Origin of the sequence: Pseudomonas sp. GM50 (genome assembly GCF_000282375.1) — a bacterium.
GTDB lineage: Bacteria > Pseudomonadota > Gammaproteobacteria > Pseudomonadales > Pseudomonadaceae > Aquipseudomonas.
The window spans coordinates 1-44771 of record NZ_AKJK01000099.1 but is presented as its reverse complement, the minus strand read 5'-3'; the positions used below and the strand labels follow the sequence as shown (position 1 = coordinate 44771).

Annotated in this window: 41 protein-coding genes; 22 read left to right on the top strand and 19 right to left on the bottom strand. The window is 60.3% G+C overall.

The genetic code is table 11. From position 1 onward, the window contains the following. Nucleotides 1-60: 60 nt before the first annotated feature. Together PMI30_RS07220 and quiC are read right to left on the bottom strand one after the other, a co-directional pair. Nucleotides 61-738 carry a TetR family transcriptional regulator gene (locus tag PMI30_RS07220; RefSeq protein ID WP_008012687.1) on the bottom strand — a complete coding sequence of 226 codons (678 nt, stop codon included), beginning with the start codon at nt 736-738 and terminating at the stop codon, nt 61-63. Nucleotides 739-841: 103 nt separating this feature from the next. Then, nucleotides 842-2743 (bottom strand): 3-dehydroshikimate dehydratase QuiC, encoded by a 1902-nt coding sequence (quiC, locus tag PMI30_RS07225; RefSeq protein ID WP_008012684.1) that lies wholly within the window; start codon nt 2741-2743, stop codon nt 842-844. A gap of 609 nt (nt 2744-3352) precedes the next feature. Here quiC and PMI30_RS07230 point away from each other — a divergent pair. Then, the gene (locus tag PMI30_RS07230; protein ID WP_008012682.1) at nt 3353-4690 is read left to right on the top strand and encodes an MFS transporter; all 1338 of its coding nucleotides are present in this window, start codon (nt 3353-3355) and stop codon (nt 4688-4690) included. A gap of 42 nt (nt 4691-4732) precedes the next feature. On the opposite strand, the gene PMI30_RS07235 is transcribed toward PMI30_RS07230, so the two are convergent. Beyond that, nucleotides 4733-5611: a DMT family transporter gene (locus tag PMI30_RS07235; RefSeq protein ID WP_008012679.1), complete on the bottom strand. Its 879-nt coding sequence runs from the start codon at nt 5609-5611 to the stop codon at nt 4733-4735. A 267-nt stretch (nt 5612-5878) separates the two neighbouring features. After that, nucleotides 5879-6652 (bottom strand): IclR family transcriptional regulator, encoded by a 774-nt coding sequence (locus PMI30_RS07240; RefSeq protein ID WP_008012677.1) that lies wholly within the window; start codon nt 6650-6652, stop codon nt 5879-5881. 207 nt (nt 6653-6859) lie between these two features. Here PMI30_RS07240 and ypfJ (PMI30_RS07245) point away from each other — a divergent pair, with 207 nt between their 5' ends. The 3 genes from ypfJ (PMI30_RS07245) (at nt 6860) to PMI30_RS07255 (ending at nt 9718) form a co-directional block, all read left to right on the top strand. Then, nucleotides 6860-7729 (top strand): KPN_02809 family neutral zinc metallopeptidase, encoded by an 870-nt coding sequence (gene ypfJ / locus PMI30_RS07245; RefSeq protein ID WP_008012676.1) that lies wholly within the window; start codon nt 6860-6862, stop codon nt 7727-7729. Between the two features lie 136 nt (nt 7730-7865). After that, the gene (gene ypfJ / locus PMI30_RS07250; protein WP_008012673.1) at nt 7866-8759 is read left to right on the top strand and encodes a KPN_02809 family neutral zinc metallopeptidase; all 894 of its coding nucleotides are present in this window, start codon (nt 7866-7868) and stop codon (nt 8757-8759) included. Continuing rightward, nucleotides 8759-9718 (top strand): alpha/beta fold hydrolase, encoded by a 960-nt coding sequence (locus PMI30_RS07255; RefSeq protein WP_008012671.1) that lies wholly within the window; start codon nt 8759-8761, stop codon nt 9716-9718. The genes ypfJ (PMI30_RS07250) and PMI30_RS07255 overlap by 1 nt, the downstream gene beginning before the upstream one ends. A gap of 117 nt (nt 9719-9835) precedes the next feature. On the opposite strand, the gene PMI30_RS07260 is transcribed toward PMI30_RS07255, so the two are convergent. From PMI30_RS07260 to PMI30_RS07270, 3 genes are all read right to left on the bottom strand, one after another. Continuing rightward, nucleotides 9836-10429, bottom strand: a complete 594-nt coding sequence (locus tag PMI30_RS07260) for an HAD family hydrolase (protein ID WP_008012669.1) — start codon at nt 10427-10429, stop codon at nt 9836-9838. Further along, nucleotides 10426-11295, bottom strand: a complete 870-nt coding sequence (gene tesB, locus PMI30_RS07265) for an acyl-CoA thioesterase II (RefSeq protein ID WP_007895344.1) — start codon at nt 11293-11295, stop codon at nt 10426-10428. The genes PMI30_RS07260 and tesB overlap by 4 nt, the downstream gene beginning before the upstream one ends. A gap of 105 nt (nt 11296-11400) precedes the next feature. Continuing rightward, complete coding sequence (locus tag PMI30_RS07270) at nt 11401-11970, bottom strand: GNAT family N-acetyltransferase (protein ID WP_008012667.1); 570 nt, start codon at nt 11968-11970, stop codon at nt 11401-11403. 96 nt (nt 11971-12066) lie between these two features. Between PMI30_RS07270 and PMI30_RS07275 the strand changes: the two genes are divergently transcribed. Together PMI30_RS07275 and PMI30_RS07280 are read left to right on the top strand one after the other, a co-directional pair. Further along, nucleotides 12067-12987 carry a histone deacetylase family protein gene (locus PMI30_RS07275; RefSeq protein ID WP_007895347.1) on the top strand — a complete coding sequence of 307 codons (921 nt, stop codon included), beginning with the start codon at nt 12067-12069 and terminating at the stop codon, nt 12985-12987. A 283-nt stretch (nt 12988-13270) separates the two neighbouring features. Continuing rightward, the gene (locus PMI30_RS07280) at nt 13271-14512 is read left to right on the top strand and encodes a TIGR03862 family flavoprotein (protein ID WP_177318857.1); all 1242 of its coding nucleotides are present in this window, start codon (nt 13271-13273) and stop codon (nt 14510-14512) included. Between the two features lie 123 nt (nt 14513-14635). Here PMI30_RS07280 and PMI30_RS07285 read toward each other — a convergent pair whose 3' ends face one another. After that, nucleotides 14636-15970, bottom strand: coding sequence for a DEAD/DEAH box helicase (locus tag PMI30_RS07285; protein WP_008012660.1), 1335 nt, complete (start codon nt 15968-15970; stop codon nt 14636-14638). A 78-nt stretch (nt 15971-16048) separates the two neighbouring features. After that, nucleotides 16049-16975, bottom strand: a complete 927-nt coding sequence (gene yedA / locus PMI30_RS07290; RefSeq protein WP_008012659.1) for a drug/metabolite exporter YedA — start codon at nt 16973-16975, stop codon at nt 16049-16051. 162 nt (nt 16976-17137) lie between these two features. On the opposite strand from yedA, the gene PMI30_RS07295 reads away from it, so the two are divergent. After that, nucleotides 17138-17593, top strand: coding sequence for an Lrp/AsnC family transcriptional regulator (locus PMI30_RS07295; protein WP_008012657.1), 456 nt, complete (start codon nt 17138-17140; stop codon nt 17591-17593). Between the two features lie 112 nt (nt 17594-17705). Here the strand turns inward: PMI30_RS07295 and PMI30_RS07300 are convergent, their stop codons facing one another. From PMI30_RS07300 to PMI30_RS07310, 3 genes are all read right to left on the bottom strand, one after another. Next, on the bottom strand, nt 17706-18317 hold the full coding sequence (locus tag PMI30_RS07300; protein ID WP_008012655.1) for a 3'-5' exonuclease: 612 nt from the start codon (nt 18315-18317) through the stop codon (nt 17706-17708). Between the two features lie 22 nt (nt 18318-18339). Then, nucleotides 18340-18819, bottom strand: coding sequence for a LabA-like NYN domain-containing protein (locus PMI30_RS07305; RefSeq protein WP_008012653.1), 480 nt, complete (start codon nt 18817-18819; stop codon nt 18340-18342). 141 nt (nt 18820-18960) lie between these two features. Further along, the gene (locus tag PMI30_RS07310; RefSeq protein ID WP_008012651.1) at nt 18961-19740 is read right to left on the bottom strand and encodes a DUF2076 domain-containing protein; all 780 of its coding nucleotides are present in this window, start codon (nt 19738-19740) and stop codon (nt 18961-18963) included. Between the two features lie 178 nt (nt 19741-19918). Here PMI30_RS07310 and PMI30_RS07315 point away from each other — a divergent pair, with 178 nt between their 5' ends. Continuing rightward, complete coding sequence (locus PMI30_RS07315; protein WP_008012649.1) at nt 19919-20593, top strand: YciC family protein; 675 nt, start codon at nt 19919-19921, stop codon at nt 20591-20593. Between the two features lie 74 nt (nt 20594-20667). Further along, on the top strand, nt 20668-21750 hold the full coding sequence (locus PMI30_RS07320) for an endonuclease/exonuclease/phosphatase family protein (RefSeq protein WP_008012648.1): 1083 nt from the start codon (nt 20668-20670) through the stop codon (nt 21748-21750). Nucleotides 21751-21875: 125 nt separating this feature from the next. Here PMI30_RS07320 and hrpB read toward each other — a convergent pair whose 3' ends face one another. Then, entirely contained in the window at nt 21876-24392 is a 2517-nt protein-coding gene (hrpB, locus tag PMI30_RS07325; protein ID WP_008012646.1) for an ATP-dependent helicase HrpB, read from the bottom strand. Between the two features lie 97 nt (nt 24393-24489). Between hrpB and PMI30_RS07330 the strand changes: the two genes are divergently transcribed. Together PMI30_RS07330 and PMI30_RS07335 are read left to right on the top strand one after the other, a co-directional pair. Continuing rightward, nucleotides 24490-24909, top strand: coding sequence for a hypothetical protein (locus PMI30_RS07330; RefSeq protein ID WP_008012643.1), 420 nt, complete (start codon nt 24490-24492; stop codon nt 24907-24909). A 30-nt stretch (nt 24910-24939) separates the two neighbouring features. Beyond that, entirely contained in the window at nt 24940-25836 is an 897-nt protein-coding gene (locus PMI30_RS07335) for a cation diffusion facilitator family transporter (protein WP_008012642.1), read from the top strand. Here the strand turns inward: PMI30_RS07335 and PMI30_RS07340 are convergent. Next, entirely contained in the window at nt 25830-26873 is a 1044-nt protein-coding gene (locus tag PMI30_RS07340; protein WP_008012640.1) for a DUF6515 family protein, read from the bottom strand. The two genes, PMI30_RS07335 and PMI30_RS07340, sit on opposite strands and share 7 nt — an antisense overlap. A gap of 435 nt (nt 26874-27308) precedes the next feature. Here PMI30_RS07340 and PMI30_RS07345 point away from each other — a divergent pair, with 435 nt between their 5' ends. After that, nucleotides 27309-27788 (top strand): Lrp/AsnC family transcriptional regulator, encoded by a 480-nt coding sequence (locus PMI30_RS07345; RefSeq protein ID WP_007894448.1) that lies wholly within the window; start codon nt 27309-27311, stop codon nt 27786-27788. Between the two features lie 259 nt (nt 27789-28047). Continuing rightward, a complete protein-coding gene (locus tag PMI30_RS07350) occupies nt 28048-28257 on the top strand; it encodes a DUF2788 domain-containing protein (protein ID WP_007894445.1) in 210 nt (69 codons plus the stop codon). Here PMI30_RS07350 and PMI30_RS07355 read toward each other — a convergent pair. The 4 genes from PMI30_RS07355 to PMI30_RS07370 all read right to left on the bottom strand — a co-directional run bounded on the left by PMI30_RS07355 (nt 28252) and on the right by PMI30_RS07370 (nt 34764). After that, nucleotides 28252-28893 carry a pseudouridine synthase gene (locus tag PMI30_RS07355; protein WP_008012639.1) on the bottom strand — a complete coding sequence of 214 codons (642 nt, stop codon included), beginning with the start codon at nt 28891-28893 and terminating at the stop codon, nt 28252-28254. The genes PMI30_RS07350 and PMI30_RS07355 overlap by 6 nt on opposite strands. Nucleotides 28894-28962: 69 nt before the next feature. After that, a complete protein-coding gene (gene amn, locus PMI30_RS07360) occupies nt 28963-30462 on the bottom strand; it encodes an AMP nucleosidase (RefSeq protein ID WP_162130612.1) in 1500 nt (499 codons plus the stop codon). 192 nt (nt 30463-30654) lie between these two features. Then, on the bottom strand, nt 30655-32304 hold the full coding sequence (locus PMI30_RS07365; protein WP_008012637.1) for an acyl-CoA dehydrogenase family protein: 1650 nt from the start codon (nt 32302-32304) through the stop codon (nt 30655-30657). 96 nt (nt 32305-32400) lie between these two features. Next, complete coding sequence (locus PMI30_RS07370) at nt 32401-34764, bottom strand: hybrid sensor histidine kinase/response regulator (RefSeq protein ID WP_008012636.1); 2364 nt, start codon at nt 34762-34764, stop codon at nt 32401-32403. Between the two features lie 430 nt (nt 34765-35194). On the opposite strand from PMI30_RS07370, the gene PMI30_RS07375 reads away from it, so the two are divergent. From PMI30_RS07375 to PMI30_RS07390, 4 genes are all read left to right on the top strand, one after another. Beyond that, nucleotides 35195-35992, top strand: a complete 798-nt coding sequence (locus tag PMI30_RS07375) for a hydroxymethylpyrimidine/phosphomethylpyrimidine kinase (protein ID WP_008012635.1) — start codon at nt 35195-35197, stop codon at nt 35990-35992. A gap of 18 nt (nt 35993-36010) precedes the next feature. After that, nucleotides 36011-36634, top strand: a complete 624-nt coding sequence (gene thiE / locus PMI30_RS07380; protein WP_008012634.1) for a thiamine phosphate synthase — start codon at nt 36011-36013, stop codon at nt 36632-36634. Nucleotides 36635-36652: 18 nt separating this feature from the next. After that, complete coding sequence (gene hemL, locus PMI30_RS07385; RefSeq protein WP_008012633.1) at nt 36653-37936, top strand: glutamate-1-semialdehyde 2,1-aminomutase; 1284 nt, start codon at nt 36653-36655, stop codon at nt 37934-37936. Nucleotides 37937-38160: 224 nt separating this feature from the next. Beyond that, nucleotides 38161-38715: a tetratricopeptide repeat protein gene (locus PMI30_RS07390; protein ID WP_007894427.1), complete on the top strand. Its 555-nt coding sequence runs from the start codon at nt 38161-38163 to the stop codon at nt 38713-38715. Nucleotides 38716-38893: 178 nt separating this feature from the next. Here PMI30_RS07390 and PMI30_RS07395 read toward each other — a convergent pair whose 3' ends face one another. Further along, on the bottom strand, nt 38894-39223 hold the full coding sequence (locus PMI30_RS07395; RefSeq protein WP_007894425.1) for a DUF1820 family protein: 330 nt from the start codon (nt 39221-39223) through the stop codon (nt 38894-38896). Nucleotides 39224-39357: 134 nt separating this feature from the next. Here PMI30_RS07395 and miaB point away from each other — a divergent pair, with 134 nt between their 5' ends. From miaB to lnt, 5 genes are all read left to right on the top strand, one after another. Continuing rightward, nucleotides 39358-40683 carry a tRNA (N6-isopentenyl adenosine(37)-C2)-methylthiotransferase MiaB gene (gene miaB, locus PMI30_RS07400; protein ID WP_032835887.1) on the top strand — a complete coding sequence of 442 codons (1326 nt, stop codon included), beginning with the start codon at nt 39358-39360 and terminating at the stop codon, nt 40681-40683. Nucleotides 40684-40890: 207 nt separating this feature from the next. Continuing rightward, nucleotides 40891-41907, top strand: a complete 1017-nt coding sequence (locus PMI30_RS07405) for a PhoH family protein (protein ID WP_008012629.1) — start codon at nt 40891-40893, stop codon at nt 41905-41907. After that, complete coding sequence (gene ybeY, locus PMI30_RS07410) at nt 41900-42394, top strand: rRNA maturation RNase YbeY (RefSeq protein WP_007894420.1); 495 nt, start codon at nt 41900-41902, stop codon at nt 42392-42394. Before PMI30_RS07405 ends, ybeY begins: the two co-directional genes overlap by 8 nt. Before the next feature lie 5 nt (nt 42395-42399). Next, complete coding sequence (locus PMI30_RS07415; protein WP_007894419.1) at nt 42400-43239, top strand: HlyC/CorC family transporter; 840 nt, start codon at nt 42400-42402, stop codon at nt 43237-43239. Nucleotides 43240-43254: 15 nt separating this feature from the next. Then, nucleotides 43255-44771 (top strand): apolipoprotein N-acyltransferase (lnt, locus tag PMI30_RS07420; protein WP_008012627.1); only part of this gene is annotated, 1517 nt, incomplete at its 3' end.

Here is a 44771-nt window from a genome sequence, read left to right as displayed (position 1 = left end):
GGCAAGCCTCGCTCCTACGGACAGTGATATCTGTAGGAGCGAGGCTTGCCCGCGAAGGCGTCAGGCCTGCAAATATCGCAAAACCGACTCGCAAATCATCGCCCGATGACGCTGCTTGATGCTTTCGTCCGGCAAGTCGATCTGAAAAATCTCACCAAAGGTATGGCGGTTCGACACGCGATAGAAGCAAAACGAGCTGATCAGCAGATGCACATCCAATGGATCGAGGTCGGTGCGAAATACACCTTCTTCGCAGCCACGACGCAAAATCTCGCCCAGTGAATCGAGGATGGTGTTGTTCATCGCCTTGATCGCATCGGAGCGCTTCACATATTCAGCATTGTGAATGTTCTCGATGCAGACGATACGCACGAAATCGACGTTGCGATCATGGTGATCGAAAGTGAATTCCACCAACCGCCGAATCGCTTCCACCGGCGCCAATTCGGCCAGGTGCAGACGGTTTTCGGTGCTGCGGATATCCCCGTAGAGTTTCTCCAGCACCTCGACGTAGAGCTGTTCCTTACTGCCGAAGTAGTAATAGATCATGCGCTTGGAGGTGTGGATGCGCTCGGCGATCGCATCGACGCGGGCACCGGAAAGCCCCTGCTGAACGAACTCGACAATGGCCTCTTGAAGGATGTTCTCGCGGGTCTTTTCCGGGTTGTTCTTGCGACTCTTGCGAGGCTCGGCAATTGGCTTTTCGGGCGCTACGGAGAGTTCTGAAATTATTGTCATTGCGGGCTCACGGCCATCACTGCACACGCTGGCGATTATGGGCCGCTGCGCACAGTGAAGGAAGCCATGTGGCAGCGGTTTTGTACCCGTGTTTACGATTTTCCTACAACTTTGCCTGACGTACGCCACCACTTCGCGATTTGGCCATGGCCGCCAGTCGCACCGCGACGTTGGCCGCGCCGTAACCCGCGTAGCCGTTTTTGCGCTGGATGATTTCAAAGAAGAACCGCCCTTCGAACGGCTCGGTGTACACATGAAACAGCTCGCCACCCTGGGCGTCGCGGTCATAGAGCACGTTGAAATACGCCAACTCGCTGAGGAATTCATCGTCGAAATCAAAGCGCGCGGCGAGGTCATCGTAGTAGTTGAGCGGGATATCCAGCAGCGGCACGCCCGCCTCCTTGGCGCGGCTGACTTCGGCAAAGATGTCGTCGCAATCGAAAGCAATGTGATGGACGCCAGAACCGCGATAACTCGACAGTGCGTGTGAGATGGCGGTGTTGCGGTTCTCGGAAATGTTCAGCGGCAAACGGATCGAGCTGCAACGGCTACGCAATGCGCGACTCTTCACCAAACCATACGGGTCGGGCAGCACCACTTCATCGTCGGCTTCGAAATCCAGCAGGCTTTTATAGAACAGCACCCAACTGTCGAGGCTGTCGGCCGGTAGCGCCATCGCCATGTGGTCGATGCGCTTGAGACCACCGCTAGCCACGGCCGTCGGTTGCAGATTGAAGTCGGTGCCATAGACGTCGGCGTTCTGGTCCACCAGGTAAATCAGGCTGCCGTCCGGCGCACGCACCGCTGCCAGTTCAAGCTCATTGGGGCCAACGAGTCCGCGATAGGGCTGGCCCTTGTATGCAACGGCACGGGCCAGCGCACTGGCGCTGTCCTTGACCCGCACGGCGGTGGCGCACAGCGATGGGCCATGGGCCTCGAAAAAACTGTGGGCGAAGGAATAAGGTTCGGAGTTGAGGATCAGGTTGATATCGCCCTGACGCAACAGGCTGACACTTTTGGAGCGGTGTTGCCCGGCCTTGACGAAACCCAGCCGTTCGAGCCAATGGGAGAGCTTGGCGCCGAGGCTTTCGTCCACGGCGAATTCGAGGAACTCGATGCCGTTGTATTCGCTGGCGCCTGGGGTATCGAACAGAATGTCGCGATTGGCCACAGGAGTGGCTTCCTGCTCCAGACGTTGGCGGGTTTTCTCTTCCAGGTACAGCAACGAACGCAAGCCGTCGGCAGCGTTAGCCCGTGGCGGTGCGGCGCGGAAGCCATCGTTGAAAATCTCCAGCGACAGCGGACCGCTGTAGCCGCTCTTGATGATCGGCGCGAGGAAGCCCGGCAGATCGAATTCGCCCTGGCCCGGGAAACAGCGGAAGTGTCGGCTCCACTCCAGCACATCCATGGCCAGGATCGGCGCGTCGGCCATTTGCACGAAGAAAATCTTGTCACCGGGAATCTCGGCGATAGCGCTCGGGTCGCCCTTGAGCGACAGCGTATGAAAACTGTCCAGCAACACGCCGAGGCTCGGATGATCCGCCTGGCGAACGATGTTCCACACCTGTTGCCAAGTGTTCACATGCCGGCCCCAGGCCAGCGCTTCATAGCCGATCCGCAGGCCACGAATACCGGCCCGTTCGGCCAGCTGGTGCAAATCATCAATCAGGGTCTGCTCATCACCGATGGAATCGGCCGAGGCGTTGCTGCACACCAGCACCAGGTCGGTGCCCAGTTCCTGCATCAAATCGAACTTGCGCTCGGCCCGCTCCAGATTGCGCGGCAGGCGATCGCGGCGGCAACCTTCGAAATCCCGAAAGGGTTGAAACAGCGTAATCGCGATCCCGAGATCGGCGCACATCTGTTTGATTTCCCGCGGGCTGCCATCGTAGTAGAGAAGGTCATTCTCGAAAATCTCCACCCCGTCAAAACCGGCGGCGGCAATGGCTTCGAGTTTTTCCGGCAGGGTGCCGCTCAAGGAAACGGTGGCAATGGAACGCTGCATGTATGGACTCCCGGTGGTGGGGAAATTTCTCGTCAGGGCGTAGGAGCTGCCGAAGGCTGCGATCTTTTGACTTCAGCGAAAGGTGAGGCGCCAGAATCAGGATCAAAAGATCGCAGCCTTCGGCAGCTCCTACAGGGGTAGCGTTTGTCTTGGGCAAATTATTGGCTTGACGAATCCACACAGCAATTCAAAGTGTACTATCCGGTTAGTTTTGCGGGCGATTATCGAACACAATGGCGGTTAGCGAATTGACGATTTTTCGTCCACTGCGCAACATCGACACCACATTGAGTCCGGTCACGACCCCATGGACTCGGTTACCAAAGACCCTGAACACCACATAAAAATTTCAAAAAACGGGTACACGCTCATGCACTCATTCAACGCCTTGTTTGCTTGCTCCACCGCCCTCCCGCCGTACTTGGCATCCATCCGAACCTTGTGCCCTCTCGGCCGAACCGTGCCGCTCGCTGAATAACACGTTGTCGTCAGTCCGACGAAAACACCTCAGCCGATCAATCACACCCGCGCCTGGCGCCGTCGATTGATCACGCGCCCTTGAAGTCCCGACAAGCCTCGCTTGTCAGTCATTGAACGGATGGCACATACATGTTTCCTTCTCAAAGCTCTCGCGTGGCTCCGGCCATGGGCGTCGCCACTGGCGGTATCGGCGACAAAATCCGCGGCGCCCTGGCGGTCGGCAAAACCCGCTGGGGGATGCTGGCGCTAGTGTTTTTCGCCACCACCCTGAACTACATCGACCGGGCAGCCCTAGGCGTCATGCAACCGATCCTGGCCAAGGAAATGAGCTGGACGGCGATGGACTACGCCAACATCAACTTCTGGTTTCAGGTCGGCTACGCCATCGGCTTTGTGCTGCAGGGCCGGTTGATCGACCGGGTCGGCGTTAAACGCGTGTTCTTCTGCGCGGTGCTGCTCTGGAGCCTGGCCACCGGCGCTCATGGCCTGGCCACTTCGGCGGTGGGCTTCATGGTCTGCCGGTTCATTCTCGGCCTGACCGAAGCGGCGAATTATCCGGCCTGCGTGAAAACCACCCGGTTGTGGTTCCCCGCCGGCGAGCGCGCCGTGGCCACCGGCATCTTCAACGCCGGGACCAACGTCGGTGCGATGTTCACGCCGATGCTGCTGCCGCTGATTCTCCACGCCTGGGGCTGGCAAGCCGCGTTCCTGTGCATGGCGGCACTGGGCGGCATCTGGTTGCTGTTCTGGGGGCTGAAGTACTTCAACCCGGAAGACCATCCGAGCGTCAAACAATCGGAACTGGACTACATCCAGAAGGAAGTCGAGCCGGAACAGTCCCGCGTACCGTTCTCACGAATCCTGCGTATGCGTGGCACCTGGGCCTTCGCCCTGGCCTACTCGATGACCGCGCCGGTGTTCTGGTTCTACCTGTACTGGCTGCCGCCGTTCCTCAATCAGCAATACAACCTGGGGATCAACGTGACCCAGATGGGTATCCCGCTGATCATCATCTACCTCACGGCTGACTTCGGCAGTGTCGGCGGCGGCATCCTGTCCTCGTTCCTGATCGGCCGCGGGATCAACCCGATCAAGGCGCGACTGATGTCCATGTTCCTGTTCGCCTGCTGCATCATCGGCGTGGTCATGGCCGCCGGCTCGAGCAGCCTGTGGCTCGCGGTGTTCGCCATCTCCCTGGCCATCGGTGCGCACCAGGCCTGGACCGCGAACATCTGGAGCCTGGTGATGGACTACACGCCCAAGCACATGATGAGTACGGTGTTCGGCTTCGGCGGGATGTGCGCGGCAATCGGCGGGATGTTCATGACCCAGTTGGTCGGCCACATCCTGACGGTCACCAACAACAACTACACCGTGCTGTTCACCATGATTCCGGCGATGTACTTCATCGCGCTGACCTGGATGTACTTCATGGCGCCGCGCAAGATTCCTACCGTCACCGAGTAAACGCCCTTCCTCTGGCAGGCCTGATTCCAGGCCTGCCCTCTCCTATTGCCTACGCTGTTGCCACGCTGCCGCCAACCCGCTGCAACAAATCACCGCGATCCCGATCACCGTGGTCAGGGTCGGAGTGTGGGCAAACAGCAACCAGCCCAGCAAACCCGCAAAGACAATCTGGCAATAACCAAACGGCGCCAGCAGCGCGGGCGCGGCGTGACGGAAGGCCTGAGTCAGAAACAGATGCGCCGTCATCCCGCACGCCCCCAGCGCCACCATCAAAAACCCATGACCCAGGCTTGGGACTTGCCAGAAGAACGGCACCAGCGCGCTCATCACCAACGTATTGCAGAGCCCTGCAAAAAAATTGCTGGTGGTCGGACTGTCGATTTCACTGAGCTTTCGGGTGAGCAATTGATAGAAACAGAAAAACAGGGCCGAGCAGAACGGTAGCAATACCGCAGGCGTGAAGAGTTCGCCGCCGGGATGGACAATGATCAGTACCCCGATGAACCCGCAAATCACCGCCAGCCATTGGCCGCGCGTCACCCGTTCACCGAGCAGTGGCACCGACAGCGCCGTCACCAATACCGGTGCGAGAAAGTTGACCGCTGTGGCTTCCGCCAACGGGATGAACAGCAAACCAGTCGTGAACAGCAAACTGGTCCCCAGCAGGCACAACGCCCGCAAAAACTGCAGCAATGGCCGTTTGGTGCGTAGGACACGTAGCCCGGACTGCGGCAGAAAAATCCCCGCCATCAGCAAGGTGTGAACCACATAGCGGGCCCAGACCACCATGATGACGGGATAGAACCCCGAGAGGTATTTCGACAAAGCGTCATGGCTGGAAAACAGGAAGGTGGCGACGACGATCAGCAGAATCCCTTTGAAGGGCTGATTGACACCGGAAAGCGGGGTGCTGACGGTCATGGGTTATCCCTGGGTCTTGAGATCAAAAGCTTCGCGGGCAAGCCTCGCGCCTACGGAGTCTCTGTTGCCCTTGCGGGGGATGAATTCCAATAATTTAGAACCTGGTTCCAGATTCTTACATTAGTAAAGGCAAATAGTGTTCGAACAGCGCACAACTTTGTATGGGCGAACGAAAATCCATGTAGGAGCGAGGCTTGCCCGCGAAGACGGTGTGTCCGTCGACATCAATGTTGCATGACACACCGCTTTCGCGGGCAAGCCTCGCTCCTACAACAACTCTGAAGCCAGGCTCGCCGCCGACAACTCCTCTGCGAATTTCAGCAGCAGCGGCGCCAGTTCATGCAAACGCGCCCCCGGCATCCGCGCACTTGGCCCGGCGATGCTGAGTACCCCGATCACCCGACCATCACCCGGATGCCGCACCACCGCTGCAATTGCCGACGTGCCGACCGCCGAACTCTCCTCGACCCAGGCATAGCCCTGCTCTCTGGCCAGACGCAGGCGCTCGAGCAATTCGATGTTGGAGCGCGGTGCATTCGGCCCGAGGTCCTTGGGCCGGTCACTGCCCTGGCGTTGCACCAGCGACAAGGCCTCGGCATCGCTCATGCTCGCCAGCCACGCATGCCCCGACGCGGTGTAAAACAACGGTGCATCGCGGCCCATGTCCGGGTCGTAGCGCAAGCCGGATCGGGCGCCCTGGGACTTGGCAATCCAGACCTGCCGCTCCCCTTCGATCACTCCAAGGCGCACCAGCTCACCGGTTTCCTGGGCCAGGCGATCAAGCACCGATTGAACGATATCCGCGCCGCTGCTCGACAGGTAGCGGAAACCCAGGGCCACCAGTTTGGTCGACAAGTGATAGCGCAGGTTCTCCGGATTCTGTCGCACATAGCCCAGCCGAATCAGCTCGGCGAGCAAACGATGGGTCGCGCTTTTGGGGATATCCAGTTGCTCTGCCAGCGCCTGCATCGGCAGGCCACGAGGGTCACTGGTGAGGCTTTCCAGCACGCTGAAAACACGTTCTATCTGACTGCCGGCCATGGGAGGTTCCACAGGAAATTTGCCCGATTCTAGAAGACAACCCACCGAATGCGAAATCTGGAACCCGGTGCCCGATAACCGCCCCGGCACGTTGCAACGACTGTGCATTTCACGAACCCTTACACATTTCATCCACGTCTCTTTGCCAGTGCGGTTATTCATAGACGCGGCGATAAGCGCCCAATCAATCTATGAGAGACCGCAAACATGTTATGGAACAGAGCAAGACGCAGCGACAACGTAAATGACACTCGGGAGGGCAAGGATGCCCGCAAAACGACAGGGAAAATAATGGGCGCCACAATGGCCGTCGCCACCCTGGCAGGCGCAGGAATTTATTCAACGGTGAGGACGATGCCGGATGACGTTCCAGTCGGCATCCCGGTCCTGTCAGGCACACCGCCTCAACACTCCGCCGCCATGGTTTCTGAAGATCCTCGACTCGTGTTTATTCAGTCTGTGCTGGGCGATACCGAAGACACCTGGAAACAACTTTTTGCGCAAACCGGCCGGCATTACCCGGAACCCACACTGACCCTGTTCAGTGAAAGAGTGACCTCGGCGTGTGGCTTCGCAAACTCAGCCAGCGGCCCGTTCTATTGCCCGACCAATCGCCAGGTGTATCTGGATCTGGAATTCTTTCGCGTCATGGCCCAGCAGTTTTCGGTGATCGGCGACTTCGCACAGGCCTACATCATCGCTCACGAAATCGGACATCACGTGCAGCTGGAACTGGGACTCTCCGCCCCTTTCGAGAAAGCACTGGCAGACAGTCAACCTGTCACCGGCGATGGTGGACTGGAGGTTCGCGCCGAACTGCAAGCCGATTGCCTTGCCGGTGTGTGGGCGCACCATGCGCAAAAACGCCTGCTGTGGCTGGAGGCCGGTGATATCGATGCGGCACTGCACGCCGCCACGGTCTTCGGCGATGACCAACTGCAACACGCCCAGAACAACGTGATACGGCCAGAGACGTTCAGTCACGGCACCTCCGCACAACGGGTGACCTGGTTCTCGGCCGGCTTCGCCGAAGGCCGGATCGACGCCTGCGATACCTTCGCGGCCACGCCACTGTAGTTCACGCCCGGCAACGTAAATCGCTAATCTCCCCAGCGGTATAGAACCGGCGCCGCTCAAGGCTGTCTGACGACCGGACTGGCGCCGCTCTCACTCACCAGCAACACTCATCACCATGTTCAACGAGGATTCCCCCATGCTTTGGAAAAAAGGCCGACGCAGCGACAACGTGGTTGATGCCCGTGGCGATGATGTCGGTGGGGGGGGCGGAGGGATGCGCTTCGGTGGAGGCAAGGGCCTGAGCCTGACCGCGATCCTGTTGATCGTCGGGATCGGCTGGATCACCGGCCAGGACCCGCTGCAGATCCTCGGTCAACTGACCGGGCAGATGAGCGAGCAATCGGCTCCGGCCACCACCCAGAGCCGCAAGGCGCCACCGGCCAATGATGAAGGGGCCGAGTTCGTGCGCTCGATCCTCGGCGATACCGAAGACACCTGGCGCCAGATTTTCCAGCAGGCCGATCGGCAATATAAAGACCCGACCCTGGTGCTGTTCAGCAACCGCATCAACTCGGCCTGCGGCCTGGCGACTTCGGCAACCGGTCCCTTCTATTGCCCGGCCGACCAGAAGGTCTACCTGGACATGAGCTTCTTTCAGGAAATGTCCCAGCGCTTTTCCGCCGCGGGCGACTTCGCCCAGGCCTATGTGATCGCTCACGAAGTCGGACACCACGTGCAGACCTTGCTCGGCGTTTCCGCGAAGATTCAGGCCGCTCGTCAGCAGGGCCGCCAGATGGAAGGCGACAACGGTTTGCTGGTGCGCCAGGAATTGCAGGCCGATTGCCTGGCCGGTGTCTGGGCCAATAATGCGCAAAAACGTCTGAACTGGCTGGAGCCCGGTGACATCGAAGAGGCCTTGAACGCCGCTAACGCCATCGGCGACGACCGCTTGCAACAGCAAGGTCAGGGCCGCGTGGTGCCGGATTCCTTCACCCACGGCACTTCGGCCCAGCGAGTGCGGTGGTTCAAGGCCGGATTCGCACAAGGCCAAGTTGGCCAGTGCGACACCTTTGCGGCGAAGAATCTGTGATGCGTAAGTGGCTGCTGGCTCTGTTAATCACCTGCGCAAGCACCCAGGCTGCCGAGCAGGGCGTCAAGACGATCAGTTCCGGGCGCTTGCTGTTGAGCGCCGGGGAAATTGCAGTGAGCATTGGCCCGACGCCGGCGAAAATCGAACGCGTGCTGATCATCATCCATGGTCGATTGCGCAATGCGGAAACCTACCGCCAAAGCGCCGAGCATGCAGCCGAGCAGGCCGGGCAAAGCGCGAACACCTTGGTACTCGCCCCGCAGTTTCTCAACGAAACCGACATTGCGAGCCATGCGGTGCCCGACAGTGTTTTACGCTGGCAAGGCAATGACTGGATGGCCGGTGGCTTATCCACCGCGCCGTTTACGCTGAGCGCCTATGCGGCACTCGACGAAATCATCGCTCGCCTGGGTGATCGGCGACAGTTTCCGGACGTGAAGCAAATCGTCATCGCCGGTCACTCCGGCGGCGCTCAGGTGGTTCAGCGTTATGCCTTGCTGGGTCACCCTCAGCCAGCCCTCGACACGGAGGGTGTGAAAGTGCGCTATGTGATCGCCAACCCTTCGTCATACGCCTACTTCAATGAGCAACGACCCGTGGCGTTCAGTCACGCGGGGTGTCCGAATTTCAATCGCTGGAAGTACGGGTTGGCGGATCTGCCCGCTTATGCCAATGGGCAAACACCTGCGCAACTGGAAGAAAACTACATCAAACGTGACATCGTTTACTTACTCGGGCAGCAGGACATCGACCCGAATCATCCAGCGCTGGATAAGAGTTGTGAGGCCAAAGCCCAGGGCGCTTCTCGATTGATTCGTGGGCGCAACTATTTCAATTATCTGAAACGGCGCCATCCGCAAGGGTTGAGTCAGCAGCTGATCGAAGTGCCCGGGGTTGGGCACAATGGTGATGGGATGTTTACCTCGCCCGAGGGGCAGAAGGTGTTGTTCGGTCAGTGAGTTTTTGCGGTGTCTGATCTGACGCTTTCGCGAGCAAGCCTCGCTCCTACAGGATGGCGGTGCGAGCAAGGAACGCCACATCACCTGTAGGAGCGAGGCTTGCCCGCGAAGAGGCCCTCAAGCCGAAAGCATCTGCCGCAACGCCACGCAATCGGCAGCATGCCAATCAGTCAATTCCGGCCACGGATTATCCGGCAGATTCACCAGCACCGTCCGCGTCCCCGCCGCCCGCCCGCAATCCAGATCGAAGCGGTAATCACCGACCATCACCATTTCGCTCGCCGGCACCTTCCAGGCTTCGGCCAGTTTCAGCAACCCACCAGGATGCGGCTTGGGCGGTGCTTCATCGCGGCCCAGTACATCCTCCACCGCAAAGCAATCGGCCAGGCCAATGGCCTCCAGCGTGACATGGGCCAGCTCGCGAGCATTGCGCGTGAGAATGCCCAGGCGATAACCGCGCCCGGCCAACTCACGTACCAATTCCACCGCGCCCGGCGCCGGCTTCGAACCCAATGCCAGATCCCGCTCGTGCTCCAGCAGCCACGCGTGTTTGGCCGCGGCTTCATCGGCCGGCAGTGCCGCGAGGTGGGTGAGGATGTCGTCTTCGGCAGGAATCGCCAACGCCACGCGAATCGCCGCGAAGTCATGCACCGCCACCGTCAGGGTGCCGTCCATATCGAACACCCAATGCCGCACCTCAGCCAGGCTCATGCCCAATCCTTGCGATGGCGAATCAGGCCTTCCTGAGTGACCGAAGCCACCAGTTGCCCGGCACGGTTGAACACGCTGCCACGGGAGAATCCGCGCGAATTGCCGGCCCACGGGCTGTCCATGGCGTACAGCAACCAGTCATCGGCGCGCAGGTCGGCATGGAACCACAATGCGTGATCGAGGCTGGCGACCTGCATGTCTTTCTGCCAGACCGATTTGCCGTGGGGCAGCATCGAGGTGGTCAGCAGACCGAAGTCCGAAGCGTAGGCCAGCAGGTATTTGTGCAGCGCCGGGGTATCGGCCAAGGCACCGTCGGCGCGGAACCAGACGTATTTGATGGGATCGGCAGGTTGCGGGTTGTAGGGGTCTTTTTCGGTCACCGGCCGGACTTCGATCGGTTTCGGACACAGCAGTTTTTCGCGCATGTGCTCAGGGATCAGGTGCGCGCGCTGCTGGGTGAGTTCCAGCTCCGACGGCAGGTTTTCCGGGCCGACCACTTGCGGCATCTCAGTCTGGTGCTGGAAGCCTTCTTCGTCATACTGGAACGAGGCACTGCAGGTGAAAATCGGATTGCCCTTCTGGATCGCCGTCACCCGGCGCGTGCTGAAACTGCCGCCATCGCGCACCCGATCGACCTGATACACCACCGGCAATTTGGCATCGCCCGGGCGCAGGAAATAACCGTGCATCGAATGCACATGGCGCGCCGGCTCGACTGTCTGACTGGCCGCCGACAGGGACTGGCCGAGTACCTGGCCGCCGAACAACTGACGAAACCCCAGGTCCTGGCTGCGGCCACGGAACAGGTTTTCTTCAATCGGTTCCAGGGTCAGCAGGTCTACCAGATCTTCCAACACTTGGCTCATTCAGACTCTCCTCACACAACGCAATGCCGCGCAGTCTTGGCTGCGGCGGTCGATTCAGTTTATGGCCGGTTCAACATGAGGGCCATTGTAAACGTCCGCGCCTGCTTATCCATGCAAGGTTTGCAGCCATTGCTCACGGGTGATGCGGTACAACACATGCGGGCGCAGCGGATGATCGGCTGCAAGCCGCGGGTGCTCGAAGTCATCGCAAGGGGCATGGTGCATGCCGATCGCTTGCATGACTTTCTCGGATGGCAGATTGGTCCTGGTGGTGAATGCCACGACCTCTTGCAGCGCCAACCGATCAAACCCGCATCGCAGAGCGGTCCACGCCGCTTCACCGGCATAACCCAGGCCCCAGTGCTCACGCGCCAGGCGCCAACCGATTTCAGTGGCCGGCGTGAATGGCGCATCGAAGCCGACCACGCCGAGGCCGGTAAAACCAATAAAGGCGCCGGTGTCTTTACGTTCCAACGCCCAGAGGCCGAAACCATGCTCGGCAAAATGCCCGCGAATCCTCCCGATCAGCGCGGCACTTTCCAGTCGACTCAAGGGTGCCGGAAAATAACGCATCACCTGTGGATCAGCGCACATCGCCGCAAACGCCGGCAAATCCTCATCACGCCACTGCCGTAACAACAATCGTGCGCTTTCGAGTTCCAGTATCGGCTCCATCGTGCCTCTCCCCTCCCCTCGGTTTCCATGCCGCAAGTCTACATCGCTGGTAGGATCGTTCACTCATTCCTACATGCCTTCCTGTATAAATCTGCCATGCCCCTGCCATTGATCTACCACGAAGACTACAGCCCCGAGTTTCCGGCGGATCACCGCTTCCCCATGGACAAGTTTCGCCTGCTGCGCGATCACTTGGTGGACAGTGGCCTGGCCCGCGACACCGACCTGCTGCGCCCGGACCTCTGCCCGCCAGAGATTCTCGCCCTCGCCCATGACCCTGCGTATATCGAACGCTACATGGGCGGCGAATTGTCCCGCGAAGATCAACGACGCCTCGGCTTGCCCTGGAGCGAAGCGCTGGCCCGGCGCACGGTACGAGCGGTCGGCGGTTCGCTGCTGGCGGCCGAACAGGCACTGGAGCATGGTTTGGCTTGTCACTTGGCCGGCGGCACCCACCACGCGCATTACGATCATCCCGCCGGGTTCTGCATCTTCAATGACCTGGCGGTGATCAGCCATTACCTGCTGGAAAGTGGCCGAGTGAATCGGGTGCTGATCTTCGACTGCGATGTGCATCAGGGTGACGGGACTGCACGAATCCTGCACAACACCCCTGAGGCGATAACCGTTTCCCTGCACTGCGAAAAGAATTTTCCTGCACGCAAAGCCGAAAGTGACTGGGACATTCCGTTGCCGATGGGCATGGGCGATGCCGATTACCTGAAAGTGGTGGACGACGCGCTCAACTATTTGCTGCCGCTCTACCAACCGGACCTGGTGCTGTACGACGCCGGCGTCGATGTGCATAAGGACGACGCCCTGGGTTATCTGAAGCTGACAGACGAAGGCGTCGCCGCTCGTGATGAAAGCGTGATGCGTCATTGCCTGGGCCGGGATATTCCGGTGGTCGGCGTGATCGGCGGCGGCTACAGCAAAGACCGCAAGGCCCTGGCACGCCGTCATGGAATCCTCCATCACAGCGCCCAACGGGTCTGGCAGTCATCAGGTTGTCACTGAGTTATGGATCTTTACCCACAATGCCTGTGGAACCGCCTGTGGATAACCTGAGTGAAAGGGCCTGCAGCCCATGCGGTGTATAGGCCACAGAGCGGTGGTTGTTTTTTAACCAGCTTTTTTTGAAAACACCAATGCCCCCTGTGGGAGCGAGCCTGCTCGCGATGAGGCCTTCACAGTCGATATCGATGTCGACTGATCCATCGCTATCGCGAGCAGGCTCGCTCCCACAAGGGACAGGGCTGGTAGAATGCGCGGCTTATTCCGCCATACCGCAGCTCTCGCCATGACCCAGCCCTCCACTTCCCTCCCCCCTCACGTCGCCATCATCGGCGGCGGCCCCGCCGGTTTGATGGCGGCTGAAGTGCTGAGCCAGGCCGGCATCAAAGTCGATCTGTACGACGGCATGCCTTCAGTGGGGCGAAAATTCCTCCTCGCCGGGGTTGGCGGCATGAACATCACCCATTCCGAGGCCTACCCGGCGTTTCTCTCACGCTATGCCGAACGGGCACCGCAGATTGCGCCATTGTTGCGAGCCTTCGGCGCCGACACCTTGTGCCAATGGATTCATGACCTGGGCATCGAAACCTTTGTCGGCAGCTCCGGCAGGGTGTTTCCTACCGACATGAAAGCCGCGCCCCTGTTGCGTGCCTGGCTCAAACGCCTGCGCGATGCCGGCGTCGTTATCCACACCCGCCATCGCTGGCTCGGTTGGGATGACAACGGTGACTTGCGCATCGACAGCCCCGAAGGCGAAAAAACTGTTCAAGCCGACGCGACCCTGTTGGCCCTCGGTGGCGGCAGTTGGTCGCGCCTCGGTTCGGACGGTGCCTGGATGTTGCCGCTGGAACAGCGCGGTGTAGGACTGGCGCCGTTACAACCGAGCAATTGCGGCTTCGAGGTGAAGGCCTGGAGCGAATTGATGGTCAGCAAATTCGCCGGCAGCCCGCTGAAAAACATCGCCATAGGTCTCAATGACGACGTGCCACGGCTCGGAGAATGTGTGATCACGGCTACGGGGATTGAAGGCAGTTTGATCTACGCCCTGTCGGCACCGATCCGCGAATCGATCAATCAGCATGGTTCGGCAACCATTCATCTCGATCTGTTGCCGGGCAAGCCTGTGGATAAAATTCAGTCTGCGCTGAGCAAACCACGCGGCTCACGTTCCATGGCCAAACACCTGCACAGTCAGCTTGGGCTTGATGGCGTGAAAGCGGCGCTGTTGCGAGAGCTGACACCGGCCGACTGTTTTACCGATCCGGCGCTGCTGGCCAAAGCGATCAAGGCATTGCCGCTGACGTTGGTGAAAACCCGACCATTGGACGAGGCCATCAGCAGCGCAGGGGGCGTGATGTTCGAGTCGATGGATGAACGTTTGATGCTCAAGCAACTGCCTGGCGTGTTCTGCGCGGGAGAAATGCTCGATTGGGAAGCGCCGACCGGCGGCTATCTGCTGACCGCGTGTTTCGCCAGTGGGCGAGCGGCGGGGATGGGGATGGTGGAGTGGTTGCAGCGCAAAGGCTGAAGACCGCGGCGCGCCGATCGCGAGCAGGCTCGCTCCCACATTGACCGTATTCCTATGAAAGAACTCGGTCACCTGTGGGAGCGGGCTTGCCCGCGATGGCGACCTAACAGGCGCCGCAGATAATCAAGGCTTACGCTTACGCGGCCCGGTATTGAACACCGGCACTTTACGCACAGGCTTGATCGAAGGCTCCGGCGCCGAGGCATCACCGCTCTCGACCCATTTACCCAGGTTGCGCTTGCCACCACTGGAGGTCTTGGGCTTCTTCGGTTTTTTCGGCTTCTTGACCACCTGACCGCTGGCATCAGTATCCGGCACGCGGTGCTCAGGCTCGAAATCCTGCTCCATCTGGCGAGTCAACGTCTGACGGGTCAACGTCTCGATGGCCGACAGCAAATTCACCTCATCAGCACACACCAGCGAAATAGCCTGCCCGGTTGCGCCCGCACGGCCGGTACGACCGATGCGGTGGATGTAGTCCTCCGCCACGATCGGCAGGTCGAAATTGACCACCAATGGCAAATCTTCGATATCCAGACCACGCGCTGCCACATCGGTGGCTACAAGGATCTGCACTTCGCTGGCCTTGAAACGATCCAGTGCCCGCTGACGGGTCGCCTGAGGCTTGTCACCGTGGATGCCGTCGGCATTGATGCCCAGGCCCTGGAGTTTTTCCACCAACGCATCTACGCCGTTACGGGTCTTGGCGAACACCAGCACCTGCTTCCACTTGCCCTTGCGCATCAAGTGAACGAACAGCTCCGGCTTGCGCTTCTTGTCCACCGTCACTACCCATTGCTTGACGGTGTTGGCGGCCACGTTGCGCGGGCTGACTTCAATGCTCAGCGGGTCGTTGAGCATTTGCCCGGCCAGGGTGCGGATGGCGTCGGAGAAGGTCGCGGAGAACAACAGCGTCTGACGTTTCTTCGGCAGCGCTTTGTAGATATTCCCCAGCTCTTCGGAAAAGCCCAGATCGAGCATGCGATCGGCTTCGTCCAGCACCAGGGTTTGCAACTGGTTGAACTTGAGCGCGTTCTGACGGAACAGGTCGAGCAAGCGGCCCGGAGTCGCCACCAACAGGTCGACGCCTTTGCGCAGCTTCATCATTTGCGGGTTGATGCTGACACCGCCGTACACCGCGTACGTGCTCAACGGCAGGTTCTCGGCGTACTGGCGCACGGCTTCGTGAACCTGTTCGGCCAGCTCGCGGGTTGGCACCAGGATCAGTGCGCGCACGGAGTTGGCGCTGACTTTCGGCCCTTCCATGGCCAGCAATTGCAGCAGCGGCAGGGCGAAACCGGCAGTTTTGCCGGTGCCGGTCTGGGCGGCGGCCATCAGGTCGCGACCGGCCAGCACCGCCGGAATGGCTTGCGCCTGGACCGGCGTAGGAGTCTGGTAGCCCAGCGTCTCGAGGGCGCGCAGCAAGGGTTCGATCAGGCCAAGGGTGGCGAAAGTCATGGGAGTACCGTAGGAAAATTCAGCGCGGGTTTTTCAAAACAAGTGTGCAACACAAGATGCAATGGCGCGCAGTTTACCCTAATTCGCGCGGGATTCTGTCGGCACCACTACGGCAGGCCGATCAGCACCTCGGCGCCACTGCGGCAACCCGATCAACACCACGGCGCTGATGATCACCGCCATGGCCAACGCTTCTTCGATACCAATGGTCTCGCCAACAAACACGATACCCAGCAACACCGCCACCGCCGGGTTGACGTAGGCATAGCTGGTGGCCGCCGCCGGACGCACATGTTTCAACAAATACATGTAGGCGTTGAAGGCAATGATCGAACCGAAAACGGTCAGGTAGGCCAGCGCCGCCCAGCCTTCGATCGGCGGCAGTTGCTCCAGATGCTCGCCACTCACCGCGCTGCCGATCAACAACACCACGCCGCCCACCAGCATTTCCACGGCACTCGCCATCGCGCCCTGCGGCAACGGCAAGTGTTTGCTCCACACCGAACCGAAAGCCCAGGACGCTGCCGCGAACACCAGCAACGCCGCGCCCAAGGGGCTCGATTGCAGATTGGAACCGAGGTTGAGCATGGCGATACCGATCAGCCCGAGCACAATCCCGGCCCATTCGAGACGGGTATTACGCGCGCCCCAGAAATATCCGCAGAGCAAGGTAAACAGCGGCACCGTCGCCACCGCCAACGCAGCCACGCCAGAAGCCACGCCCGTGTGCTCGGCCACACTCACCGCGCCATTACCGCACGTCAGCAGCAAAATCCCGATGATCCCCGCCGCTTTCCATTGCGCCCACGTCGGTGCCGGTGCCCCGCGCCAGCGCAGGAACGCGTACATCAACGTACCCGCGATCACGAAGCGGATACCGGCGAGCAACAACGGTGGCCAGTACTGCACGCCGATTCGAATCACCAGGTAGGTCGATCCCCAAATCACGTACAGCGCGAAAAAAGCAGCGATCAGCGGCAAGGAAAAACGGCGTATGCCAGGCATGGGCAGCTCGAGAACAAGACAAAGAGAGCAGCTATTCTAGAAAGGCCAGCAGCGGAAAATAAGTTACAAAACCTGTTTATAGCGCCGGTACACTTTTCAAAACACGGAGTTCAGCGCTATAAACCGTGCTTTCGAAAGTCAGCCTTTTTCAGGAGCACCACGATGGACAAATACGACCGCATGCTCCTCAGCGCCCTGTTGGAAAACGGTCGTGCGTCCTACGCCGATCTGGCGCGCAAGGTAAACCTGTCCGCTCCGGCGGTGGCCGAGCGCGTCGCCAAACTTGAAGCCTGCGGGGTGATCACCGGCTACCAGGCGAAAGTCGACATGGCCAAACTCGGCCTGCCGATCCAGTGCGTCATCGAACTGCGCCTGAACCAGCACGGCAACCAGAAAACCTACGACGAACTGATCAAAATCCCACAGCTCACCGAATGCCATCGCGTCACCGGCGACCCGTGCGTGATCATGCAAGCGGCGGTGGGCTCGATGCCGGAGCTGGAAGAGTTGATCAACCGGATCGCCACGTTCGGGTTCAGCAAGACCTCGATCGTGCTATCGAGCGCCATCGAGAAGCGCGTGCCGTTGGGGCAGTTGGAGGGGAATGGTAAATCGTGATGCGGTGTCTGCTCTGACGCCTTCGCGGGCAAGCCTCGCTCCTACAGAACTGCACCGAACCTGTAGGAGCGAGGCTTGCCCGCGAAGAGGCCAGTAGAAACACTACAAAACCTTAAAACCCGCGATACCGTTTCAGATGCTCATTGATCTTCGCCGCCGGCACTTTCTGCAAGCTGCACAGCAGATCGTGCGACAACTCCCGCAACCCATGCTTGCGCCGCAACTCTTCAGCCAAGTGCGCCGTCAGGTTGGCCGCCATTTCGGCATCGGCCATGGCCCGGTGAGCCTTGCCGGTATTGGGCAAGCTGGCGAAAGTGGTGAGGGTGCCGAGTTTGTGGTTCGGCGCAGCGGGCATCAGGCGGCGGGCGAGTAACAGCGAGCAGGCAAAGTTCTGCAAGCGTGTGCGTTTGATTCGTCCGAGCTCGTAGTCCCAGAACTTCTGGTCGAACGCAGCGTTGTGCGCCAGCAGCGGCGTGATACCGACGAATTCATTGACCTCGTTCATCACCTGCTCGGCCGAGGGCGCGGTGCGCAGCATGGCGTTGCTGATGCCGGTGAGTTGTTCAATGAAGGCTGGCACTCGCACGCCGGCGTTCATCAGGCTTTGGTAACGCTCGACAATGCGCCCCTGTTCAAGAATCACCACGGCAATTTCCGTGGCCCGGCAGCTGCTGCTCGGGGAGATCCCGGTGGTTTCAAAGTCGATGACTGCTATGCGTTCCAAACCTGTTTCAACTCCGTAAAAATCAATTCTTGAGCAGCAATGCGCCTTCGATCGGCACGTAACGGCTGGCAGCGCGGATCAGCGAGTTGGCCGTGAGACCGGGCACGCCATAGGCCACCGCTTGCACCCCGTGTTTGCTGATGATGCGTTCCAGCAGCATGTCGAAATCACCGTCGCCGGAAGCCAGCACCACTTCGTCGACATGGTCGGCGGCGTCCATGATGTCGAGGGTGATGCCCACGTCCCAGTCGCCTTTGGCCGAACCGTCGCTGCGCTGGATGTAGGGCTTGAGCTTCACGATGAAGCCGAGGTTGCGCAGGATCTGCTGGAACTGCTGTTGCTTGCTGTCGCCACGATCGATCGCATAGGCATAGGCCTCGACGATCTGCCCCTGTTTGCTGACATCAGCCCACAGCGCGGCGTAGTTGAAGTGGCAACCATAAGCCTGACGCACGGTGTAATAGAGGTTCTGGACATCGGCGAACACTGCGATTTTTTTCACCGTACATCCTCTTTGGCGTGCCGAAGCGCGGACAGGATCAGGCACCGGGCCCGAAAAGTTGCCCAGTATGCCAGTCCGAAGGATTGTTCCGCGAATAATCGGCCATGTGGCGAGGGAGCAACCTCCCTCGCCACGGATGTGTCAGACGAAGGAATCGTCGTCGCCACCGAAGAACGATGAGCTGTCATCGCTATAGTCGGCGTCGGCGAATCCGCCTTGATCGCTGGAATTGTCAGCCACGCGCTGATCGTCGCCCCAGCCATTGCCGCCGTCGCTCTGATCGTTGACCTGAGCCGGTTCTTCCTTGATGACTTCAACCACTTCCGGCTGCTGATTGTGATGGAACAGGCTACTGATGCCTTGCGCCAACATGACGCCACCGGCCACGCCCGCGGCCGTTTTCAACGCGCCACCGAGGAAACCGCTGCCGGCAGGCTGTTGCGCAGCGTAATTCTGCTGGGGCGACGCACCGAAGTTCTGCTGGGCAGCCGGCGCACCGAAGTTTTGCTGCGGCGGTTGCGAGTTGAACGACGGCCGCCCTGGTTCACGCCAGCCGCCATTCGACGGGGCTGCGCTTTGAGTCGACGCAGGCTGTGGATCACGGGAAGCGCCACCGAAGATGCTCGACAAAAAGCCACCGCTGCTCGGTGCCGGCGCCGCCGTCTGAGCCTTGGCCGATTGCAGTTCGGCCTGCAATTGCTGGATTTGTTGAGTGAGTTGCTTGTTCTGTTCGTCGAGGCTCTTGATGGCTGCCTCTTGCACCAGAATCGCCTGGGTCATGAAATAGCCCGCTGCTGGCTGGCGAGTCAGGTGTTCCTTGATCCGCGTTTCGGCCTGGGCGTCACGCGGGGCTGAGTCCGTTTCGGCCTGTTGCAGCCGGGAAAACAGTCCATCGATCAGGGTTTGTTCTTCGCTGTTCATGGCGACCTCATAGATTGCCGGGAATATCGTCGCCCTCATCCACGGTGGATAAGGTGCTCACCAGTAATGGGGCTGATACAGGATGTTTCAATGACCTTTACCGAACGTTTACGTTTGCGCCCCAAAGGGTTTCATCGGTTAAAGTGAGGCACCTGCTTTCAACCAGCGATACCGACTGATGAATCCGTTCGATGTACTGCGTGACTCTCTGTATTTCTTCAAGCGCAATTTGCGCCAGATCGTGCAGCTGTGCCTGCCGCTGGTGATTGTCGAGGCGCTGCTGCAACAAGTGGTCGACCACTCCACGGAGCCGGACAGTTTCCCCGGCATCAGTGTGATTGTCGGCCTGCTGGTGTATCCGCTATACACCGCCGCGCTGATCCTGTTTCTCGATGCCCGCAGCCGTGGCGAATCGCCGCGCACCCGCGACTTGCTGGCGACCTCCGCGACCCTGTGGCCGCGCTTCGCCGTGCTGACCGCCCTCAATACACTGCTGATCCTGATTGGCCTGTCGCTGTATTTTCTGCCGGGGATCTGGCTGATGGTGACGCTGGCGTTCGGCGAGTACCTGCTGGTGCTGCGTGGCCTGGCACCGCTGGCGGCGATGAAGGAAAGCCTGCGTCTGACCCGCGGGAATTTCCTGCGCATTCTGGTGTGCATTCTGTGCGTGATGGGGCCGTTGTGGGTGCTCAAGGGTGCGACACTGGCGGTTTACCCTGACCCGCAGAACCCGGTGATCTCGCTGCTGATCGACAGCGCCCACAGCTTCCTGCAACTGTTCACCAGCGTTGTGCTGTTCCGTTTGTTCATGCTGATCAGCGACGCGCCCGAGAAATCCGAAGAGCGCCTCTGAACGCTCTACCCTTGGGCCTGGGCGCGGCTCTCGGTTATGCTCGGGGTCAATTTTGTAACGCTATAAGCCGAGCCATGACCCGTCTACTGCGCTACACCCTGCCAGGCCTGCTGATTGCCATTGGCCTGATTGCATTGATGATCTACAGCCTGACCTGGCGCCCCGAGGCCAAGGAGGCCCTGCCGGTCAATTGCAACGCCAAGGCGCCGACGCTGGTGCCCGGCCAGGCGCTGAAGGTGATGACCTGGAACGTCCAGTACCTGGCAGGCAAGCGCTACGTGTTCTGGAACGACCTGGCCGCAGGAAACGACGAGAGCCCTACACCTGAAGACATGGCCTTCAGTCTCGACGAAGTGGCGCGGGTGATTCGCGACGAGCAACCAGACATCGTGCTGTTGCAGGAACTCGATGATGGCGCCAAGGCCAGTGGCTACCAGAACCAGTTCAAATTGCTCCAGGATCGAGTCACCGATCTGTATCCGTGCAGCGCGCAGGCCTTCGACTGGAAAGCCGACTTCGTGCCTGAACCGCCCATCTACGGCAGCGTTGGCCGGCAATTGGCAACCCTGAGCCGCTACCGGATCGACCACGCCGAACGCCTGCAATTACCGGTCGCACCGGCCAATTTCATCAGCCGTCAGTTCAAGCCGAAAAACGCCTTGCTGGTCACTCGTCTGCCATTGAGCAACGGCAGCCAGATGGCCGTGTTCAACACCCATCTGGACCGCGCCACCACCGCGCTCGACGAAACCTTGCAAAGCCAGGTGACAGCCGTGGCCAAGGTCCTCGACAAGTACGAAAGCCGTGGCACGCCGTGGTTGATCGGTGGCGACTTCAACCTGTTGCCGTTGGGCCAGTATCGACGCCTGCCCGACGAACAACGAACGTCCTACTCCGCCGACAGCGCGCTGCATGTGCTGTGGGACAAGTATCCGATGATCCCCACCAACAACGAAGCCAGCGGTATCGACCGGGCGCAATGGCTGACCCATTACCCGAATGACCCAGGCTTGAACGGCCCGGACCGGACCGTCGACTACCTGTTTTACAGCCCGCACATCAAACGGGTTGAAGCGCGGGTGAGGCAGGACGATACGTTGCGCATTTCCGATCACTTGCCGGTGATTGCACGGTTTCTGTTGCCGGCCGCGCCTTAGGTCAAAAGCTTCGCGAGCAAGCCCGCTCCCACACTGGTTTTCGGTGGTACACAAATGCTGTATTCACTGAAGATCTCATGTGGGAGCGGGCTTGCTCGCGAATGCCGCACCGCCGCTGCCACTGACTACTTACGCGGTTTGATCCGCGCCGTAGCCTCGGCCACCAGCGGATCATCCGGCCAATAATGCTTCGGATACCGCCCTTTCAAATCCTTCTTCACCTCGGCATACGTACTGCGCCAGAAGTTCGCCAGGTCCTGCGTCACCTGCACCGGTCGGCGCGCCGGGGACAGGAGATGCAGCTTGACCACTTGCCGGCCACCCGCAATGCGCGGGGTCTCGGCCAGGCCGAACAACTCCTGCAACCGCACCGCCAGAATCGGCGGCTGCTCGCTGTAATCCAGACGAATCGATGAACCCGAAGGCACGCTCAAATGATGCGGCGCCAGCTCTTCGAGCCGTTGTGGCAACGGCCACGGCAACAAGTTGTGAACGATGCTCGACAGGTCCAGATTGGCGAAGTGACTGAGCCGCGAGACTTTGCCCAGATACGGCATCAACCAGTGTTCGAGACTTTTGAGCAGTGCAGCGTCGCTGACATCCGGCCATTCGCTCTGCTCCTTACTGCCGAGATCCAGCTGCCGCAACAACGCCACCCGCGCCTGCCACTGACGCAGCTCCGGGGTCCACGGCAACAACTCCAGACCTTTGCGCCGCACCAGATTCACCAGCGCCTGACTGCGAGCGCTTTCGTCGAGCCCGGTCAGCGGTTCGCGGCTGAGGATCAATTCGCCGACCTTGCGCTGACGCTCGGCCCGCAGCACGCCTTCACGCTCATCCCAATCCAGTTGATCGACGCAACGCACTTGTTCGGCCAGTACGGAATCGAACAGCGCCGGATCAAAATCCGTCGCCAGATAAATCCGTTCCTCACGTTGCCCCTGACGACTGCCCAGATCAGCGATCACCAGCCACGGTTGCTTCATCAGGCTGTCTGCCTCGGCGAACAACGCCGCACGACCGTTGGCCAATCGATATTCAGCGCCACCGGCCCGCCGCTGTTGGGCGACCCGATCGGGATAAGCCAGCGCCAGCAACGCGCCAAGCCAGCGCGGATGCTCGGGATCGCTGACCGGCTCCGACGCTTTGCCCCGCAGATAACCGCGATACTGCCGCGCCAGTTGCCGGGCCCGCTGAACGCCGCCCTGCGCACCGCGGGCAGCCCGCTCTTCGCCGGACAGCAGCACCAGTCGACTGTGCAGATCCGCGCCAGCACCACGCAAAATATCCCGCTCACCAAGCAATGCCGCGACATCGCAGGCCATGTCGGCGAGACCGAGCGCCTGACCACGCAACAGCAAATGGGCGATCCGTGGATGGGCCGGCAGTTCGGCCATGGCCTGACCGTGCCGAGTCAGAGCCTCGCCGTCCAATGCACCCAAGCGCTCCAGCAAATCCTGAGCCTGTGCATAAGCCGCTGCGGGCGGGATATCCAGCCAAACCAACTGACCCGACGTCACGCCCCAACGACCGAGTTGCAAGGCCAGCCCGGCAAGATCCGCCGAGAGAATTTCCGCACTGGCGTAAGCCGCCAGTTGCTCGTGCTGATCCTGCGACCACAAGCGATAACACACGCCGGGCTCCAGACGCCCGGCCCGGCCCGCGCGCTGCGTGGCGCTGGCTTTGGAAATCCGTTGAGTATCCAGGCGGGTCATGCCGCTGCCGGGATCGAAACGCGGCACTCGCGCCAGCCCGGCATCGATCACCACGCGCACGCCGTTGATAGTCAGGCTGGTCTCGGCGATGTTGGTGGCCAGCACCACTTTGCGTTTGCCTGCGGGCGCCGGATCGATCGCGGCGCGTTGGGCGGCGAGGTCCAGTTCGCCGTGCAACGGGCAGAGCAAAACCTGTGTGCTATCGCCCAGTGCATCGGCGAGTTGCTGATGCACCCGACGGATCTCCGCCTGCCCCGGCAAGAACACCAGCAGGCTACCGGTCTCATCGTTCAACACGTCGAGAATGGTCTGCACCACCCTTGGCTCGATAAATTCACCTGGCTGAAACGGTCGCCCCCAACGCATCGCCACCGGGTACATGCGACCTTCGCTGCGCAGGATCGGCGCATCATCGAGCAACCCGGCCAGGCGTTCACCTTCCAGGGTTGCCGACATCAACAGAATTTTCAGCGGTTGGTCGTCGCGAAACAACTCGCGGCCATTGAGGCTCAGGGCCAACGCCAGATCGGCGTCGAGACTGCGCTCGTGGAACTCGTCGAAGATCAGCAGGCCCACGCCTTCGAGCGCCGGATCGTCTTGCAAACGCCGGGTGAGAATGCCTTCAGTGACCACTTCGATGCGGGTGTTGGGGCCGACTTTGCTGTCGAGACGAATGCGATAGCCAACGGTTTCGCCAACCTTCTCGCCCAGCTCACTGGCCAACCGCTCCGCCGCCGCCCGCGCTGCCAACCGGCGCGGCTCGAGCATCAGAATGGTCTTCCCGGCCAGCCATGGCTCATCGAGCAAGGCCAGGGGCACGCGGGTGGTTTTACCGGCGCCAGGCGGTGCTTCGAGCACAGCTTCGTGGCGTGTAGCGAGGGCTTCACGCAGGGCGGGTAAAACTTCATCAATCGGCAAAGAAATCATGCTGGCTCCAAAACAGAGGCGCGAGTATAACGGCGTTCGGCGCGGTCCTAATTCATATCGACGATGCTTCGTTTCCAGATAACCCAGGAGATTTCAAATGCGTGCTCCCTTTCGCTTGATCGGCGGTGTACTGGTCGCGACCTTGCTGACCCAGGTGACCGCCTGCGGCTCGATTTTCTACCCGGATCGTCGCGGTCAGATTGACGGCAAGATCGACCCGGCCATCGCCGCGCTGGATGCCGTGGGCCTGCTGTTTTACATCATCCCAGGCCTGATCGCCTTTGCGGTGGACTTCGCCACGGGCGCCATTTACTTCGAACCGGGCCGGACTGCTCAGGTGGCTCCGGAAAAACTCAAGGAAGCGATCGGTGCCGACGGCAAGGTCGATAACCACAAGTTGCAGACTATTCTGGAAAGTGAACTGGGCCGCAGCTTCCCGCTGGACGATCCACGTCTGATCCAGCACAAGGGCAGCGCCCAGCAACTGGCCATGTTCGGCCTGCAACCCGCCGCGTAATCCGGTGCACTAAAAGGAAAAGCCGCACCTATGACCACCAGTACCGAACACGCCCGCCTGCTGCGGCTGGCGACGCGCGCCTCGGTGGCGGTGGCGTGCACGTTGATCGTGGCCAAAGCCATCGCCTGGTGGCTGAGCGGTTCGGTGAGCATGCTCGCCGGGCTGACCGACTCGGCACTCGATGGCGTCAGCTCGCTGCTCAATCTGCTGGCCGTGCATTATGCCTTGCGCCCGGCCGACGACGATCATCGTTACGGGCATGGCAAGGCCGAATCATTGGCGGGCATGGCTCAGGCGCTGTTCATTGGCGGCAGTGCGGTGCTGATTGCCTTGCAGGCGATCGAGCGGTTGAAACATCCGGAGCCGGTAGGCGCAGCGTGGCTCAGCATCGGGGTGATTGTGTTCTCCCTCGCCCTGACCGTGGCCCTGCTGATGTTGCAACATCGGGTGATCAAGGCTACCGGTTCCAACGCCGTGAGTGCCGACTCCTTGCATTACCGCTCAGACCTGCTGCTCAACGGCAGCATTCTGGTAGCGCTGGTGTTGGCCGGGTTTGGCTGGCATCAGGTCGACCCTTGGTTCGGATTGGGGATCGCCGCCTACATCCTCTGGAGCGCCATTCATATCGCCCGGGAAAGTTTTGCGGTGCTGATGGATGAAGAGCTGCCGCCGGATGTCAGCCAGCACATGCTTGAACTGGCCTGCAGCGTACCGGGGGTTTTGGGCGCCCACGACCTGCGTACACGAATCTCCGGCAACCAGTGGTTCGTGCAGTTGCACCTGGAATTGCCGGGGGAGCTGACTCTGTCAGTCGCCCACGGCATCAGCGATCAAGCCGCCGATGCGATTCACACAGCCTACCCGCGAGCCGAAGTGCTGGTGCACGCCGACCCGCAGGAAGTGGTGAAAGCCGCCAGGGCTCAGTAACTCACCTGATAACCGCGACTGCTCAGGCAGTTGCCCTGGGCCTGTCGGTAGGCTTGCACCACCGACGGATCCGGTTGATAGGTGACGGCGCGCGGATCGAAACCGCTCTGCTCCACGGCCCAGCGATAACACTCGTAACCGTCCCGACTGACCTCCTCTGGCGACTGGCCGTTGGCCGGATACGCCACCACGTCATAACCACTGCTCACCGGTTGCGGCTGCACGGGCGGTTCGACCACGACGTAATCCCGAGTGCTCTCCTGATAGGCGTAATACGAGCCCGCCGCCAGGAACAACAGCGCGCCGCCAATCCACACTTCACGCGCGTAATCGGGCAAGTAGCTGACCCGAATCCCGCGCGGCGGCTGAACCACCACGTAACGCGGACCTTGCGGGCGATACCAATAACCACCGGAATAGAAATAATCCTGGCCGCGATACGGTACGCGGTAGTTGCGGTCCGGGAAGCGATCGATCACATACCCCGGACGATACTGCGGGCCTGGGCCCCAGCCATTGCCGTGCCCATCCGGGCGACCGGGCCAGCGACGATCATCATGACGTGAGCCCTGACCGCCAGTCTGCCAGCGCTGGTAGTCATTGTTGCGCCGCGGTTCGTCCTGATAGTAGCCACGCCGGGGTTCCTGGGTCTGGCGCACGGTGTCGGGCCGGCCCTGGATCGGCAGATGGTTACTGGGTTGTTGCGGCGCTCGCTCCTGAACGCTGGAGTCGTGCTGTACACGGTTCTGCCACTGGCCACCCTGAGTATTGGGATCGTGCGAGGGCCGGTTTTGCCGCTCGCCGCCCTGATTCTGGTCGTGGAGCTCGAACTGGCGACTGTTGTCGCCACGAATGATTTCGTTGTTCTGCCGGCGTGGCTGATTGTTACCGTCATGCCCCTGACCTTTGCCCTGATGATCCGCCCCACGTTCCCCGCTATCGGGACCGCGATATTGCGGCTCATCGGCCAGCGATTGCGCAGTGACACTCACACACAGCAAACCAACACCGGCCAAACGCCAGATGCGCGACTTCATGCTTTTCCTCACTGCGGGTTAGGGCCTGTACGTAAGACTGGGAAAGCACAGGCCGGTTCTGCAACAGGTTATCAGTCACGCAACTTATTTATTGAGGGTCGCCCATAAATTCCGGGCAATAAAAAAGGGAGACCCGTCGGCCTCCCCTTGAGAACTTCGTCCGTGCTCGACGCTTATGACGTCGGCTCACCTCACGCCGTCTTCTGGACAGTGTGTAGCTCGGGGGCCGACACATCCCCGGTGGGGGTGGCGACCGCAGCTGGCCTGATTGGGCGAGCCGCACTGGACTGTTTGTCCGAGCAGTGATTCTGGTGATAAGAATAGGCCCGGAGCGACGACAGAGGATTGCGAATATTGCTCAAATAAACATCACTTGCGCAATTTTTAACTCAGGATAGATAATCCTCCGCAATAGTTATGACAAAGGCCTGATTGATGAGCAAACTCGACCGATACGACTTGAGCATTTTGGCGGAATTACAGCGCGACGCGCGCATCTCCAATCAGGAGTTGGCCGAACGCATCGGCCTGTCGCCTTCGCCTTGCTCGCGGCGGGTCAAGCAACTGGAAGACGACGGTTACATCACCCGCCAGGTCGCCTTGCTGGACCGCAAGATGCTCGGCCTGAGCCTGACAGCCTACGTGCTGATCGGCATGGACCGCCATACACCCGAGCGGTTCGAGAACTTCGAAGCCGCCATTCGCACCTTGCCGCAGGTGCTGGAATGCAGTTTGGTGACTGGGATGGATGCGGACTATCAGCTCAAAGTGGTAGTGCCGGACATGGATCACTATCAGAAACTGCTGCTGGGGCACCTGACACGGATTGAAGGGGTGACCAGTGTGCGGTCGAGTTTTGTGTTGAACCAGGTGCTCAACAGCACCGAGTTGCCGCTGACTCATCTGCGCAGCTGAGAATGCCTTTGTGGCGAGGTGCCTTTATGGTGACGGGCCTCTGTGGCGAGGGGGCTTGCCCCCGTTCGGCTGCGAAGCAGTCGTAAAATCAGACAACGCGGTATGTCGGGTACAACTCATTGGCTGGGGCTGCTTCGCAACCCAACGGGGGCAAGCCCCCTCGCCACAGTGCGGCACACTGCCGCAGGTCAATGCCCCGCCAATCCCCCATGGCGTATACTCCAGCGCCTTTTAGCCCCACCCACGCTGGAGATGTCCGATGGATCCTGCAGTACTCGAAGAGTGGATGATGACTGGTCTGGTCAGCATCCTGATCATTTTCATGGGTTTCATCGTCTGGGACCTGGCGAAAAAATCCAAGGCCGGACGCTTCGGCTCGTTCATTCTGTTCTTCGTACTGGGGCTGGGCGTGGCCGCGTTCGTGATCAAAAGCGTGGTGATCGGCCTGATCGAATCCGGCACTCTATAAGCGTGCCGGTACTTCCTTCCACTGGCCCTGATCGAGCCCTTCGATCGACCAGTCACCGATTCTGACCCGCACCAGACGCAACGTCGGCAAGCCGACCGCCGCGGTCATGCGCCGTACCTGACGGTTGCGGCCTTCGCGAATCACCAGTTCCAGCCAACGGGTGGGCACGCTTTTACGAAAGCGCACCGGCGGGTTGCGCGGCCACAGTTGCGGCTCATCCAGTTGTCGCGCTTCGGCCGGCAACGTCATGCCGTCGTTCAGCTCGACGCCATCGCGCAAGCGCTGTAACTGCTCGGCGCTTGGTTCGCCTTCCACTTGTACCCAGTAAGTCTTGGCCAGTTTGTGTTTCGGGTCGGCAATTCGCGCCTGAAGCTGGCCGTCGTTGGTCAGCAACAGCAAGCCTTCGCTGTCACGGTCCAGCCGCCCTGCCGGGTAAATCCCCGGAATCTCGATGAAATCCTTGAGCGTCGCCCGCCCTTCGCCGTCGCTGAATTGGGTCAGCACATCGAAAGGTTTGTTGAACAGAATCAGCTTCGGCTCGGCCGGCGGCGCTTTGGCGACACGGCGCGGGGCTGAAGAGGATGGTGCAGGCTTCACGCCAGGGCGGCGGGAAACGGGACGTTGTGGACGAGACATGAGGAAAGGAACATCTAACGGTCAGGGCTGCTAATGCTAGTAGCCTGACCGTTAAATGACCATCGCAAATCAGCGGAACGGCGGCTCGTCGAAGCTGCGCAGTTTGCGCGAATGCAGCGAATTGAGCTCGGTACGCAACAGGTCCACCGCTTCGATGCCGATCTTCAAGTGCTGGCTGACCGCGCGCTCATAGAAGGCGTTGGCCGAACCCGGCAGTTTGATTTCGCTGTGCAACGGTTTGTCCGATACGCAGAGCAACGTGCCGTACGGCACCCGCAAGCGATAACCCTGGGCGGCGATGGTGCCACTTTCCATGTCCACCGCCACAGCGCGGGACAGGTTGATAAGCGGACGTTCCTGCGCCCAGCGCAGTTCCCAGTTGCGGTCGTCGTAGGTCAACACGGTACCGGTACGCAGACGCTTCTTCAGCTCGTCGCCCTTCTCACCGGTGATGTTGGCCGCCGCTTGCTGCAACGCCATCTGCACTTCGGCCAGGGCTGGAATCGGAATGTTCGGCGGCACGACGCGGTCGAGAATCCCGTCGCGGCGCATGTATGCGTGGGCCAGCACGTAGTCGCCAATGGTCTGCGACTGACGCAAGCCGCCACAGTGGCCGATCATCAGCCAGCAATGCGGACGCAGCACCGCCAGGTGATCGGTGATGTTCTTGGCGTTGGACGGGCCGACGCCGATGTTCACCAGGGTCACGCCATGGCCGTCGCTGGCAATCAGGTGATAGGCCGGCATCTGGTAACGATGCCAGACCACGCCCGCGGCAATCGCGGACGCTTCGCCGTGGTCCATGCCCTTTTCGATGATCACGTTGCCCGGCAACACCATGCGTACAAAACGCGGATCGTTGCGCAGTTGCTCAAGACCATGAACGATGAACTGGTCGACGTAGCGGTGGTAGTTGGTCAGCAGAATCCACGGCTGCACATGGCGCCAGTCGCTGCCGGTGTAATGCACCAGCCGGCGCAGGGAAAAATCCACCCTCGCAGCGTCGAACAGAGCCAATGGCAGCGGGTCGGTGTTTTCCCAATCATACAAGCCATCGGCAATGCCATCAGTGGCGGCCGACAAGTCCGTACTCGGGAACACTCGCGCCAGCACCGCCGCCGTGACGCCGGAGCCGGCCAGTTCATCGCCCTGCTCGACCACGTACGGATAAGGAATGTTCTGCTGACTGACGCCGACTTCCACGGTTACGGTGAAGTCGTGCATCAACGGGACGAGTTGTTCCAGCAGGTACTTACGGAACGCTGCCGGATGAGTGACGGTGACACTGTAGGTCCCCGGCAATTGAACCTTGGCATAGGCGCGAGTGGTCTGTGGGACTTCGCCCTGGCAAAGGTAGGTCAGACGCAACTCGGGATAACGAAACAGTGCACGCTGTTCAGCGTCCGGCTCGACGCGGTCCTTGAGATAACGCTTGAGCGCCTGATTCAGCGCGGTGGTTGCACGCTCGTGCAAGGCAGCAAGCCGATCCACGGCTTGCTCGGCGGTTTGAACGACAATAAACGCTTCGGTCACGATCAGCTTCCTGTGTTCTGACTTGCAGACCTTCATCTTGCCTGCATCATCGCTTCACGGGAACAGTGGCGTGTTGGCTGCACATCAATAACGATGCGCAGAGATCCAATGTGGGAGCGAGCCTGCTCGCGATAGCGGCGTGACAGTCGACTTCAATTTCGAATGTTACCCAGCCATCGCGAGCAGGCTCGCTCCCACATGGGGTCGGTGTCGATCATGCAAGCGTGATCAAAACCCTTGCGGCGTCGACCGGGCGACAATCGCTTCCACATCCAGCCCACGAGGCAATGTTCCATACACCCGACCGGCCGAACCCAGACGGCTGGCGATAAAAGCATCACTTACCGCCGCGTTACCGGCCTCCAGCAACAGCTTGGCCTGAAGCCCCAAGGCTATGTCTTCGGTGAGTTGGCGGGCGCGGTATTGAATGTCGTCGGTGTCCTTGAACGCTGCCTGTAATTGGCTGATGTGCGCGGCCAGGCGTTTGTCGCCATGACCGTCGCCCAACTCGCTGAACAACACATCGAGCACGCCCGGCTCTTTCGACAGCGCTCTCAACACGTCGAGGCATTGCACGTTGCCGGAACCTTCCCACGTCGAGTTGACCGGGGCCTCACGGTACAGACGCGGCAGGATGCTTTCTTCGACATAACCGGCGCCACCCATGCATTCGGCAGCCTCATTGATCATCGCGGGCGCGCGTTTGCAAATCCAGTACTTGCCCACCGCCGTCACCAGTCGGGCGAATTTCGCTTCGTGGTCGTCATCCAGATGATCCAGCGCCCGGCCCATGCGCAAACTCAAGGCCAACGCCGCTTCGCTTTCCAGGGCGAGGTCAGCCAGCACGTTTTGCATCAAGGGTTGCTCGCTGAGCAATTTGCCACCGACCTTGCGATGGGCGCAGTGATGACTGGCCTGGGTCAGGGCTTGGCGCATCAGCGCGCTGGAGCCGACCATGCAATCGAAGCGGGTCATGGCGACCATTTCGATGATGGTCGGAACGCCCCGGCCCTCTTCGCCGACCATCCAGGCCAGGGCGCCACGGAACTCCACCTCGCTGGAGGCATTGGACCAGTTGCCGAGTTTGTTCTTCAGCCGCTGGATGTAGAACTGATTGCGCGTGTCGTCCGGACGATGGCGCGGCAGCAGGAAACAGGTCAAACCCTTGTCAGTCTGGGCCAGGGTCAGGAAGGCATCGCACATCGGCGCCGAACAAAACCACTTGTGGCCCACCAGTTCATACGCCTGACCGGGACCACTGGCGCCGACCGGATAAGCCTTGGTGGTGTTGGCCCGCACGTCGGTGCCGCCCTGTTTCTCGGTCATGGCCATGCCGATGGTGACCCCGGCCTTGTGGGCCATGCCGACGTTGCGCGGGTCGTATTCGGTGGCGAGGATTTTCGGCAGCCATTGTTTGGCCAGATCCGGTTGCAGGCGCATCGCCGGGACGCTGGCGAAGGTCATGGTCAACGGGCAACCGCTGCCGGCTTCAGCCTGACTGTGTAAATAAGTCATGGAGGCACGGGCAACGTGGGCGCCCGGTTGCGGGTCGGTCCAGGGCAAGCCTGTCAGGCCATGCTCCACCGCCGTGCGCATCAACTCGTGGTAGGCCGGGTGAAATTCAACCAGATCGATGCGATGGCCGTAACGGTCATGGCTGACGAACACCGGTTTGTTCTGATTGGCCGCAAACCCCGCCTCCATCAGCGGCCCGCCGGCCAATGCGCCGTAAGTGTCGATCCGCGACTCGGCCCAACCGGCATCGAAGCGCCGCGACCACTCCTGCAAAGGCAGGTCGATGCGATAGAGGTTGCTACCGTCCAGCGACGGTGGCTGGTTGGTGACTTCGTGGGTTTCGGCGAACTGATGCAGGTTCATGACGGGGCTCCTTTGGTCAGCCAAGGGATTTTCAGTTAAGCACCACCCCGAGGTTGAACAAAGTGGCATATCTGCCTAACTGTCGGCGCTTTCGCCTTACCCTGGACAGAGCACCCGCCGATAGAGCGCCGCCTGCAAATCTTCGAATTTCACCGGTTTGCTCAGGTAATCGACCAAGGTGTCGCTCGGGCAATAGGCCCGGTCCGCAGTCAGGGCAATCATGAACACGGGTAATTCGGCGCAACCTGACAAGGCGCGGATTCGGCAGCAGATCGAGACACCGTCCAGTGGCAGCAGCTGACAGTCGAGCAGCACCGCGTCAACGGCTTCACGCTGCAAGTGATCGAGCGCGGCCACGCCGCTGTCGGCGGTGCGCACCCGGAACCCAAGCTTGAGCAACATGCCACGCATCACCAGTTGATTGATGCTGTTGTCATCGACCAGCAACACCGTGCAGTCCTGAGGCAAACGCAGGCCGGTGGTTTGCCGGGAGATTGCGGGCGCAGATTCCACCACCGGCAGCGGCAGCTCGAACTCGACGTCCAGTTGAAAGCGACTGCCGCGCCCCGGTTCCGAGCGATGACTCAGGCGCCCGCCGAGCAATTCGACCAGTTGCCGACAAATGGCCAGGCCAACGCCCAAACCACCGTATTCACGGGTCATCGAGCCGTCGACCTGAAAAAAGCGTTGATACAGCGTTGCCTCGTCCAAATCGGTAAAGCCAATGCCGGTATCGATCACCGCAAAGGACAACGCCAGCCGATCGGGCGCCACCGGTTTGCCCGTCACCCGCAGCGCCAATCCGCCGACCCGGGTGAATTTGATTGCGTTGTCCAGCAGGCACTCCAGGCATTGCGCCAACTTGTCGCTATCGCCGTACAAACGATCCGGCAGCCCGGATGTAACCTCGACCTTGAAGTCCAGCGACTTGCTCGACGCATTGCCATCGAACTGCAGGCGCAAGGCCTCGACCACACCGCGCAAACTGAACGCGTCCGGATAGACCTTGAGCTTGCCGGCCTGCAATTCGGTCAGGGTGAGGATGCCATTGACCATGCGCATCATGTCCCGCGCCGAACCGGCGGCCGTTTGCTGATATTGCTCCAGTTCCGGGTTCATCTCGACGGTCTGCATCAGCTCCAGCGAACCGATCACGCCGTTCATGGGCGTGCGCAGTTCATGGGTCAGGGTGGCGAGGAATTCGTCCTTGAGCTTGTTACTGTGAGCCAGTTGCTGGTTCAGTACTTCGAGCTTTTGCCCGGCATCGAACAACGTCTGTGCCTGTTGCTCGCGCATGGCGTTAATGCGATCGGCCAGGGCCAGGGACAGCAGCGCCACTTCGATTGCCGAGCCGATCTGGCTGGCGTACATGGTCAGGAATACGTTGGGCAAGTAACCCAACACCATCATCGTGTTAACAACGCCACCGAGCAGAAACGCCGACCAGGCAATGATGAAATACCGCGCGACCCGCAAGCCGCGCCACCAGGCGAAAATCCCGGCGGCGAAAATCACTACGGTAAAGACCAGAGCCAGCATCGTTGCCAGGCGCAGGGCCAAGGCGTAACTGGTCATCAATGACAACCCGACCACCAGCGCACTGAACGCAATCAACGCCAGCAACAATCGGTCGAGCCAGCGACTGTGGGTGGCCGTCTGCAAGAAGCTGCGGGCGAACTGGCTGCCGAACAATCCTGAACAGCCGATGAAGAACGGCGTCGCAGCGTTCGCCCACCAGGGATTGTTCGGCCAGAAATACTCCACGGCCGCACCATTCACCGACAGCTGATACAAGCCGAACGAGGCGATATAGACGATGTAATAGAGGTAGCTGGTGTCGCGCACGCTGAGAAAGATGAACAGGTTGTAGACCAGCATCCCCAGCAACACACCGTAAATCAGCCCCAGCACATAGAGCCGGACCGGCTGCTCTTCAAGGTAAGCGGTGCTCGACCACAAGGTGACAGGCGCCTGAACCGACCCTTCGCTTTGCAGGCGCAGGTACACCGTTTGCGCCTGCTCGGGCGTAAAGTTCAGATCGAACAGATAGTTGTGCTGGCGGATCTGGCGAGTGGCGAACGGCAACGCATCGCCGGTCTGTCGGACCAATTGATAGTCACCGCCAGCATCGGGCAAGTACAGATCAAGGTGATCGAGGGGCGGATAAGCCAGTTCCAGCAACCAGGTCCGTTGTGCCAACGGGTTGGTCGGACGGTACTGCAGGTCGATTTTCAGCCAGAACGCCGAACGCGAATAACCGGCGTTGAGGGTGGCTTTATCGTGGGGCTTGAAGTGCCCGGCCGCCGCTTGCGCACGGACATCGGCGATGCTCGCCTGACCGCCCGTGTCTTCATAAACCTGCATCGTTCGGCCCAGGGGAAGGCTCTGGGTGAACTCGTCGAATTCGACGGCGCTCGCCAGGAGGGGCAAGCACAACAGCAACATCAGCAAATAGCGCATTTAAGCCCCAGCGTAGCCTGTCCGGTTCTGTCAGGAAGCCCCCCCATTCCTTTTGAGTAGACGTAAAACCGGTATTACCTGTTATTGGTTTGGATCCACTCTAGCATAGCCGTTGCTGGCCATTGAGCACCATTGAAATTTTTCCTACAAAGGCTCTAGAACAAGCGTTCCAGCTCTATACATTGAGTTAGAGCTGTTGGCTTGGTCAGGTTGTGAAAATGCCTCAGTGCGAAGCGATTCCTTGTGGCGAGGGGGCTTGCCCCCGTTGGGGTGCGAAGCGCCCCCTTTGCCTTCTGCCAGGAACACCGCGCAGGCAGGTTTACGACCGCTCCGCAGCCGAACCGGGGCAAGCCCCTCTCACCACAATGTATCGGCCGCGATGACTGCCACAACACCCGAAAAAACATGTTTGGTGGTAAGCTCGCGCACCATGAATATCTACAGCTCTCGCCCCGTTGTCCTCTGTCTCTCCGGCCACGACCCTAGTGGTGGCGCCGGCTTGCAGGCAGATATCGAAGCCCTGCTCGCTCAGGGTTGTCATGCGGCTCCGGCCGTCACCGCCCTGACTGTGCAAGACACCGTCAACGTCACTGACTTCCGCGTTCTCGATCGCGAGTGGGTGCTGGCCCAGGCCAACGCCGTGCTCAATGATTCCGAAGTCGCCGCCGTCAAACTGGGCATGCTCGGTTCCCTGGAAATGGTCGACACCGTGGTCGAACTGCTTTCAGCGCACCCGCATTTGCCGGTGGTCTGCGACCCGGTGCTGCGCGCTGGCGGCGGCGGACGACTGGGCAAGGACGAAGTCGGCTACGCCATGCGCGAACGCCTGCTGCCGCTGTCGATCATTGCCACCCCCAACCTTCCCGAAGCCCGCATCCTCGCCGAACTGCCCGAAGGCACCGCGGACGAGTGCGCTGAAAAACTCCTGCCGTTCGTCAAACACCTGCTGATCACCGGCGGTCATGGCGACGAACACGAAATACACAATCGCCTGTACAGCCGCGACGGTCGCCGCGAAACCTTTACCTGCCAGCGCCTGCCCGGCAGTTATCACGGTTCCGGTTGCACACTGGCCAGCGCCCTCGCTGGTCGCCTGGCCCAGGGCGAACACCTCGCCAGTGCCGTAAAGAGCGCGCTTGACTACACTTGGCGCACCTTGCGTGATGCGGAGCAGCTGGGCAAAGGCCAGTTCGTGCCGCGCCGCTTGCCACTGGACTTCTGTTCGTAACGCCATGAGGCTTGTCCGATGAAACTACGTGGCCTGTACGCCATTACCGACAGCCAGTTACTGGCCGGTAAATTTCTTTCGTACGTGGAGGCGGCGCTCGAAGGCGGCGTCACCCTGCTGCAATACCGCGACAAAAGCAGCGACGAGGCCCGTCGCCTGCGTGAGGCCGAAGCCCTGCGCGATCTGTGCGAACGCTACAAGACTCAGCTGATCATCAACGATGACGCCGAACTGGCTGCGCGCCTGAACGTCGGCGTGCACCTGGGCCAGACCGATGGCCCGCTGATGCCGGTTCGGGCACTGCTCGGTCGCCAGGCAATCATCGGTTCGACCTGCCACGCGCAACTCGAACTCGCCGAACAAGCCGCCAAGGAAGGCGCCAGCTACGTCGCCTTCGGCCGCTTCTTCAATTCCAATACCAAACCCGGCGCACCGGCCTGCAGCCTTGAACTACTTGATCAGGCCCGCAGCAAACTGCACCTGCCGATCTGCGCGATCGGCGGCATCACGCTGGACAACGCAGCGCCGCTGGTGGCCCACGGGGTCGATCTGCTGGCGGTGGTGCATGGTCTGTTTGGCGCCGAGAGCACGGCTGAAGTGACACGCCGCGCCCGCGCCTTTAACGAATTGTTCAAATCCTGATTTTTTGAGAGCCCGATCATGTCTCGTTCCGAAACCCTGTTTGCCAATGCCCAGAAACACATTCCCGGAGGCGTGAACTCGCCTGTTCGTGCGTTCAAGAGTGTTGGCGGCACACCGCTGTTCTTCAAACACGCCGAAGGCGCCTACGTCACCGACGAAGACGACAAGCGTTATGTGGATTACGTCGGTTCCTGGGGGCCGATGATTCTCGGCCACAGCCATCCGGACGTGCTGGACGCGGTGCGCAAACAGCTGGAACACGGCCTGTCCTACGGCGCCCCGACCGCGATGGAAACCGAAATGGCCGATCTGGTCTGCTCGATCGTGCCATCGATGGAGATGGTGCGCATGGTCAGCTCCGGCACCGAAGCGACCATGAGTGCCATCCGTCTGGCCCGTGGTTTCACCGGCCGTGACAGCATCATCAAATTCGAAGGCTGCTACCACGGCCACTCCGACAGCCTGCTGGTCAAGGCCGGTTCCGGCGCCCTGACCCAAGGCGTGCCGAGTTCGGCCGGTGTACCGGCGGCGTTCGCCAAACACACCCTGACCCTGCCGTTCAACGACATCGACGCGGTAGCAACCATGCTCGCCGAAGTCGGCCAGGAGGTGGCCTGCATCATTGTCGAGCCAGTGGCCGGCAACATGAACTGCGTACCGCCGGCACCGGGCTTCCTCGAAGGCCTGCGGACCCTGTGCGACAAGCACGGCGTGGTGCTGATTTTCGACGAAGTGATGACCGGTTTCCGTGTCGCCCTCGGTGGCGCCCAAGCCCATTACGGCGTAACGCCGGACCTGAGCACCTTCGGCAAGATCATCGGTGGCGGCATGCCGGTTGGCTGCTTCGGTGGCAAACGCAAGATCATGGAACAGATCGCACCACTGGGGCCGGTCTACCAGGCCGGCACATTGTCGGGGAACCCGCTGGCGATGGCGGCTGGTTTGACCACGCTGCGCCTGATCAGTCGTCCTGGTTTCCACGCCGAGCTGAGCGACTACACCAGCCGTCTGCTCGATGGCCTGCAACAGCGCGCGGACGCCGCCGGCATTCCGTTCGTGACCACTCAGGCGGGCGGCATGTTCGGTCTGTACTTCAGCGGCGCCGACGACATCGTGACCTTCGATGACGTGATGGCCAGCGATGCCGGCCTGTTCGGGCGTTTCTTCCACCTGATGCTCGAAGGCGGCGTGTACCTGGCGCCAAGCGCCTTCGAAGCCGGTTTCACCTCGATCGCCCACGGCGAAACCGAGTTGAAACTGACACTGGACGCCGCCGAACGTGCATTCGCCGCACTGAAATAAAGCTGTAACGCTGACGTTGGCGATTGCCAGCGTCAGCTTTCACCTACATTCGCGCCCTTTTTCCTACTCATCTGCCAATAATTCCCCGCAAAGTGGGCGATATATTCCCCGTGCAGCAGAAAAACGAGTAAAGACTTTGTAAGGTTGGCCCTGCTTATTTCATAATGCGCGCTTATTGGATCCCTCGATGGGTCCACGCGCCCCTCAGAGGTAAGTCGATTCCCATGAACCGCACCGGCCGCACCCTTGCATTGGGCTGCCTGTTGCTCCTTCAGCCCCTGCTCGCGCTCGCACAAGCAGGCGGCAACTCGTTGTTGATCCCGGCGATGGGTCGCTGCACCCTCAATACTCAGCCGCAAGACCTGACGCAAGCGCTCGCCGCCTGTCAGAAAGCGTCGGATGAAGGGGATGCGCAAGCGCAATACGAGTTGGGTGAGTTCTACTACGACGGCAAAAACGCGCCACGCGACCTCAATAAAGCCCTGAGCTACTTCGAAAAGGCCTCGCTGCAAGGCCACGCCCAGGCGCAATTCAAACTTGGCACCATGTTCTTCCACGGTGAAGGCGTACCGGCCAATAATGTTCAGGCGTATATCGTGCTGAAAATGGCCGCGGTCAACGGTGCCGAAGAGGCGCTGGACACCGCCGACGAAGTCGCCGAAAAAATGCCCCGCGAAGATCTCGAAGTCGCTACCCAGGTGCTGGGGCAAATTTTCCGTAAATACCTGATGGAATTGCAGAGCGCCGATGGGCGCACGCCGTTTTCGCCACTGCCCTAAGTCGAGCGCGGCCCCTGTGGCGAGGGGGCTTGCCCCCGTTCGGCTGCGCAGCAGTCGTAAAGTAAGCACACGCGGTCTGTCTGGAAGGTGGCGGTGGCTGATTTAGGGGCCGCTTCGCAGCCCAACGGGGGCAAGCCCCCTCGCCACAACAAGCCCCACTAGCCACTCAATCCGTGGCTTACTTCTCAGGCATCGGCATCGGAAACGGCATGACATTGCCGACCGCGCCGCGGGCTTCGCTGATTTTCGGGGTGCCGAGGCGCTCGACCTCGTCGATGCGCACGATCGAATGCATCGGCACAAAACTGCGCACAACGCCTTCGAACTGAGCCTTGAGCTTCTCTTCGCTCGGATCGACGACCACTTGCGTGCGCTCGCCAAAGACGAACTCTTCCACTTCCAGGAAGCCCCACAGATCACTTTGATAGATCTGCTTGGCATACATTTCGTACACCTGGCCTTGGTTGAGGAAAATCACCTTGTAGATTGGAGCTTCACGTTTGGTCATGGTGGGCGGGTAACACATCGGGGATAAAAATGAGGGCGCGAACTATAGCATAGCCGCCGGACGCGCAACGGTAGGAACCTTGGTGCATGTTCCCTATAATGCGCGGTTCTTTGAATCACGTGATGACTCTATCCATGGCCAAGAAGCTTTACATCGAAACCCACGGTTGCCAGATGAACGAGTACGACAGCTCGCGCATGGTCGATCTGCTGGGTGAACATCAGGCCCTGGAAGTCACCGCTCGCGCTGAAGACGCCGACGTGATCCTGCTCAACACCTGCTCGATCCGCGAACGTGCCCAGGACCGGGTGTATTCCCAGCTGGGGCGCTGGCGCGAATTGAAACTGGCTAACCCGGAAATGGTCATCGCCGTCGGCGGCTGCGTGGCCAGCCAGGAAGGCGCGGCCATTCGTGACCGCGCTCCGTACGTGGACGTGGTATTCGGCCCGCAGACCCTGCACCGCCTGCCGGAAATGATCGACGCCGCGCGCCTGACCAAGCTGCCGCAAGTCGACGTTTCGTTCCCGGAAATCGAAAAGTTCGACCATTTGCCCGAGCCCCGCATCGATGGGCCAAGTGCTTATGTGTCGGTCATGGAAGGCTGCAGCAAATACTGCACGTTCTGTGTAGTGCCTTATACGCGCGGTGAAGAAGTCAGCCGACCGTTCGACGACGTGATTGCCGAGATCATTCACCTGGCCGAAAACGGTGTGCGCGAAGTGACCTTGCTGGGGCAGAACGTCAACGGTTATCGCGGCACCACTCACGATGGTCGCCTGGCCGATCTGGCGGAATTGATCCGCGTAGTGGCCGCGGTCGATGGCATCGACCGGATCCGCTACACCACCTCGCACCCACTGGAGTTCTCCGACAGCCTGATCCAGGCCCACGCCGACGTGCCGGAGCTGGTGAAACACCTGCATTTGCCGGTGCAATCGGGTTCCGACCGGATTCTCGCGGCGATGAAGCGCAACCACACCGCGCTGGAGTACAAATCCAAGCTGCGCAAGTTGCGGGCCGCCGTGCCGGGGATCTGCATCAGTTCTGACTTTATCGTCGGCTTCCCGGGCGAGACCGAGAAAGACTTCGAACAAACCATGAAGCTGATCGAAGACGTCGGTTTCGACTTTTCCTACTCGTTCGTCTATAGCCAGCGCCCGGGCACGCCGGCCGCCGATCTGGCCGACGAAACACCGGAAGAACTGAAAAAAGAACGTTTGAACGCCCTGCAACATCGCCTCAACCAGCAAGGTTTCGAGATCAGCCGACAAATGGTGGGCTCCATTCAGCGGATTCTGGTAACCGATTATTCGAAAAAAGACCCCGGTGAACTGCAAGGCCGGACCGAGAATAATCGTATCGTCAACTTCCGCTGCGACAATCCGACCCTGATCGGCCAGTTCGCCGACGTGCACATCGATGCCGCGCAACCGCACTCGCTGCGGGGCTCGCTGCTGTAAGAGCGAGGCTTTTGTGGCGAGGGGGCTTGCCCCCGTTGGATCGCGAAGCGGTCCCGAATATTTTGCGACTGCTTCGCAGCCGAACGGGGGCAAGCCCCCTCGCCACAGATTCGCCAAAACCTGCATCTTATTTAAGAGCTTTCGTACCCAGGCGACTGGCGCTATCCTTTATTCATCATAATTGCCCCAGGGCGGCTAAATACGACCTTGAACGCACCCATAGAACCACATCGTTTCATCCTCGAGCCTTTTGAAGCTCGCCGCTTCGCCAATCTGTGCGGGCAATTCGACGAGCATCTGCGCTTGATCGAACAGCGCCTCGCGATCGAGATCCGCAACCGCGGAAACCAGTTCGAACTGATCGGCGAGCCCAAGCACACCACCTCCGCGGAAAACCTGCTGCGCCGCTTGTACCGGGAAACCAAAGGTACCGAGCTGTCGCCAGACACGGTTCACCTGTTCCTGCAGGAATCGGCCGTCGAGGAACTGGACAACCACTCCCCCGCCGAACCGTCCGTCGCCTTGCGCACCAAGAAAGGCATGATTCGCCCTCGCGGCTTGAATCAGCTGCGCTATGTGAAGGAAATCCTCGGTAACGATATCAACTTCGGCATCGGCCCGGCCGGTACCGGCAAGACCTATCTGGCCGTTGCCTGCGCGGTAGACGCGCTGGAGCGCGAGCAGATTCGGCGCATTCTGCTGGTCCGTCCGGCGGTTGAAGCGGGCGAAAAGCTCGGCTTCCTGCCCGGCGACCTGTCCCAGAAAATCGACCCGTACCTGCGCCCGCTCTATGACGCGCTCTACGAAATGCTCGGTTTCGAATACGTCGCCAAGCTGATCGAGCGTCAGGTGATCGAAGTCGCGCCGCTGGCCTACATGCGCGGTCGTACGCTGAACAACAGCTTCATCATCCTCGACGAAAGCCAGAACACCACCGTCGAGCAGATGAAGATGTTCCTGACCCGGATCGGTTTTGGTTCCACCGCCGTCATCACTGGTGACATCACCCAGGTCGACCTGCCGAAAGGCACCAAGTCCGGGCTGCACCATGTGATCGAAGTACTAAAAGACGTACCGGGCATCAGCTTTACCCATTTCATGCCCAAGGACGTGGTGCGCCATCCGCTGGTGCAGCGCATCGTCGAAGCCTACGAGCGCTTCGAAAATCGCGCGGCCGACGAACCGGCGAAGTTCTCTTCCAAGGACACTCGCCCCGATGCTTGAGCTTGATCTGCAACTGGCTACCGAAGCGTCTGCCCCGAGTGAAGCCCAATTCCGTCAATGGTGCGAACTGGCCCTGCGCCAGCGTACTGCCGACTCCGAAATGACCATCCGCTTGGTCGACGAAGAGGAAGCCCGCGAACTGAACTTCACCTGGCGGCAGAAAGACTACGCCACCAACGTTTTGTCATTCCCGGCCGATGTCCCCGATGAGTTTCTCGACATTCCCTTGCTCGGCGATCTGGTGATCTGCGTAGCAGTGGTCGAGCGCGAAGCGGCGGAACAAGGCAAGGAATTAAAGGCCCACTGGGCGCATCTGGTCATTCACGGCTGCTTGCATCTGCTTGGTTACGACCATATAGATGATGACGAAGCCGAAGAAATGGAAGCACTGGAACGAACGTTGCTTGCAGAACTGGGTCATCCCGACCCGTATGCGGACGACGAAACAGACACATCCCCAATCGTTACAACAAAGGATTCAGAGTAATCGCTATGAGCGAAGATCGATCGAGCAACGGGCAGAAGTCATGGCTGGGTAAGCTCACCCAGGCTTTTGCCCACGAGCCGAAAAACCGCCAGGAGCTGCTGGAGCTGCTGCGCGATGCACATCAAAACAAGTTGCTGGACAGCGAAGCGCTGGCCATCGTCGAAGGCGCCATCCAGGTTGCAGACCTGCAAGTACGGGACATCATGGTCCCGCGCTCGCAGATGATCAGCATCAAGGCGACCCAGACACCCCGCGAGTTCCTGCCGGCCGTGGTCGACTCGGCCCACTCCCGCTACCCGGTGATCGGCGAAAGCCACGATGACGTGATGGGCGTGTTGCTGGCCAAGGACTTGCTGCCATTGATCCTCAAGGAAAACGGCGACAGCTTCAACATCAAGGACCTGCTGCGCCCGGCCACGTTCGTGCCCGAGTCCAAGCGCCTGAATGTGCTGCTGCGCGAGTTCCGCGCCAACCATAACCACATGGCCATCGTCATTGACGAATATGGCGGCGTGGCCGGTCTGGTGACCATCGAAGACGTGCTGGAACAGATCGTCGGCGACATCGAAGACGAGCACGACGTCGAAGAAGACAGCTACATCAAGCCGCTGCCCAGCGGTGACTTCCTGATCAAGGCCCTGACGCCGATCGATAACTTCAACGAGTTCTTCGACAGCGAATTCTCCGACGATGAATTCGACACCGTCGGCGGCTTGGTGATGAGCGCGTTCGGGCACTTGCCAAAACGCAACGAAATTACTGAAATCGGCGCCTATCGCTTCCGCATCCTGAACGCCGACAGCCGTCGGATTCACTTGCTGCGTCTGACACCTATTGCCCGGTAAAAATTAAGGAAAGAAATGCACTGGATGACCCGCCCCGGCTGGCCCGGTAACCTGCTGGCCGTGGCGGCCGGTGCACTCACCACCCTGGCCCTGGCGCCGTTCGATATCTGGCCGCTGGCATTGCTGGCGGTCGGTTTCTTTTACGCCGGTTTACGCGAACTGAGCCCCCGTCAGGCCTTGGGCCGTGGCTGGTGTTTCGGTTTCGGCCTGTTTGCCGCCGGCACTAGCTGGATCTACTACAGCATTCACAACTTCGGCGGCGCTTCGGTGCTGTTGGCCGGGCTGCTGATGCTGGCCTTCACTGCGGCGATCGCCTGGTTCTTCGCTTTGCCCGCCTGGATTTGGGCGCGCTGGCTGCGCCGTAACGAAGCGCCGCTGGCCGATGCTTTGGCATTTGCGGCGTTGTGGGTGGGTCAGGAAGCCTTTCGCGGTTGGTTCCTTACCGGCTTCCCATGGCTCTATTCCGGCTATAGCCAGCTCGATGGCCCACTGGCCGGGCTCGCGCCGGTCGGCGGAATGTGGCTGATTTCCTTCACCCTGGCCCTGACGGCTGCGCTGATCTACAACGCTGCGCGACTGGTGCGCACTGGCCGTAAAGGCTTCATCGCTGTCGGCGTGTTGCTGCTGGCTGGCCCATGGGTGGCCGGCATGGCGCTCAAGGAACATGCCTGGACCAGCCCGGCGGGCGCACCACTGAGCGTTGCGGCGCTTCAGGGCAACATCGAACAAAGCATGAAGTGGGATCCGTCGCAGCTCAATGCGCAGCTGGCGCTGTACCGCGACATGAGCTTCAGCTCCAAACGCGTCGACCTGCTGATCTGGCCGGAAACCGCAGTCCCGGTGCTAAAGGAGTCCGCCGAGGGTTACCTGAACATGATGGGAAGCTTCGCCGCCGAGCGTAAATCCGCGCTGATTACCGGCGTGCCGATTCGCCAGGAAGTCCATCACGAGAAACGCTTCTTCAACGGTATTACCGTTGTTGGTGAAGGCGATGGCACTTACCTGAAGCAGAAACTGGTGCCGTTTGGCGAATACGTTCCATTGCAGGAAGTCTTGCGCGGCCTTATCGCGTTCTTCGACCTGCCGATGTCCGACTTTGCCCGAGGGCCGGCCGATCAAGCGCTGCTGCAAGCCAAGGGTTATCAGATTGCGCCGTTCATCTGCTACGAAGTGGTCTACCCGGAATTCGCCGCCGGCCTCGCCGCCCGCAGCGATTTGCTGCTGACCATCAGCAACGACACCTGGTTCGGCACCTCGATCGGCCCGCTGCAACATTTGCAGATGGCGCAGATGCGCGCGCTTGAAGCCGGCCGCTGGATGATCCGCGCCACCAACAACGGCGTGACCGGCCTGATCAACCCGTTTGGCCAGATCACTGCGCAGATCCCGCAGTTCGAACGAGGCATTCTGTATGGCGAAGTGGTGCCGATGCACAACCTGACGCCCTACCTGGAATGGCGTTCGTGGCCGTTGATCATCAGTTGCGTGTTGTTGTTTGGCTGGGCGTTGGTGGCCAACCGGATGGCGAAGAC

Coding starts and splice junctions, on each gene's coding strand:
- PMI30_RS07220 (WP_008012687.1), bottom strand. CDS start 738: ATGACAATAATTTCAGAACTCTCCGTAGCGCCCGAAAAGCCAATTGCC.
- quiC (WP_008012684.1), bottom strand. CDS start 2,743: ATGCAGCGTTCCATTGCCACCGTTTCCTTGAGCGGCACCCTGCCGGAA.
- PMI30_RS07230 (WP_008012682.1), top strand. CDS start 3,353: ATGTTTCCTTCTCAAAGCTCTCGCGTGGCTCCGGCCATGGGCGTCGCC.
- PMI30_RS07235 (WP_008012679.1), bottom strand. CDS start 5,611: ATGACCGTCAGCACCCCGCTTTCCGGTGTCAATCAGCCCTTCAAAGGG.
- PMI30_RS07240 (WP_008012677.1), bottom strand. CDS start 6,652: ATGGCCGGCAGTCAGATAGAACGTGTTTTCAGCGTGCTGGAAAGCCTC.
- ypfJ (WP_008012676.1), top strand. CDS start 6,860: ATGTTATGGAACAGAGCAAGACGCAGCGACAACGTAAATGACACTCGG.
- ypfJ (WP_008012673.1), top strand. CDS start 7,866: ATGCTTTGGAAAAAAGGCCGACGCAGCGACAACGTGGTTGATGCCCGT.
- PMI30_RS07255 (WP_008012671.1), top strand. CDS start 8,759: ATGCGTAAGTGGCTGCTGGCTCTGTTAATCACCTGCGCAAGCACCCAG.
- PMI30_RS07260 (WP_008012669.1), bottom strand. CDS start 10,429: ATGAGCCTGGCTGAGGTGCGGCATTGGGTGTTCGATATGGACGGCACC.
- tesB (WP_007895344.1), bottom strand. CDS start 11,295: ATGAGCCAAGTGTTGGAAGATCTGGTAGACCTGCTGACCCTGGAACCG.
- PMI30_RS07270 (WP_008012667.1), bottom strand. CDS start 11,970: ATGGAGCCGATACTGGAACTCGAAAGCGCACGATTGTTGTTACGGCAG.
- PMI30_RS07275 (WP_007895347.1), top strand. CDS start 12,067: ATGCCCCTGCCATTGATCTACCACGAAGACTACAGCCCCGAGTTTCCG.
- PMI30_RS07280 (WP_177318857.1), top strand. CDS start 13,271: ATGACCCAGCCCTCCACTTCCCTCCCCCCTCACGTCGCCATCATCGGC.
- PMI30_RS07285 (WP_008012660.1), bottom strand. CDS start 15,970: ATGACTTTCGCCACCCTTGGCCTGATCGAACCCTTGCTGCGCGCCCTC.
- yedA (WP_008012659.1), bottom strand. CDS start 16,975: ATGCCTGGCATACGCCGTTTTTCCTTGCCGCTGATCGCTGCTTTTTTC.
- PMI30_RS07295 (WP_008012657.1), top strand. CDS start 17,138: ATGGACAAATACGACCGCATGCTCCTCAGCGCCCTGTTGGAAAACGGT.
- PMI30_RS07310 (WP_008012651.1), bottom strand. CDS start 19,740: ATGAACAGCGAAGAACAAACCCTGATCGATGGACTGTTTTCCCGGCTG.
- PMI30_RS07315 (WP_008012649.1), top strand. CDS start 19,919: ATGAATCCGTTCGATGTACTGCGTGACTCTCTGTATTTCTTCAAGCGC.
- PMI30_RS07320 (WP_008012648.1), top strand. CDS start 20,668: ATGACCCGTCTACTGCGCTACACCCTGCCAGGCCTGCTGATTGCCATT.
- hrpB (WP_008012646.1), bottom strand. CDS start 24,392: ATGATTTCTTTGCCGATTGATGAAGTTTTACCCGCCCTGCGTGAAGCC.
- PMI30_RS07330 (WP_008012643.1), top strand. CDS start 24,490: ATGCGTGCTCCCTTTCGCTTGATCGGCGGTGTACTGGTCGCGACCTTG.
- PMI30_RS07335 (WP_008012642.1), top strand. CDS start 24,940: ATGACCACCAGTACCGAACACGCCCGCCTGCTGCGGCTGGCGACGCGC.
- PMI30_RS07340 (WP_008012640.1), bottom strand. CDS start 26,873: ATGAAGTCGCGCATCTGGCGTTTGGCCGGTGTTGGTTTGCTGTGTGTG.
- PMI30_RS07345 (WP_007894448.1), top strand. CDS start 27,309: ATGAGCAAACTCGACCGATACGACTTGAGCATTTTGGCGGAATTACAG.
- PMI30_RS07350 (WP_007894445.1), top strand. CDS start 28,048: ATGGATCCTGCAGTACTCGAAGAGTGGATGATGACTGGTCTGGTCAGC.
- PMI30_RS07355 (WP_008012639.1), bottom strand. CDS start 28,893: ATGTCTCGTCCACAACGTCCCGTTTCCCGCCGCCCTGGCGTGAAGCCT.
- amn (WP_162130612.1), bottom strand. CDS start 30,462: ATGAAGGTCTGCAAGTCAGAACACAGGAAGCTGATCGTGACCGAAGCG.
- PMI30_RS07365 (WP_008012637.1), bottom strand. CDS start 32,304: ATGAACCTGCATCAGTTCGCCGAAACCCACGAAGTCACCAACCAGCCA.
- PMI30_RS07370 (WP_008012636.1), bottom strand. CDS start 34,764: ATGCGCTATTTGCTGATGTTGCTGTTGTGCTTGCCCCTCCTGGCGAGC.
- PMI30_RS07375 (WP_008012635.1), top strand. CDS start 35,195: ATGAATATCTACAGCTCTCGCCCCGTTGTCCTCTGTCTCTCCGGCCAC.
- thiE (WP_008012634.1), top strand. CDS start 36,011: ATGAAACTACGTGGCCTGTACGCCATTACCGACAGCCAGTTACTGGCC.
- hemL (WP_008012633.1), top strand. CDS start 36,653: ATGTCTCGTTCCGAAACCCTGTTTGCCAATGCCCAGAAACACATTCCC.
- PMI30_RS07390 (WP_007894427.1), top strand. CDS start 38,161: ATGAACCGCACCGGCCGCACCCTTGCATTGGGCTGCCTGTTGCTCCTT.
- PMI30_RS07395 (WP_007894425.1), bottom strand. CDS start 39,223: ATGACCAAACGTGAAGCTCCAATCTACAAGGTGATTTTCCTCAACCAA.
- miaB (WP_032835887.1), top strand. CDS start 39,358: ATGGCCAAGAAGCTTTACATCGAAACCCACGGTTGCCAGATGAACGAG.
- ybeY (WP_007894420.1), top strand. CDS start 41,900: ATGCTTGAGCTTGATCTGCAACTGGCTACCGAAGCGTCTGCCCCGAGT.
- PMI30_RS07415 (WP_007894419.1), top strand. CDS start 42,400: ATGAGCGAAGATCGATCGAGCAACGGGCAGAAGTCATGGCTGGGTAAG.